Annotated in this window: 44 protein-coding genes and 1 riboswitch; of the genes, 26 read left to right on the top strand and 18 right to left on the bottom strand. The window is 68.2% G+C overall.

Annotation, left to right across the window (positions count from 1 at the left end; genetic code table 11):
• The 11 genes from hisG to glk form a co-directional block, all read left to right on the top strand.
• Positions 1-261, top strand: a 261-nt coding sequence (gene hisG, locus Q0053_RS10910; RefSeq protein WP_367276689.1) for an ATP phosphoribosyltransferase, incomplete at its 5' end; no start/stop codon positions are given.
• Positions 261-1,568 carry a histidinol dehydrogenase gene (hisD, locus tag Q0053_RS10915; RefSeq protein ID WP_298100023.1) on the top strand — a complete coding sequence of 436 codons (1,308 nt, stop codon included), beginning with the start codon at positions 261-263 and terminating at the stop codon, positions 1,566-1,568. The genes hisG and hisD, both read left to right, overlap by 1 nt.
• Positions 1,565-3,001 (top strand): imidazoleglycerol-phosphate dehydratase HisB, encoded by a 1,437-nt coding sequence (gene hisB / locus Q0053_RS10920; protein ID WP_298100025.1) that lies wholly within the window; start codon positions 1,565-1,567, stop codon positions 2,999-3,001. The genes hisD and hisB overlap by 4 nt, the downstream gene beginning before the upstream one ends.
• A complete protein-coding gene (gene hisH / locus Q0053_RS10925) occupies positions 2,998-3,600 on the top strand; it encodes an imidazole glycerol phosphate synthase subunit HisH (RefSeq protein ID WP_298100027.1) in 603 nt (200 codons plus the stop codon). The genes hisB and hisH overlap by 4 nt, the downstream gene beginning before the upstream one ends.
• On the top strand, positions 3,597-4,334 hold the full coding sequence (gene hisA / locus Q0053_RS10930) for a 1-(5-phosphoribosyl)-5-[(5-phosphoribosylamino)methylideneamino]imidazole-4-carboxamide isomerase (protein WP_298100029.1): 738 nt from the start codon (positions 3,597-3,599) through the stop codon (positions 4,332-4,334). Before hisH ends, hisA begins: the two co-directional genes overlap by 4 nt.
• The gene (gene hisF, locus Q0053_RS10935; protein WP_298100032.1) at positions 4,331-5,098 is read left to right on the top strand and encodes an imidazole glycerol phosphate synthase subunit HisF; all 768 of its coding nucleotides are present in this window, start codon (positions 4,331-4,333) and stop codon (positions 5,096-5,098) included. The genes hisA and hisF overlap by 4 nt, the downstream gene beginning before the upstream one ends.
• The gene (gene hisIE, locus Q0053_RS10940) at positions 5,095-5,733 is read left to right on the top strand and encodes a bifunctional phosphoribosyl-AMP cyclohydrolase/phosphoribosyl-ATP diphosphatase HisIE (RefSeq protein ID WP_298100034.1); all 639 of its coding nucleotides are present in this window, start codon (positions 5,095-5,097) and stop codon (positions 5,731-5,733) included. Before hisF ends, hisIE begins: the two co-directional genes overlap by 4 nt.
• A gap of 14 nt (positions 5,734-5,747) precedes the next feature.
• The gene (zwf, locus tag Q0053_RS10945) at positions 5,748-7,208 is read left to right on the top strand and encodes a glucose-6-phosphate dehydrogenase (RefSeq protein WP_298100036.1); all 1,461 of its coding nucleotides are present in this window, start codon (positions 5,748-5,750) and stop codon (positions 7,206-7,208) included.
• On the top strand, positions 7,201-7,920 hold the full coding sequence (gene pgl / locus Q0053_RS10950) for a 6-phosphogluconolactonase (protein ID WP_298100037.1): 720 nt from the start codon (positions 7,201-7,203) through the stop codon (positions 7,918-7,920). The genes zwf and pgl overlap by 8 nt, the downstream gene beginning before the upstream one ends.
• Positions 7,920-9,812, top strand: coding sequence for a phosphogluconate dehydratase (gene edd / locus Q0053_RS10955; RefSeq protein WP_298100040.1), 1,893 nt, complete (start codon positions 7,920-7,922; stop codon positions 9,810-9,812). The genes pgl and edd overlap by 1 nt, the downstream gene beginning before the upstream one ends.
• Positions 9,813-9,828: 16 nt before the next feature.
• The gene (glk, locus tag Q0053_RS10960) at positions 9,829-10,806 is read left to right on the top strand and encodes a glucokinase (protein WP_298100047.1); all 978 of its coding nucleotides are present in this window, start codon (positions 9,829-9,831) and stop codon (positions 10,804-10,806) included.
• A gap of 3 nt (positions 10,807-10,809) precedes the next feature.
• Here the strand turns inward: glk and Q0053_RS10965 are convergent, their stop codons facing one another.
• The 7 genes from Q0053_RS10965 to Q0053_RS10995 form a co-directional block, all read right to left on the bottom strand.
• Complete coding sequence (locus Q0053_RS10965; RefSeq protein ID WP_298100049.1) at positions 10,810-11,613, bottom strand: DUF1295 domain-containing protein; 804 nt, start codon at positions 11,611-11,613, stop codon at positions 10,810-10,812.
• Positions 11,614-11,654: 41 nt separating this feature from the next.
• On the bottom strand, positions 11,655-12,062 hold the full coding sequence (locus tag Q0053_RS10970) for a hypothetical protein (protein ID WP_298100053.1): 408 nt from the start codon (positions 12,060-12,062) through the stop codon (positions 11,655-11,657).
• Positions 12,059-13,357: a homogentisate 1,2-dioxygenase gene (gene hmgA, locus Q0053_RS10975; RefSeq protein WP_298100054.1), complete on the bottom strand. Its 1,299-nt coding sequence runs from the start codon at positions 13,355-13,357 to the stop codon at positions 12,059-12,061. Before hmgA ends, Q0053_RS10970 begins: the two co-directional genes overlap by 4 nt.
• Positions 13,358-13,383: 26 nt before the next feature.
• Positions 13,384-13,731, bottom strand: a complete 348-nt coding sequence (locus Q0053_RS10980; RefSeq protein WP_298100056.1) for a hypothetical protein — start codon at positions 13,729-13,731, stop codon at positions 13,384-13,386.
• 19 nt (positions 13,732-13,750) lie between these two features.
• Positions 13,751-14,869, bottom strand: coding sequence for an acyl-CoA dehydrogenase (locus Q0053_RS10985; protein WP_298100058.1), 1,119 nt, complete (start codon positions 14,867-14,869; stop codon positions 13,751-13,753).
• Between the two features lie 162 nt (positions 14,870-15,031).
• Positions 15,032-16,216 (bottom strand): acyl-CoA dehydrogenase family protein, encoded by a 1,185-nt coding sequence (locus Q0053_RS10990; RefSeq protein WP_298100061.1) that lies wholly within the window; start codon positions 16,214-16,216, stop codon positions 15,032-15,034.
• A gap of 200 nt (positions 16,217-16,416) precedes the next feature.
• On the bottom strand, positions 16,417-16,668 hold the full coding sequence (locus tag Q0053_RS10995) for an Lrp/AsnC ligand binding domain-containing protein (protein WP_298100063.1): 252 nt from the start codon (positions 16,666-16,668) through the stop codon (positions 16,417-16,419).
• A gap of 184 nt (positions 16,669-16,852) precedes the next feature.
• On the opposite strand from Q0053_RS10995, the gene Q0053_RS11000 reads away from it, so the two are divergent.
• Complete coding sequence (locus Q0053_RS11000; RefSeq protein ID WP_298100065.1) at positions 16,853-17,662, top strand: alpha/beta hydrolase; 810 nt, start codon at positions 16,853-16,855, stop codon at positions 17,660-17,662.
• Positions 17,663-17,965: 303 nt separating this feature from the next.
• Positions 17,966-18,640 carry a bifunctional 4-hydroxy-2-oxoglutarate aldolase/2-dehydro-3-deoxy-phosphogluconate aldolase gene (locus Q0053_RS11005; RefSeq protein WP_298100067.1) on the top strand — a complete coding sequence of 225 codons (675 nt, stop codon included), beginning with the start codon at positions 17,966-17,968 and terminating at the stop codon, positions 18,638-18,640.
• Here Q0053_RS11005 and Q0053_RS11010 read toward each other — a convergent pair.
• From Q0053_RS11010 to Q0053_RS11025, 4 genes are all read right to left on the bottom strand, one after another.
• Positions 18,637-19,479 (bottom strand): ribokinase, encoded by an 843-nt coding sequence (locus tag Q0053_RS11010; protein WP_298100069.1) that lies wholly within the window; start codon positions 19,477-19,479, stop codon positions 18,637-18,639. The two genes, Q0053_RS11005 and Q0053_RS11010, sit on opposite strands and share 4 nt — an antisense overlap.
• A gap of 117 nt (positions 19,480-19,596) precedes the next feature.
• Positions 19,597-20,265, bottom strand: coding sequence for an OmpW family outer membrane protein (locus tag Q0053_RS11015; protein ID WP_298100071.1), 669 nt, complete (start codon positions 20,263-20,265; stop codon positions 19,597-19,599).
• Between the two features lie 136 nt (positions 20,266-20,401).
• Positions 20,402-21,334 (bottom strand): nucleoside hydrolase, encoded by a 933-nt coding sequence (locus Q0053_RS11020; protein ID WP_298100072.1) that lies wholly within the window; start codon positions 21,332-21,334, stop codon positions 20,402-20,404.
• Between the two features lie 4 nt (positions 21,335-21,338).
• Positions 21,339-22,001: an aspartate/glutamate racemase family protein gene (locus Q0053_RS11025; protein ID WP_298100075.1), complete on the bottom strand. Its 663-nt coding sequence runs from the start codon at positions 21,999-22,001 to the stop codon at positions 21,339-21,341.
• A gap of 236 nt (positions 22,002-22,237) precedes the next feature.
• Here Q0053_RS11025 and Q0053_RS11030 point away from each other — a divergent pair, with 236 nt between their 5' ends.
• Entirely contained in the window at positions 22,238-23,668 is a 1,431-nt protein-coding gene (locus Q0053_RS11030; RefSeq protein ID WP_298100077.1) for an FAD/NAD(P)-binding protein, read from the top strand.
• On the opposite strand, the gene Q0053_RS11035 is transcribed toward Q0053_RS11030, so the two are convergent.
• Positions 23,665-24,663: a D-cysteine desulfhydrase gene (locus Q0053_RS11035; protein ID WP_298100079.1), complete on the bottom strand. Its 999-nt coding sequence runs from the start codon at positions 24,661-24,663 to the stop codon at positions 23,665-23,667. The genes Q0053_RS11030 and Q0053_RS11035 overlap by 4 nt on opposite strands.
• A 94-nt stretch (positions 24,664-24,757) precedes the next feature.
• Between Q0053_RS11035 and Q0053_RS11040 the strand changes: the two genes are divergently transcribed.
• The 5 genes from Q0053_RS11040 (at position 24,758) to Q0053_RS11060 (ending at position 30,282) form a co-directional block, all read left to right on the top strand.
• Entirely contained in the window at positions 24,758-25,369 is a 612-nt protein-coding gene (locus Q0053_RS11040; protein WP_298100081.1) for a TetR/AcrR family transcriptional regulator, read from the top strand.
• Positions 25,370-25,396: 27 nt separating this feature from the next.
• Positions 25,397-25,505, top strand: a riboswitch (TPP riboswitch).
• Between the two features lie 49 nt (positions 25,506-25,554).
• Entirely contained in the window at positions 25,555-27,576 is a 2,022-nt protein-coding gene (thiC, locus tag Q0053_RS11045) for a phosphomethylpyrimidine synthase ThiC (protein ID WP_298100083.1), read from the top strand.
• A gap of 111 nt (positions 27,577-27,687) precedes the next feature.
• Positions 27,688-28,470, top strand: a complete 783-nt coding sequence (locus tag Q0053_RS11050; RefSeq protein WP_298100085.1) for a HipA family kinase — start codon at positions 27,688-27,690, stop codon at positions 28,468-28,470.
• Positions 28,467-29,267 carry a DUF3037 domain-containing protein gene (locus Q0053_RS11055; protein WP_298100087.1) on the top strand — a complete coding sequence of 267 codons (801 nt, stop codon included), beginning with the start codon at positions 28,467-28,469 and terminating at the stop codon, positions 29,265-29,267. The genes Q0053_RS11050 and Q0053_RS11055 overlap by 4 nt, the downstream gene beginning before the upstream one ends.
• Before the next feature lie 514 nt (positions 29,268-29,781).
• Positions 29,782-30,282 (top strand): hypothetical protein, encoded by a 501-nt coding sequence (locus Q0053_RS11060; RefSeq protein ID WP_298100089.1) that lies wholly within the window; start codon positions 29,782-29,784, stop codon positions 30,280-30,282.
• Between the two features lie 203 nt (positions 30,283-30,485).
• On the opposite strand, the gene Q0053_RS11065 is transcribed toward Q0053_RS11060, so the two are convergent.
• Positions 30,486-31,145: a DsbA family oxidoreductase gene (locus Q0053_RS11065; protein ID WP_298100091.1), complete on the bottom strand. Its 660-nt coding sequence runs from the start codon at positions 31,143-31,145 to the stop codon at positions 30,486-30,488.
• Between the two features lie 231 nt (positions 31,146-31,376).
• The gene (locus tag Q0053_RS11070; RefSeq protein WP_298100093.1) at positions 31,377-32,555 is read right to left on the bottom strand and encodes an acetyl-CoA C-acetyltransferase; all 1,179 of its coding nucleotides are present in this window, start codon (positions 32,553-32,555) and stop codon (positions 31,377-31,379) included.
• A 220-nt stretch (positions 32,556-32,775) separates the two neighbouring features.
• Between Q0053_RS11070 and Q0053_RS11075 the strand changes: the two genes are divergently transcribed.
• Genes Q0053_RS11075 through Q0053_RS11085 form a run of 3 tightly spaced genes read left to right on the top strand, consistent with a single transcriptional unit; the run spans position 32,776 to position 34,500 of the window.
• On the top strand, positions 32,776-33,489 hold the full coding sequence (locus tag Q0053_RS11075) for a hemolysin III family protein (RefSeq protein WP_298100095.1): 714 nt from the start codon (positions 32,776-32,778) through the stop codon (positions 33,487-33,489).
• 59 nt (positions 33,490-33,548) lie between these two features.
• Positions 33,549-34,148 carry a polyhydroxyalkanoate synthesis repressor PhaR gene (gene phaR / locus Q0053_RS11080; protein ID WP_298100098.1) on the top strand — a complete coding sequence of 200 codons (600 nt, stop codon included), beginning with the start codon at positions 33,549-33,551 and terminating at the stop codon, positions 34,146-34,148.
• A gap of 1 nt (position 34,149) precedes the next feature.
• Positions 34,150-34,500 carry a hypothetical protein gene (locus Q0053_RS11085; protein WP_298100100.1) on the top strand — a complete coding sequence of 117 codons (351 nt, stop codon included), beginning with the start codon at positions 34,150-34,152 and terminating at the stop codon, positions 34,498-34,500.
• 133 nt (positions 34,501-34,633) lie between these two features.
• Here the strand turns inward: Q0053_RS11085 and Q0053_RS11090 are convergent, their stop codons facing one another.
• Positions 34,634-35,062, bottom strand: a complete 429-nt coding sequence (locus Q0053_RS11090; RefSeq protein WP_298100101.1) for a hypothetical protein — start codon at positions 35,060-35,062, stop codon at positions 34,634-34,636.
• A gap of 103 nt (positions 35,063-35,165) precedes the next feature.
• Positions 35,166-35,894 carry a glycosyltransferase gene (locus tag Q0053_RS11095; protein WP_298100102.1) on the bottom strand — a complete coding sequence of 243 codons (729 nt, stop codon included), beginning with the start codon at positions 35,892-35,894 and terminating at the stop codon, positions 35,166-35,168.
• Positions 35,895-36,004: 110 nt separating this feature from the next.
• Between Q0053_RS11095 and Q0053_RS11100 the strand changes: the two genes are divergently transcribed.
• The 4 genes from Q0053_RS11100 (at position 36,005) to Q0053_RS11115 (ending at position 40,406) form a co-directional block, all read left to right on the top strand.
• The gene (locus Q0053_RS11100) at positions 36,005-37,678 is read left to right on the top strand and encodes a glycosyltransferase family 39 protein (RefSeq protein ID WP_298100104.1); all 1,674 of its coding nucleotides are present in this window, start codon (positions 36,005-36,007) and stop codon (positions 37,676-37,678) included.
• Positions 37,675-38,637 (top strand): hydroxymethylglutaryl-CoA lyase, encoded by a 963-nt coding sequence (locus tag Q0053_RS11105; protein WP_298100106.1) that lies wholly within the window; start codon positions 37,675-37,677, stop codon positions 38,635-38,637. Before Q0053_RS11100 ends, Q0053_RS11105 begins: the two co-directional genes overlap by 4 nt.
• 4 nt (positions 38,638-38,641) lie before the next feature.
• Positions 38,642-38,884 (top strand): hypothetical protein, encoded by a 243-nt coding sequence (locus Q0053_RS11110; protein WP_298100108.1) that lies wholly within the window; start codon positions 38,642-38,644, stop codon positions 38,882-38,884.
• 304 nt (positions 38,885-39,188) lie between these two features.
• Positions 39,189-40,406 carry an RtcB family protein gene (locus Q0053_RS11115; protein WP_298100110.1) on the top strand — a complete coding sequence of 406 codons (1,218 nt, stop codon included), beginning with the start codon at positions 39,189-39,191 and terminating at the stop codon, positions 40,404-40,406.
• A 76-nt stretch (positions 40,407-40,482) separates the two neighbouring features.
• Here the strand turns inward: Q0053_RS11115 and Q0053_RS11120 are convergent, their stop codons facing one another.
• Together Q0053_RS11120 and Q0053_RS11125 are read right to left on the bottom strand one after the other, a co-directional pair.
• Positions 40,483-40,692, bottom strand: a complete 210-nt coding sequence (locus Q0053_RS11120) for a hypothetical protein (protein WP_298100112.1) — start codon at positions 40,690-40,692, stop codon at positions 40,483-40,485.
• Positions 40,689-41,456 (bottom strand): aldehyde dehydrogenase family protein (locus Q0053_RS11125; RefSeq protein WP_298100114.1); only part of this gene is annotated, 768 nt, incomplete at its 5' end. The genes Q0053_RS11120 and Q0053_RS11125, both read right to left, overlap by 4 nt.

The raw sequence follows: 41,456 nt of genomic DNA on the forward strand, positions 1-41,456 counted from the left end.
ATCATCGAGCGGATGGCCGGGGTGGTGTCCTCGCAGGGGGCCAAATACGTCATGCTCAACGCCCCCCGCTCAGCCCTGGCCGAGATCACAGCCATCCTGCCCGGTGCCGGCGCACCGACCGTCATGCCGCTGGCCGGTCGCGATGACGCCGTGGCGGTCCACGCCGTCTGTCAGGAGGCGGTCTTCTGGGAGACGCTGGAACGGCTCAAGGCCGCGGGGGCCTCTGCGATCCTCGTCCTCCCGATCGAGAAGATGATGTGATGAAACGCCTCGACTGGAGCACCCTCGACGCCGCCGCCCGTATCGAGGCCCTGGCCCGTCCCCGCCGCCGCACCGAGGCGCGCGTCACCGATACGGTGCGCGAGATCATGGACGATGTCCGTGACCGCGGCGGCGCGGCTGTGACCGACTGGAGCCTCAAGCTGGACGGCGCTCCGCCGCGTCGACTGGAGCTGACGCCCGACCGCGTCGCCGCCGCCCGCGACGCCCTGCGGCCCGCCGACACCCGGTCCATCCGCATGGCCGCCGAGAACATCCGCATCTTCCACGAAGCGACCCGGCCCGAAGACACCCCCGATGTCGAGATCGTCCCCGGCGTTCGATCGCGGCTGGTCTGGCGGCCGCTGCGGTCGGCGGGCCTCTATGTCCCCGGCGGCTCGGCTCCGCTGTTTTCCTCCCTGCTGATGCTGGCCATACCGGCCGCCGTCGCCGGTGTCGGCCGCCGAGTCGCCGTGACCCCGCCCTCGGCCTCGGGCGAGCCGCACCCGGCCATGATCTTCGCCGCAGCAGAGGCCGGTCTCGATGATCTCTGGCTGATCGGCGGAGCCCAGGCCATCGCTGCCTTGACCTTCGGGGCCGAGCTCGACGACGGCGTCATCGCGCCCTGTGACAAGCTGTTCGGCCCCGGCAATGCCTGGGTCGCCGAGGCCAAGAAACAGGCCTCGAACCTGCCCGGCGGTCCCGCCGTCGACATGCCCGCCGGACCCTCGGAACTGCTGGTCATCGCCGACCGCGATGCCGACCCGGAGATCGCCGCCGCCGACCTGCTAAGCCAGGCCGAACACGACGCCGACGCCCAGGTCATCCTGGTCTCGGAGAGCCGCGCCAATATCGACGCCATCCTCGCCGAGGTGGATCGCCAGCTCCAGACCCTGCCCCGCGCCGACATCGCCCGCACCTCGCTGGCCGAGGGTCGCGCAATCCGCGTCCGCGATGTGGCCGAGGCCTGCGAGGTGGCCAATCTCTACGCGCCCGAACACCTCGCCCTGCAGACCGTCGAGGCCGACCGGCTGGTCGGGCGGATCACCGCCGCCGGGGCCGTCTTCGTCGGGGCCTTCGCTGCCGAGACTTTGGGCGACTATGCCGCCGGCCCCAGTCACGTCCTGCCCACCGATGGCGCAGCCCGCACCATGGGCGGGGTCACCACCGCCAGCTTCATGACCTCGATGTCCGTGCAGACCGTCAATGAAGCCGGCGCCGCCGCCCTTGCCCCGGTCGCCGCCCGCCTCGCCCGCCTTGAAGGGCTTGAAGCCCACGCCCGGGCCGCAGATCTCAGGACCGGCGCATGAACAACCTCCCCGCGCCCTTCGCCCCGCTGGTCACAGGCGGCGAGGGCCTCGACCGCTATCCGGCCGAGCCCCGCGCGCTCGCCGACCGGATGGCCGAGATCTACGGCGTCCCGTCGGACAGCGTCCTGCCCGTTCGCGGGCTGACACACGGGCTGGAGCTGGTCTTTCGACTCGCAGCCCGCGACGGCCAGCGCGTCGAGGCTCCCGATGCTGAGCCTTACCGGACCCTCGCCACCCTCTACGCCACGCCCGCCGCCGACGCCCCGACCAGCGCCGTTATCCTCCGCGCCCTGGGCTCCCCCGAAGCCCTGGCCGAGATGGCCGACCGGGTCGCCCCGGCGCTTCTGGTGATCGACGAGGGTCTGGCGGAATTCGCCGCCTCCCCCTCAGCTGCCACCCTGATCGGCAATCACGCAAACCTGATCGTCCTGCGCAGCCTCTCGCTCGCATACGGCCTCGCGGGTGCCCGCGTCGGTGCCGCCCTGGCCCAGCCTGCGACCCTCGCCCGCCTCGCCTCGGTGCTGGAGCCCTACGCCCTGCCCGAGGTCTGCATCCGCCTCGCCCTGCAGGCGCTCGACCCCTCGCGGATGATGGAGACGACAGGCCGCATCGCCCTCGTCCGCTCGGAGCGCGATCGCCTGATCAAGGCCCTGTCCCGCGAGATGGTCATCGAGCCCGGCTTCGGTCCCGTCATCATGGCCCGCCCTTCCGATCCGGATACGGTCCTTGCCGCCCTCGCCCGTTTCGGCCTCGCGGCCGACCGCTCCGGCGACCGCCTGCGGCTGCCCGTCTCCGCAAGAGGCGAGGTCAACGACCGGCTGCTGGGCGCGCTCGACCTCGGTAGCACGACGGCCCGCGCGCACCGCACCGGCGAGGCCGTCCGCGATACGAAGGAGACGCGCATCGTCTGCGCGGTCGACCTCGACGCGACCGGCCCGGTGTCGATCGCGACCGGAGTCGGCTTCTTCGATCACATGCTGGAGCAGGTCGCCGCCCACGGCGGTTTCTCCCTGCGCCTGTCCTGCGAGGGCGATCTGCACACAGACCCGCACCACACCATCGAGGACTCCGCCATCGCCCTGGGGCAGGCCCTGAAACAGGCGCTCGGCGAGCGTCGCGGAATCGCCCGCTACGGCTTCGTCCTGCCCATGGACGAGGCCAATGCCAGCGTCTCGATCGACCTGTCCGGCCGACCCTTCCCCGTCTTCGAAGGGACCTTTGCGACCCCCTTCATCGGCGACTACCGCACCGACCTCACGGCCCACGTCTTCCGTTCACTGGCCGAACATCTCGGCGCGGCCATCCATGTCTCGGTCACCGGCGACGACGACCACCACAAGACCGAGGCCGTCTACAAGGCCTTCGGTCGCGCCCTGCGTCAGGCCATCCGCATCGAGGGCGACGTGGTGCCCTCGACCAAGGGCGTACTGTGAGCGAGGTCACCGTTCTCACCTATGGTGCCGGCAACACCGCCTCGGTCCGGTTCGCCCTTGAGAGGCTGGGTGCGACCGTGCGCCTGACGGACGACCCGGTCGCCGTCGCCGGGGCCGAACGGCTGATCCTGCCCGGCGTGGGGGCGGCTGCATACGCCATGGCCCGGCTGACCGCCCTCAAGCTCGTCGACCCCATCCGCGCCTTCCCCCGGCCCCTGCTCGGTGTCTGTCTCGGCCAGCAACTGCTGTTCGAGACCAGCGAGGAGGGCGAACCCGTGCGCCTGCTCGGCCTGATCCCCGGTGCCGTCCGCCGTCTCGAGCCCGGCCCCGGCCTCACCGTGCCGCATATGGGCTGGTCGCGCCTGACCGCCGACCGGTCGGACCCCCTGCTCGAGGGCGTTGAGGACGGTTCATACGCCTATTTCGTCCACGGCTTCGTCTGCCCCCAAGGCCCCGCGACCCTCGCCCGCGCCGACTACGGGGGACCGGTCCCCGCCGTCGTCCGCAGCGGCAATCGCTGGGGCTGTCAGTTCCACCCCGAACGCTCTGCCGCGACCGGTGCCCGCATCCTGAGAAACTTCCTGGAGCTTCCCGCGTGATCGTCTATCCCGCCATCGACCTGAAGGACGGGATCTGCGTGCGCCTGATGCACGGCCGGTTCGACGCCGTCACCCGCTACGATGACCAGCCCGTCGCCCGCCTCACCGCCTTCGCCGCGGCCGGCGCACGCTGGGCCCACATCGTCGATCTCGACGGCGCCGAGGCTGGCCGCGCAGTCCAGCACGCCCTGATCGGCGACCTCGCCCGCGCCGCCGACATCCGCATCCAGTCCGGCGGCGGGGTCCGCTCCGCCGACGATGTCGCGGCCCTGATCGACGCCGGTGTGGCGCGGGTCGTCGTGGGCTCGTTGGCCGTATCAGCGCCGGAGACGGTCGCCGACTGGCTGCGCCGCTTCGGGCCGGACCGCATCACCCTGGCCATCGACGTCAAGGCCGACGGCGACCGCTGGGTGCCGGCCCTGAAGGGCTGGACCGAGGCGGCCGGGGTCGACCTCTGGACCGCGCTCGATCGCTATCCGCCCGATCTGGCCCGGCACCTTCTGGTTACCGACGTCGGCCGCGACGGTGCCCTGACCGGACCCAATCTCGACCTGCTGGGCGAGATCATCCGACGTCGTCCCGATTTGAAGGTTCAGGCCTCGGGCGGGGTGGCCTCGGTCACCGACCTCGCCGCCGCCGCCGCCCTGGGCTGCGACGGTGCCATCGTCGGCCGCGCCCTGTACGAGAACCGGTTCACCCTGGAAGAGGCACTCGCGGCCGAGAGGGCGGCATGACCGCGCGCCGCATCATACCCTGTCTGGACGTCCGGGACGGCCGGGTGGTCAAGGGCGTCCGCTTCGAAGGCCACGTCGATATGGGCGACGCCGCTGACCTGGCCGCCCGCTATCGCGACCAGGGGGCCGACGAGCTTGTCTTCTACGACATCACCGCCAGCCCGGAGGGCCGGACCCTCGACTATGGCTGGGTCCGCGATATCGCCCGCCTGCTCGACATCCCCTTCAGCGTCGCCGGCGGGATCCGCTCGGTCGACCAGGCCGCCCTCTGCCTCGACCACGGGGCCGACAAGGTATCCATCAACTCCCCCGCCCTCGAGCGCCCCGACCTCATCGGGGAATTGGCCGCCCGCTTCGGCAGCCAGTGCGTGGTCGTCGGCGTGGACTCCGGACGCGCCGGCGATGACTGGGTCGTCCACCAGTACACCGGCGACCCCACGGCCAGCCGCGCCGCCGGTCGCCTGACCCTCGACTGGATCGTCGAGGCCCAGACCCTCGGCGCCGGCGAGATCGTGCTCAACTGTATGGATGAGGATGGCGTCCGCCGCGGCTATGACATCGCCCAGCTGGCCGCCGCCCGCGCCCTTCTGAGCATCCCGCTGGTCGCCTCGGGCGGAGCGGGCGCAGCCGCGCATTTTCTCGACGTATTCGAACAGGCCGACGTCTCCGGTGCCCTCGCCGCCAGCGTCTTCCACACCGGGACATTGGCGATTCCCGATCTCAAGGCGTTTCTCTCTGACGCCGGACAGGAAATGAGACTGTGATCGATACTTCCACCCTCGATTTCGACAAGGCCGGCGGCCTGATCCCTGTCGTCGTCCAGGACGCCGCCACCCTCCAGGTGCTGACGCTGGCCTATATGGACCGCGCCGCCCTCGACGAGACTCTCGACTCCGGCGAGGCCACCTTCTTCTCACGCTCACGCGGCGGGCGCTGGCGCAAGGGCGAGACCTCGGGCGACCGACTGCATGTCGTCTCCATCACCCCTGACTGCGACGGCGACGCGCTGGTCCTCAAGATCCGGCCCGTCGGCAATGCCTGCCACCTGAACCGCGTCAGCTGTTTCGGCGAGGAGGACGCACCCGGCCTCGGTCGTCTTGCGCGACTGGAGGCGACCATCGCCGAACGCGCCGCCGCCGATCCGACGGAAAGCTGGACCGCCCGCCTGCTGGCCGGGGGCGTCAAACGCATTGCCCAGAAGGTCGGGGAAGAGGGCGTGGAGACGGCTCTCGCCGGCGTTGCGGGTCCGGATTCGGAACTGGCAGCGGAGGCTGCGGATCTGGTCTATCACCTGATGGTGTTGCTGCGCGCCCGTCACATGGTGTTTCAGGACGTCCTCGACGTCTTGGCCCAGCGCGCGGAAGCGGCCAGACACAACTCCGGTCCAGCCGGGACCTGAATGAAGGAGAGCCCATGGCGGCCCTGGTGCTGTTCGGCGGCGGTGGCGACCTCGCCATGCGGATGCTGTTGCCTTCGCTCTATTTCCTCGAGTTCGACGGCCTGCTGCCCGACGGGCTGAAGATCATCGGTGCCGCCCGGTCGGACGAAAGCCGCGAGGAATATGTCGCCAGGGTCCGCGCTGCGGTCGAAGGCAAGGCCCGGACCGACGACGCCTGGTCCGACGAAGCCTGGGCCCGGCTGGACGCACGGCTGGACTATCTGCCGGTCGACGCCACCGACCCCGCCAGCCTGAAACCGCTGAAAGAGCGGGTCGGCGACGGCGGCGTGACCAGCTTCCTGGCGGTTTCGCCCTCCCTGTATGGCCGCATCGTCACCGCCCTGAAGGCTGCGGGACTGGCGAACCCGACCGACCGGGTCGTGCTGGAAAAGCCCGTCGGCCGCGACCTGAAATCCTTCCTCGAGATCGACGATGCCGTGGGCCATGCCTTTTCCGAGGACCAGGTCTTCCGCATCGACCACTACCTCGGCAAGGAGACGGTCCAGAACCTGATCGCCCTGCGTTTCGGCAACACCATCTTCGAGCCGCTCTGGAACAGTCTGTCGATCGACCATGTCCAGATCACGGTTGGTGAAACCGTCGGCGTGGGCGACCGCTGGCCCTATTACGATGAGTACGGTGCCCTGCGGGACATGCTGCAGAACCACATGCTCCAGCTGCTCTGCCTGGTCGCCATGGAGCCGCCGTCAGACCTCGATCCGGACTCGGTTCGCAACGAGAAGGTCAAGGTGATCCGCTCACTTCGTCCGATTACGGAGCATGAGGCCGAGCGGGTCACGGTTCGCGGCCAGTACGTCGCTGGAACCAGTGAAGGCAAGGCGGCCACGGCCTATTCCGAGGAGCGCGGTCAGGACTCCGACACCGAGACCTTCGTCGCCGTCCGCGTCGACATCGACAACTGGCGCTGGGCCGGCACCCCCTTCTTCCTGCGCACCGGCAAACGGCTGGCGGAAAAGCGCACCGAGATCGTCATTCAGTTCAAGCCCGTGCCCCATTCGATCTTCGACCATCGCGAGCGCGGCCACATCGAGGCCAACCGGCTGGTCATCGAGCTCCAGCCCGAGGAAGACATCGCCCTGTCGGTGATGAACAAGAAGCCGGGTCTGGATCAGCGCATGCAGCTGCAGCCGATCCAGATGTCCCTGTCCTGGGGCCAGGGCGACAAGGGCGGCAGGCCCCCACGCCGGCGCATCGCCTATGAGCGGCTGCTGCTCGACGCCCTGGCCGGGGATTCCACCCTGTTCGTCCGCCGTGACGAGGCGGAGCAGGCCTGGAAATGGGTCGACGAGGTCTCCGACGCCTGGCGCAGTGCGGCCTTCAAGCCGAAGGCGTATGCGGCCGGAACCTGGGGGCCGGCGGACGCCGACCTGCTGCTGGAGCGCGGCGGCAGGGAATGGAACACCGGGCATGGGTGAGATTGCGCCCGCCATCGAGACCTTCGCCGACAACGTCGCCTGGGCCGACGCCTGTGCCGCCCGCCTGACCGACGCACTCGCCACCGCCCTCACCGATACGGGCAAGGCGGTCTTCGCCGGTTCCGGCGGCTCGACGCCCGCGCCGATCTATCGGCGCATGGCGCAGGCCGACCTCGACTGGTCGCGCGTGGCCGTCACCCTGATCGACGAACGCTACGTTCCGGAGACCTCGCCCGAGTCCAACGCGGCCCTGCTGAAGCAGAACCTGCTGTCAGGTCCGGCCGCCGCGGCGCGCTTCGTGCCCCTGTTCCACCCCGCCGTCACCGTCGACCGGGCCGCCGCCCTGGCCGCCCGCGCACTGATGGCCGAGGGCGGCAGGCTCGACGCCGTCCTTCTCGGCATGGGGGAGGATGGTCATATCTGTTCCATGTTCCCCGACAGCCCGACCCTGAAGACCCTGCTCGCCCCGACCCTGAAGCCGACCGTCCTGGGCGTGCCGCACGGCCGCGACGGTGCCGCGCCAAGCCTTGAGCGGCTGTCGATCAACCTGCCCTGGCTGATGACCGCCCGCCGCGTCGTCCTGGCCATCACCGGCACCGCCAAACGCACCGTTTTCGAGAGAGAGGCCACAGGTGATCCGGCGACACAGCCGATCGCCGCCCTGCTGGCCGCCAAGGTTCCGCTCGATGTTCTTTGGACGGAGAAAATCTGATGACGAAACTCCATCCCGTCGTGGCCGAGGTCACCGCCCGTATCGTTGAACGCTCGAAGGCCACCCGCGCCGACTATCTGCGCCGGATGGACGCCGCCGCCACCTCGGGCGTGGGCCGGGCCAAACTGTCCTGCGCCAACTGGGCCCACGCCTTCGCCGGGGCCCCGGTCAAGGACAAGCTCAATGCCATGTCCGGGACCCAGCCCAATGTCGGCGTGGTCACCGCCTTCAATGACATGCTGTCGGCCCATCAGCCGTTCGAACGCTTCCCGCAGATCATCCGCGACGCCGTACGCGAGGTGAACGCCACCGCCCAGGTCGCCGGCGGCGTGCCCGCCATGTGCGACGGCGTCACCCAGGGCCGACCCGGCATGGACCTGTCGCTGTTCAGCCGCGACGTCATCGCCATGTCCACAGCCGTGGCCCTGACCCACGACGCCTTCGACGCGGCAGTCTGCCTCGGCGTCTGCGACAAGATCGTGCCCGGCCTGTTCATGGGCGCGCTGGCCTTCGGCCATCTGCCGGTCATCTTCGCCCCGGCCGGTCCCATGCCGTCGGGCATTCCCAATGCCGAGAAAGCCCGCGTTCGCGCCGAATATGCGCAAGGCAAGGTCAACCGCGAAACCCTGCTTGAGAGCGAGATCGCCAGCTATCATTCGCCGGGCACCTGCACCTTCTACGGCACCGCCAACTCCAACCAGATGATGATGGAGCTGGGCGGCCTGCACCTGCCCTCCACCGCCTTCGTCCACCCCGAAACCGGCCTGCGCGACGCCCTGACAGCCGCGACCGCCAGACGCGCCGTCGAACTGGCCCGTTCCGGTCAGGGCCGGATGGCCGATGTCATCTCCGAGAAGTCGGTCGTCAACATGATCGTCGCCCTGCTGGCCACCGGGGGCTCGACCAATCACGCCATCCATCTGGTCGCCATGGCGCGGGCGGCGGGCGTGCTGATCGACTGGACCGACATGGACCAGCTGTCCTCGGTCACCCCCCTTCTGGCGCGGATCTATCCCAACGGTTCCGCCGATGTGAACGCCTTCCAGGCCGCCGGCGGCGTCGCCTTCGTCGCCCGCGAACTGGCCGGGGCCGGCTATATCCACGCCGATGTGGTCACGGTCATGGGTGAGGGCATCCACCCCTATTTCCAGGAGCCGATGATGGTCGACGGCGAACTGGTCTGGAAGGACGGCGTGACAGAAAGTCTGGACACGGACATTCTCCGCCCCGCCGCCGACCCCTTCGACCGCGAGGGCGGCCTGCGCCTTGTCCAGGGCGACCTGGGCCGGGCGGTGATCAAGGTCTCGGCGGTCAAGCCGGAGAACCGGGTCGTCGAAGCGCCCGCCGCCGTGTTCGAGACCCAGGAGGATGCGCTTCAGGCCTTCAGGGACGGCAAGCTGAACCGTGACGTGGTCATTGTCCTCCGCTTCCAGGGCCCACGCGCCAACGGCATGCCCGAGCTGCACAGCCTGTCGCCCGCCCTCTCGGTGCTTCAGGACAAGGGCTTCAAGGTGGCCTTCGTCACCGACGGCCGCATGTCCGGGGCCTCGGGCAAGACGCCCGCCGCCATCCATGTATCGCCCGAGGCCCTCGCCGGCGGCCCCCTTGCCCATGTGCGGGATGGGGACATTATCCGCCTCGACGCCGACGCCGGTGTGCTGACCACCGTCAGCGTCCCCGACCTTGCCGCCCGTCCCGCCGCGACCCGGTCACAGGTTCACGCCGAGGGCGCGGCCTGGGGCTATGGCCGCGAACTGTTCGGTGCCTTCCGCCAGATGGTCGGCACGGCCGAGGCCGGTGCCTCGATCTGCTTCGCCTCGCCGGGCACCATGAACGGCCACGCCGATGCGACGCCGGACGCCAATCCCCTGGACCGCATGGTCGACGCCTGATGCAAAGGACTCTTCAATGACCGTGGCCTGGGACCGGACCCTTCTCGTCGGTGACGTCGGCGGAACCAACGCCCGCTTTGCCCTGGCCCATATGGTCGAGGGTCGGCCGGTGCTTGAGCACCATCAGAGCTTTCCGGCGTCCGAGCATCCGACCTTCCTCGGCGGCGTGAAGGCCTTTCTCGACGGCTGTGACATCAAGCCGACGGGCGGCGTCCTCGCCGTGGCGGGCCCGGTCACTGACGGCGAGATCGACCTGACCAATTCGCCCTGGCGGGTGTCCGAGGCCGAACTGCAGACCCTCGGCCTGAATCCGGTCCGGCTGATCAATGATTTCGAGGCCCTGGCCTGGGGCGCACCTGTCGTTCCGGCGGACCAGCTCGCCTCGCTCGGCGGCCCCGCCGCGGGCGATCCCCATGCCGCCATCGCCGTCCTCGGCCCGGGCACCGGCTTCGGCGTTTCGGCCCTCGCCCGGGACGACCAGGGACGGGAAATCGCCATGCCGACCGAGGGCGGCCATGCCTGTTTCGCACCCGGAGACCCCATCGAGGACGAGATCCTGCGCATCCTGCGTCGCCGCTATGAGCGCGTCTCGATCGAGCGACTGATCTGCGGACCAGGCCTGTTGAACATGCATCGTGCCCTCGCCGAGATCGACGGGCGTGAGACCCATATCGACGACCCGGCCCAGATCACCGCCGAGGCGCTCGAGACCCCCAACAGCCACTGCGGGGCCACCCTGGCCCGGTTCTGCGCCATCCTCGGCGCCGTGGCCGGAGACATCGCCCTGACCACCGGTGCCCGCGGCGGGGTCTATATCGCCGGCGGCATCGCCCCTCGCATCCTGCCCTTCCTCAAGGCCAGCCCGTTTCGCGAGCGGTTCGAACGCAAGGGCCGGTTCCAGGACTATATGGCGGCCATCCCCACCCAGGTGATCCTGCACAAACACGCCGCCCTGCTGGGCGCGGCCCGGGTCGCCTTCGCGTCAGAGGGCTGATCCTCAGCCCTTCTTCGGCGGCCAGGGAATGAAGGCGCTGGTCCGGCGGACATAGTCGGCATAGCCCGGCCGCGAAGCGTGAATGACCTTTTCCGTGATGCCGATCCCCGACCATTTGGTCAGGGTGAAGGTCAGGAACAGCGGTCCCGCAATGGCCCACAGCCCCGGTCCGGTCTCGGCGGCGATCAGGAACAGCCCCCACCAGACGCAGGCGTCGCCGAAATAGTTGGGGTGGCGGGTGTATTTCCAAAGGCCGGTGTCCAGCACCTTGCCCTTGTTGGCCGGATTGTTGCGGAAGGCCGTCAGCTGGGCGTCGCCGATGCTCTCGAAGCCGATGCCGATCACCGCCAGCACCGCCCCCGCCCAGCCGATCCAGCCCACCGCCGGCTCAAGGGCGACCTGACCCAGTTGCACCGGCAGGGAGGTCAGCCAGGCCAGCACCGCCTGCGGCACAAACACCACCAGCAGCGCCGTCTTGCCGAAGCCCCAGCCACGGTTGGTTTCCATCCGGGCCAGCAGGTTCAGATAACGGCCATCGGCCCCATGCGCGCGCCAGCGGCGATAGAGGTGCCAGCCCAGCCGCAGGGCCCAGACCCCGACCAGCCACATCAGCAGCCATTTGCGCGTCGGATCACCCTCGGTCCGCGGAAAGGTGACCAGGGCCAGAAACAGCATCGCCATGGGCCAGACGGCGTCGATGAAGCTGACGTCCCTGACCTTCAGGGAAACCAGCCACAGGCCGGTCATGACCGCGATGATGAGGGCAAGGTTCAGGCCCAGCAGGGCGAGGATGTCGATCAGGCTCATGTCTCAGATACGTCCCTGGCTGAGGATTGGCTTCAAGGCCTTCAGTCGACGCAGAGGGTGGCCTCGGCCTTGCCGCCCTCGACGGTGGTATAGCAGCCGAACCGGCTGCTGTTGATCTGGCATTGGCCCACCGCCGGGGCTCCGGCGGCCGGCGGATTGGCCACATCCCCGACACGGCAGTCGCCGGCGCAGTCGTCACCGTCGGTGCAGCGCCGGCCGGCGTCGGCATAGGTGATCACGCATCGCACGCTCTGCATCCGGCCCTGGGGCAGCATCTTGCCGCCGGCGCGCGCGCAGGCCGCCGCATCCTCACTGCCGGCCACGGACGGGCCAATCACAGTCTGGCCTGCGGGCACGATTGCTGCGATCTCCGTCGGTCCATCGCTTGCCGGCATCGGCTGGCAGGCAGCCGTCAGGACCGCCGCCGCCGCAATCAGAATCCGCTTCATGTCACCTGGCCCTTTTCGAAGCCTGTCCAGACGTCGTCGTAGTCCAACTGCATGGTCGGTGAGGTTTGTGCCCATTCCGTGGTCCGGATCGGGGCGCGGGTCTCGAACATGAAGGCCAGGGTGTTCTCGATCTTGACCGGCTTGAGCTCGGCGGCGACCGCCTTGTCATAGCTGGCCTGATCCGGCCCGTGGCCGCTCATACAGTTGTGCAGCGAGGCCCCGCCCGGCGCGAACCCGCCCTCCTTGGCGTCATACTCGCCGGTCACCAGCCCCATGAATTCGCTCATGACGTTCCGGTGGAACCAGGGCGGGCGGAAGGTGTCCTCGCCCACCATCCAGCGCGGCGGGAAGATGACGAAGTCGCAGTTGGCCGTTCCGGGCGTATCGCTGGGCGAGGTCAGGACGGTGAAGATGGACGGGTCCGGATGGTCGAAACTGACCGTGCCGATCGTGTTGAACCGGGCAGTGTCGTATTTGTAGGGGGCGTAGTTTCCATGCCAGCCGACCACATCCAGCGGCGAATGCTGGAAAGTCGTCGACCACAGCCGCCCGCCGTATTTCTGTACGCACTCCGTCGGCCGATCGATGTCCTCGAAGGCTGCCACCGGCGTCTGGAAGTCGCGGGAATTGGCCAGGCCGTTCGAGCCGATTGGCCCCAGGTCCGGCAGGCGGAACAGGGCGCCGTAGTTCTCGCAGACATAGCCGCGGATCGGCCCGGAACATTCCACCCGGAACCGCACCCCGCGCGGAATGACCACGATCTCGCCCGGCTTGGCGTCAATCCGCCCCATTTCGGTGACGAAGGCCTGGTCGCCGTGCTGAGGCACGATCAGCAACTCGCCGTCGGCGCAGTAGAAGACTCGGTCCACCATCGACCGGTTGGCCGCATACAGATGAATGCCGACGCCCGACAGGGCCTCCGCATCGCCGGTGCCGCCATAGGTGATCAGCCCCTCGACCCAGTCGGTCGGCGCGGTCGGCAGCGGCAGCGGATCCCAGCGCATCCGGTTCGGCGACGGCGGCGCATCATGGAAGGGTCCGGTCCGCACCAGCCCCTGGGCGAACGGCCTGTAGGCCGGGTGCTGGGCGCTCGGCCGCAGCCGGTACAGCCAGGACCGCCGGTTCTCGCTGCGCGGGGCCGTGAACGCCGTCCCCGACAGCTGCTCCGCATACAGCCCCATCGGCACCCGTTGCGGCGAGTTCCGGCCCTCCGGCAAGGCACCGGGCACGGCCTCGGTCGCGAAATGATTGCCGAAGCCGGACTGGTATTGAGGCGCGTTGGCTCGCGTCGTCATGGCAAAAGTCTCCCGTAACAGGAGGTTTAGCGGCGCCCGGTCACGCCGTCACCTTCGCTCGCATCATTCGTCTCATCGGGCTTCAATCGAAACGAAAAGCCAATGCGTTGACCCTCCACGATACCGAGAGTGTTTGATCGGGTCTGACGCTCCGACATCATCGCGGCAAGGCGCTCTGCCCGCCGGCGCGCTTCGGCGGTTTCGGGCGTTACAGACTCCACCCGGCATCGGGTGGCCATCATGCCGAGCGAGTCTTCTCGTCGAACGCATTCCAGCATGACAAGCGGCCGGTCGTCTGAAACCTGTGCAAAGCTTGGCTGCGGCGAGCTCGCGCACCCGACCAGAAACGTCGCCGCAAAGATCAGAACTCTCATCGCCCTGCGCTCCTCCTGGTCAGAACCCCTGCGCCCGCGCCATCCTCTCCTGATGGAACCCCGCGTCGCCCAGCAGTTCGTTCAGCACCCGCACCCGCTTCATGAACAGGCCGACGTCATATTCGTCGGTCATGCCGACGCCGCCGTGCATCTGCACCGCCTCCTGCACCGCCAGTTCGGCGACGCGACCAGCCTTGGCCTTGGCCACCGAGACCCGCAGGGCCGCATCCGGTCGATCGGAATCCAGCGCCGTCAGCGCCCCCATCACCGCCGCCCGTGCGATCTCGATCTCGCTGAACAAATGCGCCGAGCGATGCTGCAGGGCCTGGAACTCGCCGATCAGTTTGCCGAACTGTTTGCGGGTGCGCAGATAGGCCATGGTCGTCTGGAAGGCCTGATCCCCGGCCCCGTTCAGCGACGCCGCCGCGCAGGCCCGGCCGAGGTTCAGCGCGCCCTCCAGCAGGGCCTCGCCGCCATCGACCGACCCGATCACGGCATCCGCATCGACCTCGACATCCGTCAGGGTCACCCGCGAGGCATTGTGCGCATCGACCATGACCGTCCGCTCGATCCCGACCCCTGCCGTCTTCGGATCAACGAGGAACAGGCTCAGCCCGTTCTCGGTCAGGGCCGCCACGATCAGGGCGTCGGCCACATGGCCGTCCAGCACGAAGCCCTTGGCCCCGTTCAGCTTGAACCCGTTGCCCGACCGCTCCGCCACGGTCGCGATCCGCGACGGCGCATGCTTGGGCCCCTCGTCCACCGCCAGCGAGACGATCGCCTCGCCTGCCGCAATCCGCGGCAGCCAGGCCGCCTGCTGTTCCGCCGAGCCGCCCTTCAGCACCGTCGCCGACAGCACCCCCGAGCCGAGGAAGGGTGACGGCGTCAGCGTCCGGCCCAGAGCCTCGGCCATCACCCCGGCCTCGACCGCGCCGAGGCCCGAGCCGCCATGCTCCTCAGGGATGATGACCCCCGCGAACCCCATCTCTCCGAACGCCCGCCACAGATCGCGCGACACGCCGTCCGCATCCCTGGAGTCGCGCAGTTTGCGCAGGTGCGCGATCGGCGCGTGCTCGTTCAGGAAGCCGTCGGCGGCCTCCTTCAGCATCGTCTGTTCTTCGGTCAGGATCAGGGGCATTGCCGCCTCTTCTTTCTCGTCGTCATCCTCGGGCTTGACCCGAGGATCAGATTGTCCGTCGCACGGTGATGGGACGCCATTCCGTGTCTTGATCGTTCGCCACCGCGCTTTCCCCATCGTCCGGCCCTCGGGTCAAGCCCGAGGGTGACGGCGGGTAGTTGGTCACGCCCCCGGCAGCTGAAGCAGGTGTTTGGCGATGATGTTCAGCTGAACCTCGCTGGTCCCGCCCTCGATGGAATTGGCCTTGGTCCGCAGCCAGTCGCGCGCCGCCTTGCCGCCGCGCGACCGCTCGCCTTCCCACTCCAGCGCGTCTGACCCGCCCGCCGCCATCAGCAGCTCGTGCCGACGCTTGTTCAGCTCCGAGCCATAGTATTTCAGCATGGAGGCGATGGCCGGATGGGCCTGGCCCACCTTCACCTGATCCCCGGCCCGCTCCATGGCCAGACGGAAGGCGGCGGCATCGATCTCCATCTCGGCGATCCGGGCCCGGAGCATGCCGTCATCCAGCCGGCCCTCGTCGTCCATCCCGATCGAGCCGGTCGCGACCTGGCCCAGCGGTCGCCCGCCGCCCAGCTCGCCCATGGCCCCGATCATGGTCCGCTCATGGGCCAGCAGATATTTGGCCACGTCCCAGCCGCGGTTCAGTGTCCCGACGAGGTTTTCCTTCTCCACCCGCACGTCGTCGAAAAAGGTCTCGCAGAACGGGCTCTTGCCGCTGATCAGGGTGATCGGCCGGGTCGAAACTCCCTTCGTCGCCATGTCAATCAGGACGAAGGAGATGCCCAGGTGTTTGGAGGCCTCGGGGTCGGTCCGTACCAGGCAGAAGATCCAGTCGGCCTTGTCGGCATAGGAGGTCCAGACCTTCTGGCCGTTGACGATCCAGTGGTCGCCGCGATCCTCCGCCCGGGTCTGAAGCCCCGCCAGATCGGACCCCGCGCCCGGCTCGGAATAGCCCTGGCACCAGCGGATCTCGCCGCGCACGATTTCGGGCAGAAAACGCTTCTTCTGGGCCTCGGTGCCGAAGGCCAGCAAGGCCGGGCCCAGCATCCAGACACCGAAGCTGGCCAGGGGCGGCTGGGCATCGATGCGGCGCATCTCGGAATGCAGCACCTTGGCCTGTTCGCGGCTCAGCCCCCCGCCGCCGTATTCGGCCGGCCATTCCGGCGCAGTCCAGCCCTTTGCGCCCATCCGGTCGAGCCAGATCTTGTGCGCCGGCGTCGGATAGACAGCGTTGCGCCCGCCCCAGACCCGGTCCTCGTCGCTCTCCACCGGCCCGCGGCATTCCGCCGGGCAGTTGGCTTCAAGCCAGGCGCGCGTCTCCGCGCGGAAGGTGTCGAGTTCGGTCATGGCGTCCTCCGTGGGGGAGCTTTAGCAGCGATTCCGCGGTGACGCAGCGTCAGCGTCTCCTCCCTGTTGCGAAGCAATGGGGAGGGGGACCATGCGAAGCATGGTGGAGGGGGGCCGCGCCGCCGATCTACCCCTCCGTCGCGGCGCGACGCCGCGCCGCGCCACCTCCCCATTCGCTGCGCGAACAGGGAGGAGACCCGCTATTTCGGCAGAAACGGGGAGAAGGTGATGACCGTGAAGGTGTCGCGGATATTGGCCCGGGTCTGCACCGACTTCGTCACGAAGGTGCCGATGTCCATGTCCCGGGGCAGCTGGAATTTGGCCAGCAGGTCGTACTGGCCCGAGGTCGAATAGACCTCCGATACATATTCGACATTGTCCACCATATCGGCCGCCACATCGTTGGCGTGGCCCAGCTCGCATTTGATGAAGACGAAGATGGCGGTCATCATGGCGGCGGCTCCGGTTCGAGGTCGTAGGGCTTAGGTCGTAGGGCTTAGGTCGTAGGGCTTAGGTCTTAGGGCTTAGTTCGCCGACGAACCAGCCACCACCGACGCGAGCCCCCCTCGAATTTCTATGCCCCAAGACCCAAGCCCTAAGCCCCAAGCCCCAAGCCCCAAGCCCCAAGCCAAGCCCTTGAACCTCGAAGCCCAATACAACAACCGCGCCCTCGTGCCCGACCATCCGGCCGTGATGCAGCGCTGGCGCGAGACCGCCGAGGCTGCCCGCGCGGCGCATCCGCCGCTGGAAATCGCCTACGGCCCCGGCGCACGTGAGGTCATGGACCTGTTCGAGGCCGCGCCCGGTGCCCCGGTCGCCGCCTTCCTGCACGGCGGCTATTGGCAGGCGCTGGACAAGAGCTGGTTCTCCGGTCTCGCCCCGGCACTGCTCGCCCACGGTGTCAGCCTCGCGATTCCCTCCTACGATCTCTGCCCCGCCGTCCGCCTCGGCACCATCCTGCGCCAGGTCCGGGTCGCCGTCGAAGCCGTTCGGGCACGCACCGGCACCCGGCCCGTCGTCTTCGGCCACTCCGCCGGCGGCCATATGGCCGCCTGTATGCTGTCCGAGGGCCGCGCCTCGGCGGCCGTAGCCATCAGCGGCGTCTTCGACCTGGCCCCTCTGATCCCGACCTCCCTGAACACCGCGCTCGATCTGGACGAACGCGAGGCCGCCGCCCTTTCACCGATCCATTGGCCGATCCCCAACGGTTCGACTCCGGGCGGTACAGTTCTGGATTGCCTGGTCGGCGGCGACGAAAGCCCGGAATTCCTGCGCCAGTCCCGCATGATGGCCGACCACTGGGCCGCCCATGGCGTCGAGGCCCGATACGAGGCCCTGTCCGGCCTCAACCACTTCACCGTGCTCGATCCGATGTTCGATTCAGACAGTGAGACCACCCGTCGCATCGCGGCGCTCGCGAAGCTTGACCACAAGCAGATTCGATAGTCTTCAGGCCCGGACGGCGACCCGTTCGGGACGCTGGATTTCTTGCAGAGTGCTCATGTTCCGAACCATTCGGCGCCTTGTCCGCCAAATGCGCTGCCGCCGTCACCGCTGGCGTCCCGACCGCCGGGTCGCCGGGGTCGAATTCTGCGACCTCTGCGGCGCGAAGCGAAAGGCGGCCTGAGCCGCCGGGCCGACCTTCGAAACACAAAGTTCCATACCGCCCCATACCGGCGCTTTCCCGGACCGCAGCGGGTGGGATAAGCATGAAGGGCTGCCGGAGCGACCGGCGGAGGAAATCAGACCATGCTCCACGACCGCCTCGCCGTTCTGAACGCCCTGGAAGCCCAGGGTGTGGCCCCGGTCTTCTACCATGCTGATCCGCAGACCTGCCTGAGTGTCATCCGCGCCTGTGCCCGCGGCGGGGCACCGGTGATCGAGTTCACCAATCGCGGCGACTTCGCCTGCGACCTGTTCGGCGACATCGCCCGCGAACTGCAGAAAACCGATCCCCACATCATCCTGGGCATCGGCTCGGTCGTCGACGCGGGCACGGCGTCGCTCTATCTCAATCGCGGCGCGCGCTTCGTGGTCAGCCCCTGCTTGCTCCCGGAGGTCGCCCGGGTCTGCAACCGTCGCATGACGGCCTATTTCCCCGGCTGCGGCTCGGTCACCGAGATCGGCCAGGCCCATGAACTGGGCTGCGAGATCGTCAAACTCTTTCCGGGTGCCAGCGTCGGCGGCCCCGACTTCGTCAAGGCCGTCATGGCCCCGATGCCCTGGACGAAGATCATGCCCACCGGCGGCGTCGATCCTGACGCGGCCAGCATCGCCAAATGGTTCGGCTCGGGCATCGTCGCCGCCGGCATGGGCTCGAAACTGGTCACCGACGCGGCCGTCAAGGCCGGCGACTGGGCCGCGATCGAGGCCAGTGTGCGCCAGACTGTCGAGGCGATCGCGGCCTTCCGGGCCGGACGCTAGGCCAGAATTTCCTCGACCTCGGCGCGCGTCGGCAGCGACGGCTGGGCCCCGGGCCGGGTCGCGGCGATCGCCCCCGCGGCACAGGCGAACCGCAGCGCGGCCTCCGGCTCCATCCCCTCCAGAAGGGCGACACAGATTGCCCCCACGAAACAGTCGCCGGCCCCGGTCGCATCGACCGCCTTAACCTTCGGCGGCGTCGCCCGGGCGATCTCGGCCCCGCGCTGGTACATGACCGCGCCACGCGCGCCCAGGGTCACGACGACGCGGCCCCCGCCCTGGTGCAGCAGATCGCCATAGAATTCCGCCTCGGTCTCATTGACCACCAGCAGGTCCGCCCTGCGCAGCAGCTGGTCCGATACCGGCGCTGCCGGGGCGAGGTTGATGCAGACGAAATCCGTTCCCCGCCCGGCCGCCGCCTCGACCGTCTCGATCGGCAGTTCCAGTTGCAGGATCAGCGGCGTCTCGATCCGCGCCGGCAGCTGCTCCGGCAGGGCCTCGTGGTTGGCCCCGGCGGCCACGACAATCTGGTTCTCGCCCCCGGGATCGACCGCGATCAGGGCCACACCGGTCGGCGCCGAGGGGTCCGTCACCACGCCGGCGACATCGACGCCGTCCGCGAGCAACAGGGCCATGGCCTCCCCTGCCATGCCGTCACGCCCGACCCGGCCGACCAAACAGACCTCCGCTCCCAGCCGCCGCGCCGCCAGCGCCTGGTTGGCACCCTTGCCGCCCGGATGCCGCGCCAGGGTCGCCCCGGTCACAGTCTCGCCCGCGCGCGGCAGGCGCGGCGCGGTGGCGACAAGATCCAGATTGATTGAACCGACGACGGTCAGCCTCAAGGCATCTCTCCCGCGTCCGGCAAGGCCGGACTGACGCCCCTCTATAGCCCGCGTGCAGGCCGGTGAGCCACACACGGAAACGCCACCGGCGATCAGGCCGGCGGCGCTCTCATCGTCCTAGAATTTGCGGCCGATTCCGACCGACACGACCAGGGGGTCGAGGTTCACATCGCTGGTCAGGGCACCGCCGTTGATCGTGGCGGTGGTGTCGAACCAGACCTTCTTGACGTCGACATTGAGGGTCCAGGGACCGGTGATGGCCACATCGGCCCCGGCCTGCAGCGCGTAGCCGAAGCCGTCCTCAAGATCGACGGTGAAGCCGTTTCTGTCCTGGCCTTCGAAGAACAGCATGTAGTTGAGCCCGGCACCGACATAGGGGCTGACGCGTGCCTCGGGCATGGGCCGGTACTGCAGGGTCACCACCGGCGGCAGGACCCAGGTTTCATGAACAGCCACATCGGTGGCCCCGCCCTGCGCCCGGATCTCATGCTGGGTCCCGCCCAGAATGGCCTCGACCGAGATGTTGTCAGTCAGGAAATAGGTGAAGCCGAGGGTCGGCATGGTGCTGTTGCCGACATCGACGTTCAGGCCCGTGTCCACCCCCGCCGAGGTGAAGATGGAATCGTCGGTGCCGCTCGAGACGTCGGTGATCCTGCCGGTGACGATCCAGTCGCCCTTGCGCGCGACTTGCCAGTCATTGGCGGTCTGGGCCGAGGCGCCGGTTGCGGCACCGGTCGCCAGCGTCATCACCGCCACAGCGGCCGCCAGCGTCATGTTCCGTTTCATCTCGTTCTTCCACGACGCGGTCCGGACGCGACATGCGACCGTTGCGGGCGTCATGGATGTCCTGGTCCTGCCTTCCAGAGGCGACCTTGCGCGAGCGCAATCCCGAACCGGAACGGCGTGCGTCAGATTGTCCGGGTCAGCGAACGGCGTCGGCGATCAGGGCAAAGATGCCGTCCGCATCCGCGGCGATCGCCCAGCGATGCGGCAGGGTTCCGGCCACGGCTTCGCGGAACTCCACCGCCGTATGGCCGCGGGTCAGGTCGCTGTCCGTCTCCACCGAGACCCGGCAGGGCTGGAGCGTGAACAGGGCCGGTTCCAGCAGCCAGGCCACCGGGCAGGGATCATGCAAAGGCGGCGCATCCCACCCCACGATCTCGCGCTCGATCCGCTGCGAGAACCGCATCATCGAGGCTGCGGCGTCCGCCATCGGCTTGCCCACGGCCTCCAGCGCCGCGATCCGCTCTCCGGTCGCCCGCACCTGATGGGTGGCGTCCAGTCCGAACAGGATGACGTCGCAGCCGGTCGCCAGCACCTCTGCTGCCGCGTCCGGATCGGCCCAGATGTTGAACTCGGCCGAGGCGGTGATGTTGCCGCCCTCCGACCGCGCCCCGCCCATCACCGCGACCGGCCCCAGCCGCCCGGCCAGCGCCGGTTCCCTGCGCAAGGCCAGCGCCAGATTGGTCAGCGGCCCCAGCACCGCCAACGCCACCGACTTCGCGGGCCGGGCCATCACCAGAGCGATGATCGCGTCCGCCGCATGCCCGTCCGCGCAGGGTGCATCCGGCTCGAACGGCGCCATGTCGCCGAGCCCCTCGGCGCCGTGGAACTCGCCCGCCCCCGCCGGCTCGCGCCGTAGCGGCCGGTCGGCCCCCATGAACACCGGCACGTCCTCACGCCCGGCAATCTGCCTCAGGATCCGCGCATTCCGCGCCGTCTTCACCACCGGCACATTGCCGCCCACGGCGGTGATCGCCAGCAGCTCGAACGCCTCCGAACCGAAGGCGAGCATCAGGGCCACGGCGTCGTCCACGCCGGGATCACAGTCGATGATGAGGGCCTGTCGGGTCACCCGCCTATCCGCACCGCGCCACACACGCCGCCGCCAGCACCTCGGCCGAATCCACCAGCGGCACGGACACGTCCTGCGCCGACAGCAGCAGCGGAACCTCGGTGCAGCCGGCGATCACCGCCTCGGCTCCGCCCGCGACCAGCAGGGCGGCCAGACGGCGCATCTCGGTGCGCGGGGCCTCACCGAGGTCGCCGCGCTTCACCGCATAGACGCAGGCCATAAAGGCTTCTCGCGCCGCCCCGCTCAGGCGCACGATCCTGGCCCCCTTGCCCTGCAGGGCCTTGGTGTAGAGGGCCTCGCCGCCCGGCGTGGCCAGGACGCCGATCTTTTTCGCCCCGCCCGCGGTCGCCGCCTCGGTGGTCTCGGCGATCATGTCGATGAAGGGCAGGCCGACCTTGCGGATCCCCGCCGCCTGGGCGTGGGCGGTGTTGCACGGCATGGCCAGGACCTGGGCCCCGGCGTCGCGCAGCCGCATGGCCATCTGGCCCAGGGTCTTCTCGGCCGCATCGGGCTGGCGGTTGCGGTCCGGCACCTGCGGATTGATGTCGGCGAGGATGCGGATGTGGTCCTGATCGCCCTCGGCCGGCGTCAGGGCCTGCACCCGCGCCAGAAAGGCCACGGTGGCGGCCGGTCCCATGCCGCCCAGAACGCCCAGAACCTTGCTCATTGTACGCCTCAACTACTCGCCGCCCTGCCGGGCGAACGTTCAGCCGCCCTTATGCGCGGAAACGACAGAGAAACGCCAATACAGACCGGTCTCAATGCCGATTGGCCGTGTCCGGTCGTTCCGCAAATCCCGGCGCTCGATCATGCGACACCTTGATCCTGTTCGGCGGCCGGCTTGTGGGCGGACGGCACGCTGGCTAGCGTGATGACCCAGCGGTGCGAGAGGAACAAGACCGGGTGACACGGCCGACCGAAATCGAGACCGACTATCTGGTCGTGGGCAGCGGGGCGGTGGGCCTGGCCTTCGCCGACACACTGCTGACCGAAAGCGACGCCCGGATCACCATTGTCGACCGGCACGGCAAGCCGGGGGGACACTGGAATGACGCCTATGCCTTCGTGACCCTTCACCAGCCCTCGGCCTTCTACGGCGTCAACTCCATGCCGCTGGGGTCGGGCCTCAAGGATACCCACGGGCTCAATGCCGGCCTGTATGAACTGGCCTCCGGCCCGGAGGTCTGCGGCTATTTCGATGCCGTGATGCGACAAAGGCTGCTGGCCAGCGGCCGGGTCGATTATTATCCGATGACGGATTATCGCGGGGAAGGACGGCTGGTCTCTCTGCTGAGCGGAGCAGAGACCCGGGTCGAGGTACGTCGCAAGACGGTCGACGCGACCTGGTTCGGCACCTCGGTTCCTTCCACCCACACGCCGGCCTTTACGGTCGCCGAAGGGGTGCGTCTGGTGCCGCCCAATGCCCTGCCGCATCTGGCGCAGTCGGGGAGCCCTGTACCGGATCGCTATGTGATCCTCGGGGCGGGCAAGACCGCCATGGACGTCGGGCTCTGGCTGATCGGCGCGGGCGTGCCCGCCGACCGCATCACCTGGGTCCGGCCGCGCGAGTCCTGGCTGCTCAACCGGCTCTGCACCCAGCCGGGTGAGGAATTCTTCCACGACTCGATCGGGGCCCAGGCCCGCGCCTTTGAGGCGTTCGCCACGGCACCCTCGGCCGATGCCCTTTTTGAACAGCTGGAAGCGGCCGGCAATATGCTGCGGATCGACCCGTCCGTCCGGCCACAGATGTTCCACTATGCGACGGTCTCGGCCGGTGAGGTCGAGGTGCTGCGTCGCATCACCGATGTCATCCGCCAGGGTCGCGTCCGGGCCATCGAGGCCGGAGGCCTGCGGCTCGAGGCGGGCTTCGTCCCGGTCGCGGCGGGGGCACTGTACGTCGACTGTACCGCCTCGGCGGTCACGCGCCGTCCGGCGGTGCCGGTCTTCGACGGCGACCGCATCACCCTGCAGATGATCCGGATGCCCGCCCCGACCTTCAGCGCCGCACTGGCCGCCTGGATCGAGGTCCATATCGCCGATGAGGCCCGCCGCAACGAACTGTGCACCCCCTGCCCCCTGCCCGATACGGTCGCCGACTATCCGCAGACCGAGCTGGCCAATCTGCGCAACCAGCTGATCTGGTCGTCCGAGCCCGAACTGCGCCGATGGATCCGCGACAGCCGCCTCGACGGCTTCGGCAAGGTCGCCCGGGCGGTGACTCCGGACCAGACCGACCGGATGGCGGTCCTCACGGCCCTGCGCGACCGGGCCTGGCCGGCGGCGGCCAATCTGCAGCGGCTCGCCGGGCTGTCGGTGGACGCCCCTCCGGCCTAGAGGGCGGCCTCGAACTCGCCCTGGTACCCGAACAGCCCCTGGGCCCCGCCGGTGTGCAGGAAGACCAGGGTCTCGTTCTCGAACCGGCCCGCCTTCGCCAGGGCGATCAGCCCCTTCATCGCCTTGCCCGTATAGACCGGGTCCAGCACGATCGCGTCGGTGCGCGCCGCCAGCACAAGGGCGTCGATCACCGCCTGGTCGATCAGGCCATAGCCCTCGCCGACATAGTCGCAGTCGGCCACCACCATCTCCGGCGTCACCGCCCCCGGCCGCCCCAGCAAGGTCGCCGTCTCACGCGCCAGTTTCAGGACATTCTCTTCCTGTTTGGCCTTCGGAGCCCGCACGCCGATGCCCAGCACCGGAATGTCCGCCCCCATCACCGCCAGCCCGGCGACAAGCCCGGCATGGGTCCCGGCGCTGCCGGTCGCGGTGATGATCCGGTCGACCTGCATATCCAGCTCGTCAGCCTGGACCACGATCTCGCGGGCGCAGTCGACATAGCCCAGGGCTCCGACCGGGTTCGAGCCGCCGCCCGGGATGATATAGGGCTTGCCGCCGCGCGCGATGACCTCGGCCGCCGTCTTCTCCAGCTCGGCCGGCATGTCCGAGCCGCCCGGCACGGTGCGGATGCCCGCGCCGAACAGCCGGTCCATCAGGACATTGCCGTTGCGGGTGTAGTCGATCGCCTTCGACCCCGTCCGCTCTTCCAGAATCACCTCGCAGGCCAGGCCGTGGGCCGCCGCCGCCGCCGCCGTCTGGCGCACATGGTTCGACTGCACCGCCCCCTGGGTCACCAGCGTGTCCGCTCCGCATTCGAAGGCGTCGCCCAGCAGGAACTCCAGCTTGCGGGTCTTGTTGCCGCCGCCGGCCAGGCCCGTGCAGTCGTCGCGCTTGATCCAGATCTCCACCCCCAGCGCCTCGCTCAGTCGCGGCAGGGGCTCCAGCGGGGTCGGCAGATGCGCCAGGCGGATGCGGGGAAAGCGGGCGAGGTGCATCGATCGGACTCCTTCGGGACCGCCCCCGTTAGCACTGCACGGGCCATCGGGCGACCGCTTGCCGACTCAGGCCGGCTGGCCCGATGCTGCACCCATGGCCGAATCGCCCGCCCGCATGCGCAGCCGCCCCGCCACCGAGGCCCTCATCGTCGAGGCCGGTGAGCGTATCCTGCTGCGTGACGGCTTCCCCGGCCTCAATGTCCAGACCCTGGCGGCCGAGGCCGGCTGCGACCGAAAACTGGTCTATCGCTATTTCGACGGGGCCGACGGCGTCGTCACCCGCATCGCCGGCCGTGCCCATGCCGAGCTGGTCCGCACCCTCGACGCCACGCCCCCGGCCGGTTCCGAGACCCTGCGCGCCTTCGCCCGCGAGAGCCTGTCGGCCTGGCTCGGCGCCCTGCGCGCCAGCCCCCTGACCCTGCGGCTCATGGCCTGGGCCCTCGTTGAGGCCTCGCCCCTGCTCAACCGCATCGAGGACGAACGGTCCGCCGTGCTCCAGGCCTGGATGCGCGAGCGCCGCCCCCGCCTGCGCCTGCCCCCGGCCGGCGACGCCGTGGCCATCAATGCCGTCCTGCTGGCCGCGGTCCAGCACCTGGCCCTGACCGGCGAGGCCCGCCCGGGCACCGGCGGCGTGGCCCTGGACGAGGCCGGCTGGGCCCGGATCGAGGGCGCCCTCGACGCCCTGCTGGCTGCCTTCCCCGATTGAACCGCGCCGCCTGACGGCCTAGGGTCCTCCCGTTCTCCGGGGGGTCGCAGGTCAGCGGCTGAGATTGGCGTAGTCGCCTGACCCGTCGAACCTGATCCGGGTCATGCCGGCGAAGGGATGGGAACGGGCGGCCACCATGCCCGCAGACCGTTTCCATCGTCGGCGCCCTCACCACAGAGGCCGCCATGAACATTCTCGTCACCCCGCCCAAAGCGTCCGAGGCTCAAGCAGCGAGCGATAGCCTCCCGCTTAAAGACGCCCGCGAGCAGGTGATGAAGGAGACCGGCACCATCCCGACCGGCGAACGCGCCGGGTCGAGGAAGGTCTATGTCGCGGGCGAACTCTACCCCGACATCCGCGTGCCGTTCCGCGAAGTGGCGGTGCATCCCAGCGCCAATGAGCCGCCGGTGACCATCTATGACTCCTCGGGCCCCTATACCGACCCGTCGGTCACCATCGACATCACCAGGGGCCTGCCCCTGGTCAAATCCAGCTGGCAGCTGGACCGCGGCGACATCGCCCCGGTGCTGAACCCGCGCGAGGTCAAGCCCGAGGACAACGGCCACGCCAGCGGCAAGAACCTGGCCCCCCGTTTCGACACCAGCCGCCACAAGGTCTTCAAGGGCGTCGAGGGCCGCCCGGTCACGCAATACGAATACGCGAAAGCCGGGATCATCACGCCCGAGATGGAATATGTGGCCATTCGGGAGAACCTGAGGCGGGAGCAGGGTGTGGGGGGTGGGGTGTCGGGTGTGGGGGGGCCGCGCCATGTCACCCTGGCCGACGGTTCGACCGTGCCTCTTCCCCACACCCCACACCCCACACCCCACCCCCTCCCCCGCGACGGCGAATCCTTCGGGGCCTCCATCCCCGACTATGTCACCCCCGAGTTCGTGCGTCAGGAGATCGCCCGCGGCCGGGCCATCATCCCGCACAACATCAACCACCCCGAGGTCGAGCCGATGATCATCGGCCGGAACTTCCTGGTGAAGATCAACGCCAACATCGGCAACTCGGCGGTCCTGTCGAGCGTGGACGACGAGGTCGACAAACTGGTCTGGGCCACCCGCTGGGGCGCCGACAATGTCATGGACCTGTCGACCGGCCGGAACATCCACAACATCCGTGACTGGATCATCCGGAACTCATCGGTCCCCATCGGGACCGTGCCGATCTACCAGGCGCTGGAAAAGGTGAACGGCGTCGCCGAGGACCTGACCTGGGAGGTGTTCCGCGACACATTGATCGAACAGGCCGAACAGGGCGTCGACTATTTCACCATCCACGCCGGCGTCCGCCTGCCCTTCGTGCCGATGACCGCCAAACGCGTCACCGGCATCGTCTCACGCGGCGGCTCCATCATGGCCAAATGGTGCCTGTCGCATCACCGCGAGAGCTTCCTCTATGAGCATTTCGAGGACATCTGCGACATCATGCGGGCCTATGATGTGTCATTCAGCCTCGGCGACGGCCTGCGCCCCGGCTCCATCGCCGACGCCAATGACGAGGCCCAGTTCGCCGAACTGCGCACCCTCGGCGAGCTGACGAAGATCGCCTGGGCCAAGGGCTGCCAGGTCATGATCGAGGGCCCCGGCCATGTGCCGATGCACAAGATCAAGGCCAATATGGATGAGCAGCTGAAATGGTGCCACGAGGCGCCCTTCTATACGCTCGGCCCCCTGACCACCGACATCGCGCCCGGCTATGACCACATCACCAGTGCCATCGGCGCGGCCATGATCGGCTGGTTCGGCACGGCGATGCTCTGCTACGTCACGCCCAAGGAACATCTGGGCCTGCCCGACCGTCAGGACGTCAAGGACGGCGTCATCACCTACAAGATCGCCGCCCACGCCGCCGACCTCGCCAAGGGCCACCCGGCCGCGCGCCTGCACGACGACGCCCTGAGCCGCGCCCGGTTCGAGTTCCGCTGGGAAGACCAGTTCAACCTCGGCCTCGACCCCGAGACGGCCCGCAAATACCACGACGAGACCCTGCCGAAAGAGGCCCACAAGACGGCCCATTTCTGCAGCATGTGTGGACCGAAATTCTGCTCGATGAAGATCAGCCAGGACATCCGCCGGGACGCGGCGGCGCAGAACGACGCGGGCGGTTCGCTGCTGGACGCCGCCACGGCCGAGGCCGGGATGGCGGAGATGAGCGCGAAGTTTCGGGCGGGGGGCGGGGTGGTGGAGGTCAAGGTTTGAGGGGCGGTGTTTGCGACAGTGGCCTCAATTGCATACCGTCGATCACTCACAATCGCGGACAGTTAGATGCTATTGGCTGGGCGAAGATGGCAACCACGCAGTCTGGATCGGGTGGTTGATACTTATCGGACCAGCACTCGAGTCTCTCTGATTGAGACAGATGTTGGTCTTGCGTACGTGAAAGGCATGGGGAACCCCGCCGGCTTGGGCAGCTTGGTGTCGGAGGTCGTCTGCGCAGAACTCGGCGGCTGGTACGGGCTGGAAGTCCCTGATTTTGCCGTGGTGAACGTGGACGACTTGGAAATCCCGTTTGATCATGGGAAACGCGTACTACGAGGTCCTGCGTTCGCTTCGCGGAAAATCGAAATCCGAACGGCCGATGGAACCGACTACTATCTCCAGAGGCTTAGAAAGCCAGAAGCGCTGGCGAAGCTTGTGCTCTTCGACACTTGGGTCCGAAATGCGGACCGCTGCCCTCCCTTGGATGCGTTGGACCCCGACCCGAGATATGAGAATCTCGTCTTCAAGCCCATACCTCGGGGCTATGACCTAGTAGCTCTGGATCACACCCACTGCTTTACAGACGGGGACTTGGCTACTGACATTGGAGACCCGGCGATCACCTATGATGATCGCATTTACGGCTTCTTTCCGGAGTTCGGCCCATTCATCGACGATGCTGGCCTGCACGAGGCGGCTGCGCGGTTGAGCCTAATTGACGACGACTTTGTGAGCGATGTAGTCCGCTCGGTGCCGCGTGAATGGGGGCTGACAGACGCGGAGCGGCAACGACTTGCGACTACAATTTCAGAGCGTGCTCGTCACGTCTCAAGAAATGCGCCAAGATTGTTGGCGAGCCAAATCGGACTGGACTTTTCGGAAGGAGGAGAATGATGCGACACGCCGGCTATTATGCTCTCCTTCAGTACAGCCCTGTACCCGAGCGGCAGGAATTTCTGAACTTCGGCATCTTCCTAGCTGTCCCCGAGTTGGACTTCGCTGAAGTGGCTGTCGCCAATGGTAGCGCTCGGATGGAGCGGATCTTTGCTGGCATTCCCAAGTCCCGCTTCGAGGACGAGAAGCGTGGTTTTGGAAACCGGATCAAGCTTGAGTATGCGCGCAAGCGGTCACTTATCTCACTGGAAGAGTTATCCCATAAGCTCGCCAATGATTTCAGGATTTCGGAGCTTCGCTCGGTGGCGGTCGATAATCCGTCCCAAGAACTCCGGCGGCTGTTTTCTATACTCGTCGGCGATGAGGAGCCAAAGAGACGAGAAAAACGCATTTCGGCGAAGATACGAGAAGCCTTTGTTTCTAGGCGCATTGTGCAATATTTAGAAAATCCACCCACTGTTGATATTCCTGAAGCAGGCGTTCAGATAAACGCACCGTTTGGATACCAGAACGGAGCGTATAATCTTATCGATGGAGTCAGGATCTCAGGGAACCCCTCGGAAGATATGCGAGAAACGGGCAGGCGCGCCATTGAAGGCGGACTGCTCTGGAAACACTACGAAAACTCTCTGCACAAGAAGCGCTTGGTGGTTGTCGGGGATTTTTCGAGGCACGAAGATAAATTCTACCATGCTGTTGGCGATCTTCTGGCCGAGAACAACGTACGACTTTATCGTCTCGACAGCCTCGACCCTCTGATCGACGACATCAAAGACAACGCGTCACTGCATAGCTGAGCTCGGACGGCTGAGCACTGAGCTGCAGCGCTCAGAGCTGGCGACTGATCCCCCGCAACGCCTCCTCAGACACCCCCGCCGGCTGCCCGCCAGAGATCAGTCCCTTCCCCTCCACCACCACGGCGGGCACGCCGGTGATCCCGCGCGAGACCCACAGCGCCTCCGCCGCCCGCTCGCACCCCTTGTCATCCCGGAAGCCGCGCAGCGGCTATCCGGGACGGGACGCCATCCACCTTCACCCCCCGCCCGGAAGGCGCACCGCGCCTGTCCGGGCGACAGGTCAGGGCCGCACCGCGTGGCTCCCGGCTCAGCCCTGACGGGCTGTCCGGGAGGGCATGGAGGGGGCATGCACCGTCCCGTCCCGGCTCTGCGCCGCTGCGCGGCTTGGCCGGGATGACAAAGAGGCTCTGCGCCGCTGCGCGGCTTGGCCGGGATGACAAGGGGGGATCACCCCTCCGTCCAAATCTGACGCACCCCCCGTCTATCCTCCCCGCCGATCAGAAGGGAGGACCCCATGCCCGACGGCGCACCCGCCAGCCCCGCCAACGGCCATCGCCCCGCGCCCGACGCGGTCTGGGCCCAGGTGCGCGACGACTATCTGGCCGGAATCTCCGCCCCGGAATGCTGCCGGCGTCACGGCGTCGGGCTGACCGCGCTGCGCAAGCGGGCGGCCAGCGAGGGCTGGCGGCGCGCCGACCAGCCGTGGACGGTGCCGGTCCGGCTGGACCCTTGGGACGAGGGCGTGCTGCTGGAGGAAAGGGTCGCCGGCGACCTTGACCAGATCGAGATGCAAGAGCTCGAATGGATCGCCGACCGGCGGATGATGCGGGCCGTCCTGCGCGGCGACGCCGCCGAGGCCCTGCGCTGGCGCCGGGTGTTCACCTTCCTCGCGGCCCACGCCCGGGAGATCGAGCGGCTGGTCGCTGCGGAAGAGGCCATGGGACGCGTCCGCCGGGAAGCGCACGATGTGAACGGTGTGAACGGTGTGAACGGTGTTTCCGGACCGGGCGCGTGAGCGTCGGCTCAGCCCGCATCTTCTCCCCTTCCCCTCGACGGGGTGGAGGCGGGTCGCCGAAGGCGGACCGACGACGGGTCGGGGGATGGGGTGAGGGCACGCTGCGTCCGGAATTTGCGCGGGAGGCGTCAGTGCCCTTCAGCGCGCGCCCTCAGACAGCCTGCCTGCACCCCCTCCCAACCCTCCCCCGTCGAGGGGGAGGGCTATGTGCTGGCCATCTGCCTGAGCGCCTGCTCGAACACCGCCGCCGGCTGGCCGCCCGAGATCAGCCATTTCCCCTCGACCACCACGGCGGGCACGCTGTTGATGCCGCGCGAGACCCACAGGGCCTCCGCCGCCCGCACCTCGGCGGCATGGAGGTCGCCGGACAGGACCTCGACGGCCTTCGCCCGGTCCAGCCCCGCCGCCTCAGCCGCGTCGGCCAGCACATCGGCGTCGGGCAGGGCCCGGCCGTCGGTGAAATGGGTGCGGAACAGCGCCTCTTTCAGCGCCCTCTGTTCGCCCGGTCCGACCGTCCCGGCCCAGTGCAGCAGCCGGTGGGCGTCGAAGGTGTTCCAGATGCGGCTGTCGGGGCCCATCTGCATCCGGAACCCCGGCCAGGCCTCAGCCGCGCGTTCGGTGATCATGGCCCGGTTGGCGGCCGACTGTTCGGGGGTCGAGCCGTATTTGCGGGCGATATGCTCGCCGATGTTTTCCCCTTCGGGGGGCATCTGCGGGTTCAACTCGAACGGCTGGAAATGCACCTGGGCCGTGATGCCCTCGGCCTTGAGCGTCTCAAGGGCGGTTTCCAGCCCGCCCAGCCCGACGACGCACCAGGGGCAGACGATGTCGGAGACGAAGTCGATATGCAGGGTCCTGGGCATGGGGCGGGTCTCCGAGGTGGTTGGTCATATGGGGCCGGGGACGGTCGTTTCATCACAACGGACACAACGAGGGCACGACGGGGCCGGCGGGGCCGCGGCTGCCGTCAGGCAGACGCAAGAGATCGATTGCGGGCAAGGGCCCGCGATAAGCGGTCTCAGGCGCGCTCCCGTCGTGTTCGTTGTGCCCTTCGTCGTGTCCGTTGTGATGAACCAGCCGGCCCCCCATCCGGCTCAGTCCCGCGCGACGCACATCGCCACGCCCATGCCGCCGCCGATGCAGAGGGTGGCGAGGCCTTTCTTCGCGCCGCGCCGCTTCATCTCATGCAGCAGGGTCGTCAGGATGCGGCCGCCCGAGGCGCCGATGGGGTGGCCGATGGCGATGGCGCCGCCGTTGACGTTGACCTTGTCCGGGTCGAGGCCCAGCTCGCGCAGGACGCACAGGCTCTGGGCCGCAAAGGCCTCGTTGGACTCGACCAGATCGAGGTCGGCCACGGTCCAGCCGGCCTTCTCCAGCGCCTTTTTCGAGGCCGGGATCGGGCCGGTGCCCATGATCGCCGGATCGACCCCCGCCGTGGCCGAGGAGACGATCCGGGCCAGGGGGGTCAGTCCCCGGGCCCTGGCATCGGCCGCGCTCATCAGCACCAGGGCTGCGGCGCCGTCATTGAGGCCCGAGGCATTGGCGGCGGTGACGCTGCCCTCCTTGGTGAAGGCGGGCTTGAGCCCCTGCATGGCCTCAAGCGTCGCGCCGTGACGGATGAACTCGTCCTTGTCGACGACAGTGTCGCCCTTGCGGCCCTTGATCGTGACCGGGGCGATCTCGTCGTCGAACCGGCCCGCCTCCTGCGCCGCCTCGGCCTTGTTCTGGCTGGCCACGGCGAAGGCGTCCTGGTCGGCACGGCTGATGTGGAAGGTGTCGGCGATGTTCTCGGCGGTCTGGCCCATGTGATAGCCGTTGAAGGCGTCCCACAGGCCGTCGCTGATCATGGTGTCGACCAGTTTGATGTCGCCCATCTTCTGGCCGGTGCGCAGGGCCTGGGCGTGCGGGGCCTGGCTCATGCTCTCCTGACCGCCGGCGACGACGATGCGGGCGTCACCCAGCGCGATCTGCTGGGCCCCGATGGCCACGGCGCGCAGGCCCGAGCCGCAGATCTGGTTCAGGCTCCAGGCCGCGGCCTCCTTGCGGATGCCGGCCCCCATGGCCGCCTGACGGGCCGGGCCCTGCCCTGCCGCCGCCTGCAGCACATGGCCGAGGATGACCTCATCGACCTCTTCGGGCGAGACCCCGGCCCGTTCCAGTGCCGCCCGGATGGCGACCTCGCCCAGGGCGGAAGCCGGCAGGCTGGACAGGGCCCCGAGGAAGGACCCGACCGGCGTGCGCGCGGCGGAAACGATGACGACTTCAATGGACATGCCGGTACCCCTCAAGCCGACCGCGGGCGAGGGAGCGCCCGGGCCGGGAAAAACAAAACCTCTACGCCGGTCCCGGGCGTTAGGTTGCGCGAAACGAGTCGTGCCGTTTTTGCCGCATCCCGCCGCCTTCGTCACCCATGACGACGACGTTCAGCGAATGGTCACCGGCCCTGGGGCATGGTGGCCGGAACAAACGGAGCGAGAAAGGCTTGATGGGGCCATGCTCAAGAGTCTGAGAGACGTGCTGGTGCGGGTTTCCGTTCCTGATGAACAGGACATGGAAGAGCACTACCGGACCCCGGCGGAGAAGACCGCCGACCTGATCGTCCATGTGGTCGGCCTGACCCTGGCCGCCGTGGGCGGCATCGTCCTGGCCGTGCTGGCCGCCATCTATTCCGGCATCGGAGCCGTGGTCGCCACCGCCGCCTATGCCCTGTGCCTGATCCTCATGCTGACGGTCTCGGCCCTCTACAACCAGGCCCATCCGGGTGCCGCCCGGCCGCTGCTGAGGCGGATGGACGAGGCGGCCATCTTTCTGATGATCGCCGGCAGCTATACCCCCTTCACCACCCAGAGGTTCGAAGGGGCCTGGTCGATCGGCTTCACCGTCCTGGTCTGGGCGGTGGCGCTGGGCGGGGTGGCGGTCAAGCTGGTGGCGCCGCGCATCTCGGATACCTTCTGGAGCCTGGTCTATCTCGGTTTCAGCTGGCTGGCGCTCGCCGCCGCCAAGCCCCTGATCGACACCGTCCATCCGGTTGCGCTGGGCCTGCTGGTGCTGGGCGGGCTGATCTATACCGCCGGCGTCTTCGTCTTCATCAGCCCGACGGTGAAATTCCGCCGCGCCATCTGGCACGGCTTCGTCGTCACCGGTGCCACCGTCCACTGGGCCGCGGTGCTGGTCGGCGTGGTCCTGGCCCCTGCGGCGATGGGCTGATTTGCATGCGGCTTCGCACTGCGGGATAGTGCGGCAGTGCAACAGGTCAGGGGTTTGGCGTGGCGGACAAGAAGGCCGGAGCGGGCGACACCGTCGTCATCAAGAAATACGCCAACCGGCGGCTCTACAACACCGCCACCAGCGCCTATGTGACGCTCGAAGACCTGGCCCGGATGGTCCGCGAGGGCACGGAATTCGTGGTCTTCGACGCCAAGTCCAATGACGACCTGACCCGCCAGATCCTGACCCAGATCATCTTCGAGGAAGAGAGCCGCGGCGAGGCCCTGCTGCCGGTCCAGTTCCTGCGCCAGCTGATCGGCTTCTACGGCGGTCAGATGCAGGGCGTCCTGCCCTCCTATCTGGAGATGTCGCTCGACAGCTTCAGCCGCCAGCAGGAGCAGATGCGCGGCCAGTTCTCCAAGGCCTTTGGCGCAACCCCCGGTGCCGGGATCCTCGATGAGGCGGTCAAGCGCAACATGGCGCTGTTCACCGATGCGATGAAGATGTGGCCCGGCTTCAACGCCCTGACGCCGGGCGGACCCGCCGCGGGCGCGGCACCGCCGCCGCAGGCCGCGCCGGCCGCCGACCCCCTGGACGAGATGCGCCGCCAGATGGACGAGATGCGCAGCCAGCTCGACAAGCTGTCGAAGGGCGGCTGACATGACCGACGAGGTCCGCCCCGTCGGTCCCGTACAGCGCCGTGCCGACCGCCGCAGCGATGAACGGCGCGCCGCGGAACGCCGGGCCGGCTCTGCATCGCGGGCCCTGGTCCTGACGGATATCCCGGCCGAGACTGCCGAGCCCCCGGCAAGACCTGCCCCGACCCCGCGCAGGGATGCCGGCGCGGCTGTCTTTGCCGCCCAGATGATTGGACAGACCGGACAGCGCCGCGGCCTCAAGGGCGGCCCGCCGGTGCTGGACGCGGCCCGCTCCACCTACCTCGGCACGGAACACACGGGGGCCGCCGAGCGCCGCCCGCGACCGGGCAAGGCGAAGGACACCGACGTCTGAGGCCACGGCACGGTCCTTGCTGAACGAAAGGTTTAAAGCCTCGTTCGGGACCATCGCCATGCTGACCATCCTCACCCGCACCATCGACATCACCGTCGTGGCGCTGATCTTCGTCGCCTTTTCCTGAGCCCGGTCAGGTACCGCCGGCGAAGTCCAGGTCCTTGCGGGCCGAGATGATGGTGACGATGAAGCCGGCCAGAACGTCCAGCATGACCATGGTCAGGATCAGGAAGAAGGTCGAGGTCGCGAACCCCTTGAACAGGAGGAAGGCGACCAGGCAGAAGACAAACAGGATCAGCGACAGGGCGTGGTTGACGATCGCCACCTTCTGACTCGATGTCGATTTCAGCAGTTCGAAGAACAGCAGGATCAGCGACAGGAAGAGGATCAGGTCCCCTGTGCCGACGTTCCAGGCCGTGCCCGAGACCATCGGAATCGAGAACAGCGGATCTCCCAGCGCCACTTCGGCTGCGGCGACCCCGCCGGAGCCCAGGACCCCGAACCCGATGATGATGGCGTAGATCACCACGGGGATGAACAGCAGAGGGATGGCGAGCAGCATGGCGGGCTCCATCGACGTACGGCCGCGAAACAGCCGCGCTTGTTAACGATGCTTACCCCGGTTCGATCCAAACGGCTACGCCCGCTCGCCCGGCAGGCGAAAGTCAGAATTCGCTGATCGCGCCGGGCTTGCGGGACCGCGACTTCAACCAGATCACGCCGAGCAGGTCCGACAGCGAGGCCATCAGCCGCCCCCAGTTGGTGTATTTCGACCGCCCTGTCTCGCGGTGACGGTGATCCACGTCGAGATAGAGGTTCTGATAGCCTTCACGGATCATCAGGGCCGGCAGATAGCGGTGGATGTGATCGAAATAGGGGAGGCGCAGAAAGATGTCCCGCCGGAACGCTTTCAGCCCGCAGCCCGTGTCGTCGGCGTCGTCGCCCAGCAGTCTGCGACGGATGCGGTTGGCCCACAGCGAGGCCTGCCGCTTGGCGCCGGAATCCTGGCGCTTGGCCCGAACGCCACCGACGAGGCCCACCGAGGGCGGTGAGGCGGCCAGCAGATCGGCCAGTTTCGGGGCGTCCGCCGGCGGATTCTGGCCGTCCCCGTCGAGGGTCACCACGATCGCGCCGCGCGCCGCCAGCACGCCGGTGCGAACCGCCCGGCTCTGGCCGGCGTTCGAGCCGTGGCTGAGCACGCGCAGGGCCGGCAGTTCGGTCATCAGCCCCCGAAGCTCGGCCAGGGTGCCGTCCCGCGACGCGTCGTCGACAAAGACCATCTCATAGGCGCGACCCTCGAAGGCGGCTGCGATCTCGCGCGCCAGTGGGCCGGCCGCGCCCTGTTCGTCATGCACCGGGACGACGACGGAGATATCGGGGATCATGTCCTTCATCCACGCTGTCTAGCCGGTTTCCACGCCGGACGGGAGATGGTGCCGACCTATGCCGCGAGCCGCCGCCCAAACCATGACGCATGGTGAAAGGTCGTGTTAGGACGATGCACATGATGGCTTCCGATCTCGACCGATTCATCGCCGGCTGGCGCGGACCGCTGCTCGCAGCCCTCGTGGCCTTGCTGGCCGGCCTGCCCGCACTGATGTTGCTGCCGCCGCTGGATCGGGACGAGAGCCGCTACGCCCAGGCCACGTCGCAGATGCTCGAGACCGGCGACTATGTCGATATCCGCTTCCAGGACGACCCGCGCTGGAAGAAGCCGGTCGGCATCTACTGGATGCAGGCGGCGGCCGTCGCGGTGACCTCCAGTGTCGAGAATCGCGACATCGCCCCCTATCGCATCCCGTCCATCCTCGGGGCCATGCTGGCCGCCGCCGCCTGTGCCTGGGCCGGGGCCGCCATGTTCGGCCAGAGGGCGGGATTCCTGGCCGGAGCCATGCTCGGGGCCAGTTTCCTGCTGTCGACCGAGGCGGGGATCGCCAAGACGGACGCCATGCTTTGCGGTGCCGTCACGCTCGCCATGGCTGGATTGGCCCGGATCTATCTGGCCTCCCGGGCGGGCGAAGTCCCGATCCGGCCCCACAAGCTGATGTTCTGGCTGGGGCTGGGGCTGTCGATCCTGATCAAGGGACCGATCGGCCTGATCGTCGTGGTGCCCGCCATGATCGCCCTTTCGGTCTGGGACCGGGACGCCCGCTGGCTGAAGCGACTGGGCTGGGGCTGGGGCCTGCCGCTGGTGGCCCTGATCGTCGGCCCCTGGGCCATCGCCATCACCATAGCGACCGACGGCGGCTTCTGGACCGAGGCCATCGGAGGCGATCTGGCTCCCAAGATCGCGGGCGGTGACGAGGGCCACGGCGTCTTCCCGGGCTTCTATCTGCTGATCGCGCCCCTGCTGTTCTTCCCGGCCACCCTGATGCTGCCGGCGGCGCTGTCCACGGGCTGGAGCCGGCGCGCCGAACCGGCCATCCGCTTCCTGATCTGCTGGCTGGTGCCGGCCTGGCTGATCTTCGAGCTGACCCCGACGAAGCTGCCCCACTACAATCTGCCGACCTTCGGTGCCCTGGCCCTGCTGGCTGCAGCCGCCCTGACCCGACCCGTCGGCAAGCTGTCGCGCCAGGTCGGGGCCGGTCTGACGATCGCGGTCGGCGCCCTGCTGGCTGTCGGTTCGGTCTGGCTGCTGACCGAATATGGCCGCTCCACAGCCCAGACCTGGGCGACCATGACCATTGTGTTCGCCATTCTGGCCAGTCTTATCGGGGCCTTCCTGATGCTGCACCGGGCCGCGATGACCGCGGTCATCGCCTCGATCGTCCTCGGGGTTCTGGCCCACGGAGCCCTCGCCGGCACCCTGCGACAGCTGCGCCCCCTGTCGGTCGCCCCGCAGCTGGAGAAGGTTCTGCTGAACGCCAACCTGCACCCGCGTCAGGGCCGGGCCGGGCCGATCGCCGTCACGGGTTTTCATGAGCCCAGCCTGGTCTTTCTGACCGGGCGCGACACCGAGCTGACGGACGCCGCCGGGGCGGCGCGCGCCCTGGCCGAGGGCCGTCCGGTCATCGTGGAGGCCCGCGACGCCGACGCCTTCCGCGAAGCCGCCGCAGACCTGGGCGTCGCCGGCCGGGCCGTCGGCGTGGTCAACGGCCATAACTATTCCAAGGGCGATGACGTCAGCCTGACGGTCTATGCCCCACCCGGCGCGCCGCCGGCGGAGCCGCGACCTTGAGCCGTCCCATAACCATCGTCGAGGTCGGTCCGCGCGACGGCCTGCAGAACGAGACGACCATCCTCGACCCGGCCGTCCGCGCCGAACTGGTCAACCGGCTGGAAGCCGCCGGGGCGCGGCGTATCGAGGCCGTCAGCTTCGTCCATCCGAAATATGTGCCCCAGATGGCCGGAGCCGAAGCGGTCATGGCCGCCCTGCCCCACGCCGCGGGTCGCAGCCGCATCGGACTGGTCCTGAACGGCAAGGGCTATGACCGGGCCCTGGGCACGACCGTCGACGAGGTCAATGTGGCCCTGTCTGCCACCGACGGGTTCGGCCTGAAGAACCAGGGTCTGACGGTCGACCAGCAGGTGCAGATGCTGGCCGACATCATCGCGGGCCGCGCCAATGCCGCCCCTCCACCGCCTTCGGCGGTCCCCCTTCCCCTTTCAGGGGGAGGAAATGGCCAACCGGGCGCGACGCCCGCTCTGTCCGCCACCCTGTCCTGCGTCTGGGGCTGTCCGTTCGACGGCGAGGTTTCGGACGGTCAGGTCGCCGATCTGGTCGGGCGGATCGCCGCGCTGGGCGTCACGGAGATCGCCCTGGCCGACACCATCGGGGCCGGTGATCCCTGGGCCGTGACCCGCAAGGTCGAGGCCGCCCGCGCCGCCGCACCGGACGCCGTCCTGCGGCTGCATTTCCACGACACCCGCAACACCGGCCTGGCCAATGCCTATGCCGGGATCGAGGCGGGGGTCAGTGTGCTGGACGCCTCGGTCGGCGGCATCGGCGGCTGTCCGTTCGCGCCGGGGGCCACCGGCAATATCGCGACCGAGGACCTGGTCTATATGCTGGAGCGGGCGGGTTATTCGACCGGCTATGATCTCGATGCCCTGATCAAGACGGCCCGCTGGATCGGCGAGAAGATCGGCCGCCCGGCGCCGAGCGCGTTGAGCCGGGCGGGCGGGTGGCCGAAGTAGCGCCATGACCGAACTTCAAATCGGCGAAGAGTACGATCGACAGGCCCTGCGGCGTTTGAAGGACGCCCTGCGAAAAGCCGGAGCAAAGCGCGTCGGCTCTTTCCGGGGCGTATTCGGTTCGCAGGAAATCTCCAATGCAACCTTTTCGGTCGCCAACGGCCGGCTGCGAGTGGAGGTCGAGACGTATGTCGGAATCACCGTCTCTGGAGATGACGAAGCGATCGAAGCCTTGAGCCGCCATCTCTGACCCAGACGGAACAGGGTTGGCGGAAAAAGGCTGGCGCGGGCGAATGATTTCGCATATCAGCGCCTTCCCGAAAACGAGACGACCATGTCCACCTATTGCTTCAATGCGAGCCTGCCCATGTCGCTCGACCGCCAGCCGGTCGAGGGCAAAGGCGCGTGCGCGGAGGGAGCATAGGAGAACAGCCGGTCACATCGACTTCGGTTTTCCAGCAACCCCTCCCGCCACCGGCCGGAGGGGTTTCTTGTATCCGCAAGACGCCTGACGGTCGGTCCGGGAGGATCAGACAGAGAAGGAGACGTCAGCCATGTCTGGCTATGACGTGATCGAAAGCCCGGGCGCGCCGATCAAGGCGTGGACCCGGGGGGTGCCCATCGAGGATGCGGCGCTGAAGCAGCTGAAGAACGTGGCCTCGCTGCCGTTCATCCACAAACACGTCGCGGTCATGCCCGACGTGCACTGGGGCATGGGCGCGACCGTGGGGTCGGTGATCCCGACCGTGGGGGCCATTATCCCGGCCGCCGTGGGCGTGGACATCGGCTGCGGCATGATGGCGGTGCGGACCTCGATCCGCGCCGAACACCTGCCGGACGACCTGTCGGGCATCCGCTCCGCCATCGAGGCGGCCGTTCCGCACGGCCGGACCGACAACGGCGGGCGCAACGACAAGGGCGCCTGGGCCGGCGAGCCGCCGGCCTCGGCGGTCACCCGCTGGGGCGAGCTGAAGGCCGGCTACGACGCCGTGGTCGAGGCCCACCCGAAGGCGGCGCACCCGCGTGGCTTCGGCCATCTGGGGACGCTGGGCACGGGCAACCACTTCATCGAGCTTTGCCTAGATGAGGCGGGAGACGTGTGGGTGATGCTGCACTCCGGTTCCCGGGGCGTGGGCAACCGGTTCGGGACCTATTTCATCGAACGGGCCAAGCACGAGATGCGCCGTTGGCACATCAACCTGCCGGATCAGGACCTGGCCTATTTCCCGGAAGGGACGGACGGCTTTGTCGACTATGTCCGGGCGGTGTCGTGGGCGCAGAAATACGCGCGCGCCAACCGCGAGGTGATGATGGACAGCGTCCTGACCGTGCTGCGCGCGTTCTGGCCGGATCTGGAGACGACGCAGGAAGCGGTGAACTGCCACCACAACTACGTCTCGAAGGAGCGCCATTTCGGCAAGGACGTGTTCCTGACCCGGAAGGGCGCGGTGTCCGCCAGGCTGGATGAGCTGGGCATCATCCCCGGCTCGATGGGGGCGAAGTCCTTCATCGTGCGCGGCAAGGGCAATGCAGACTCGTTCTGCACCTGCTCGCACGGCGCCGGTCGGGCGATGAGCCGGACCGAGGCCAAGCGGCGCTTCACGGTGGAGGATCACATCCGCGCCACCGAAGGCGTCGAATGCCGCAAGGACGCCGAGGTGATCGACGAAACGCCGATGGCCTACAAGGACATCGACGCGGTCATCGCGGCCCAGACCGACCTGATCGAGGTCGTGCACACCCTGCGTCAGGTGGTGTGCGTCAAGGGATGACGGGAGCCGGTTTCGCGTGAGCGGAGCCGGCTTTCGTCGTTCGGACGGCGCTTTTCAGCAACTGCTCAGGCTTTGCTCATGTCGCTCGTGCGAGCAGGTCCCGTCCCGCTTTGGTCCAGGACCCGCAGCGACCGCCGTCGTAGTCGACCAGCCCTTCAACAGCCAGAATCCGCAGCGCGTTTTGACCGGCGGCCATGGAGAGCGTGTCCAACTCATCGCCGACAGTGAGGTATTGATCGGCCATCGCGGCCAACGCCTTCAAGACTTTATCGTCGCGCTCGCTCACAGGTTCAGCAGCGCCGGGTCGCCGCCCTGGGCGGAGATGTTGTTGCTGATGGCTTTCTCGGACGCGTAGCGGATCAGGCTCCAGGGGCCGCCCGCCTTGGGGCCGGTGCCGCTGAGGCCCTCGCCGCCGAAGGGCTGGACGCCGACCACCGCGCCGATGATTGAGCGGTTGATGTAGACGTTGCCGGCCGGGACCAGGCGGGCGACTTCCTCGGCGAAGGCCTCGATCCGGCTGTGGACGCCCAGGGTCAGGCCGTAGCCGCGGGCGGCCAGTTTCGACGCCGTCTCCTTCAGCTTCGACGGTTCGTAGCGGCAGATGTGCAGGATCGGGCCGAAGACCTCGCGCTCCAGATAGTCGGGGGTGGGGATCTCGGCGATGGTCGGGGCGAACAGGTGGCCCTTGTCGGCACCGGCGGGCAGGTCGGCGCGGGCGATGATCTTCGCGTCGCCTTCGAGGCGCTTCAGGTGGGCCTCGAGCATCCCCTTGGCATCGGCGTCGATGACCGGGCCGATGTCGGTGGCGGGGTCGGTCGGATCGCCCACGACCTGGGCGGCGAGCGCGCCCTTCAGCCCCTCGATCAGGGCGTCGGCGGCGTCATGCGGGACATAGAGCAGGCGCAGGGCCGAGCAGCGCTGACCGGATGAGCCGAAGGCCGACAGGATGACGTCGTCGATGATCTGTTCCTTCAGCGCCGTGGTGTCGACGAACATGCCGTTCAGGCCGCCGGTCTCGGCGATGAAGGGGATGATGGCGCCAGGCCGGGC

The organism is Brevundimonas sp. (assembly GCF_027487935.1).
In the GTDB taxonomy this organism is placed as follows: domain Bacteria; phylum Pseudomonadota; class Alphaproteobacteria; order Caulobacterales; family Caulobacteraceae; genus Brevundimonas.

Coding starts and splice junctions, on each gene's coding strand:
- Q0053_RS10965 (WP_298100049.1), bottom strand. CDS start 11,613: ATGAGCCTGATCGACATCCTCGCCCTGCTGGGCCTGAACCTTGCCCTC.
- Q0053_RS11100 (WP_298100104.1), top strand. CDS start 36,005: ATGATGGCTTCCGATCTCGACCGATTCATCGCCGGCTGGCGCGGACCG.
- Q0053_RS11070 (WP_298100093.1), bottom strand. CDS start 32,555: ATGTCCATTGAAGTCGTCATCGTTTCCGCCGCGCGCACGCCGGTCGGG.
- Q0053_RS11040 (WP_298100081.1), top strand. CDS start 24,758: ATGGCCGAATCGCCCGCCCGCATGCGCAGCCGCCCCGCCACCGAGGCC.
- hisF (WP_298100032.1), top strand. CDS start 4,331: ATGACCGCGCGCCGCATCATACCCTGTCTGGACGTCCGGGACGGCCGG.
- zwf (WP_298100036.1), top strand. CDS start 5,748: ATGGCGGCCCTGGTGCTGTTCGGCGGCGGTGGCGACCTCGCCATGCGG.
- Q0053_RS10980 (WP_298100056.1), bottom strand. CDS start 13,731: ATGAGAGTTCTGATCTTTGCGGCGACGTTTCTGGTCGGGTGCGCGAGC.
- Q0053_RS10970 (WP_298100053.1), bottom strand. CDS start 12,062: ATGAAGCGGATTCTGATTGCGGCGGCGGCGGTCCTGACGGCTGCCTGC.
- hmgA (WP_298100054.1), bottom strand. CDS start 13,357: ATGACGACGCGAGCCAACGCGCCTCAATACCAGTCCGGCTTCGGCAAT.
- Q0053_RS11060 (WP_298100089.1), top strand. CDS start 29,782: ATGCCCGACGGCGCACCCGCCAGCCCCGCCAACGGCCATCGCCCCGCG.
- Q0053_RS11085 (WP_298100100.1), top strand. CDS start 34,150: ATGACCGACGAGGTCCGCCCCGTCGGTCCCGTACAGCGCCGTGCCGAC.
- edd (WP_298100040.1), top strand. CDS start 7,920: ATGACGAAACTCCATCCCGTCGTGGCCGAGGTCACCGCCCGTATCGTT.
- Q0053_RS11090 (WP_298100101.1), bottom strand. CDS start 35,062: ATGCTGCTCGCCATCCCTCTGCTGTTCATCCCCGTGGTGATCTACGCC.
- Q0053_RS10985 (WP_298100058.1), bottom strand. CDS start 14,869: ATGCCCCTGATCCTGACCGAAGAACAGACGATGCTGAAGGAGGCCGCC.
- Q0053_RS11025 (WP_298100075.1), bottom strand. CDS start 22,001: ATGAGCAAGGTTCTGGGCGTTCTGGGCGGCATGGGACCGGCCGCCACC.
- Q0053_RS11065 (WP_298100091.1), bottom strand. CDS start 31,145: ATGCCCAGGACCCTGCATATCGACTTCGTCTCCGACATCGTCTGCCCC.
- Q0053_RS11095 (WP_298100102.1), bottom strand. CDS start 35,894: ATGAAGGACATGATCCCCGATATCTCCGTCGTCGTCCCGGTGCATGAC.
- hisB (WP_298100025.1), top strand. CDS start 1,565: ATGAACAACCTCCCCGCGCCCTTCGCCCCGCTGGTCACAGGCGGCGAG.
- Q0053_RS11005 (WP_298100067.1), top strand. CDS start 17,966: ATGCTCCACGACCGCCTCGCCGTTCTGAACGCCCTGGAAGCCCAGGGT.
- hisD (WP_298100023.1), top strand. CDS start 261: ATGAAACGCCTCGACTGGAGCACCCTCGACGCCGCCGCCCGTATCGAG.
- Q0053_RS11055 (WP_298100087.1), top strand. CDS start 28,467: ATGATGCGACACGCCGGCTATTATGCTCTCCTTCAGTACAGCCCTGTA.
- Q0053_RS11015 (WP_298100071.1), bottom strand. CDS start 20,265: ATGAAACGGAACATGACGCTGGCGGCCGCTGTGGCGGTGATGACGCTG.
- Q0053_RS11075 (WP_298100095.1), top strand. CDS start 32,776: ATGCTCAAGAGTCTGAGAGACGTGCTGGTGCGGGTTTCCGTTCCTGAT.
- pgl (WP_298100037.1), top strand. CDS start 7,201: ATGGGTGAGATTGCGCCCGCCATCGAGACCTTCGCCGACAACGTCGCC.
- glk (WP_298100047.1), top strand. CDS start 9,829: ATGACCGTGGCCTGGGACCGGACCCTTCTCGTCGGTGACGTCGGCGGA.
- Q0053_RS10990 (WP_298100061.1), bottom strand. CDS start 16,216: ATGACCGAACTCGACACCTTCCGCGCGGAGACGCGCGCCTGGCTTGAA.
- thiC (WP_298100083.1), top strand. CDS start 25,555: ATGAACATTCTCGTCACCCCGCCCAAAGCGTCCGAGGCTCAAGCAGCG.
- Q0053_RS11110 (WP_298100108.1), top strand. CDS start 38,642: ATGACCGAACTTCAAATCGGCGAAGAGTACGATCGACAGGCCCTGCGG.
- Q0053_RS11115 (WP_298100110.1), top strand. CDS start 39,189: ATGTCTGGCTATGACGTGATCGAAAGCCCGGGCGCGCCGATCAAGGCG.
- Q0053_RS10995 (WP_298100063.1), bottom strand. CDS start 16,668: ATGATGACCGCCATCTTCGTCTTCATCAAATGCGAGCTGGGCCACGCC.
- Q0053_RS11035 (WP_298100079.1), bottom strand. CDS start 24,663: ATGCACCTCGCCCGCTTTCCCCGCATCCGCCTGGCGCATCTGCCGACC.